Below are 57,671 nucleotides of genomic sequence, written 5' to 3'. Positions count from 1 at the left end.
TTTGTAATGGTTGCCTCTGCAACACTTTCTCCCATTTTAGGAAGTTTTAATTCAAATTTTGCCATATTCTTACTGTATCGTTGTGATGTATAATTTGGATTGCAAAATTAATAAAAGTTTTGAGCTTTCACTATCAATTGCATAATTTTATTTATTATTTCAAATTCTCAATTAAAATCACTTTACCTCTATCATTACTACTATTACTTCCTATCATGAAATCACTCGAAAATACATGATTTTTAAATGTAATATTACTTGATTTATTCAATTCCATAAAATGAATAATTTCCTTAAATGTAAATGAATTTACATTAAAAATTACTTCAATATTGAGCGTTTTGTCGTTTTTAAAAAGACCTAATTCATTTAAATAAGTTGTTTTTTTATTCAAATTTAATTCAAATTCATCTTTACTAAAGACCACACATTCGTCAATTATATCTTGTACCTCTTTTTGCTGATTTTTTTTAATCAAACTAAAAACAAAAGCACCCATTTTCATCATTACATCAAAAAAAACTGATTTTTTAAAATGTTTTTTATAAAAAAACTGCATGGCTTCGCGAAAGCGTTTCATGTATAAACCGTCGCGAATTGTACTTTCTCCTTTATAATGAATAACCGTTGTGTCTGCAAAATAATAATTTTGTTTGCCTAATTTCTTAATCATGAAACTCAAATCAATATCATCTGAATACATAAAGCAATTTTCATCAAATCCGCCAACTTCAAGATACAAATTGCGCTTCATTACCATAAAAGCACCAACTAAAATATCTACTTCACCTGATTGATTTTCAGATAAGTGTTGTGCATAATATTGATTAAACCAACTGGAATTTCGAAATAATTTATACAATCCGAAAATCTTTGTAAAAGCCACCCAAGGAGTTGGTACACCACGCTTGCTTTCTGGTAGGAAATTTCCTGTTCCGTCGATAAGTTTACAGCCTACAATACCCGTGTTCAGTTGCCAGTTTTTAGTACTCAGTATTTTAATAAAAGTATCTTCTGCGACAACAGTATCTGGATTTAAGATGCAAATATATTCTCCTTTTGCTTCTGCAACGCCAATATTATTGCCTTTTGGAAATCCTAAATTTTCTTTATTCTCGATGAGTTTTATATTAGAAAATTTCTCTTTCATCATCGCACAACTATCATCAGAAGAATTATTGTCGACTACAATGATTTCGCCTTCAATATTTTCTAATGCTTTTTGAACACTAAAAACACATTGCTCTAAAAAAAAGCGCACATTATAGTTGAGAATTATTACAGATAGTTGCATTTGACAAATATAATATGAAATTGTGGTAATTTGAAAATTTGAAAATGTTACTTTTGCAAAAAATAAATCGCAGTGAATTACTTATCAGTCGAAAATATATCAAAAGCTTATGGCGAACGTGTTTTGTTTGAAAACATTTCGTTTGGAATTAACAAAGACCAAAAAATAGCTTTTATTGCCAAAAATGGCTCTGGAAAAACAACTATAATGAATATGTTGAATGGTTTTGACGAGCCCGATACTGGCCAGGTTATTGTTCGCAAGGAAATCAAAATGGCTTTTCTATCACAGGATAATAATTTACAAGATGAATTAACAATTGAAGAAAGTATTTTTGCTTCAGACAATGAAATTCTAAAAGTAATTGAATGCTACGAAAAAGCTTTAGAAAACCCAGAAGATGAAGAAGTGTATCAACGAGCTTTTGATGATATGGATCGACACAATGCTTGGGATTTTGAAACACAATACAAACAAATCCTTTCTAAACTTAAATTAGAAGATTTAAAAGTAAAAGTAAAAGGTCTTTCTGGTGGACAAAAAAAACGTTTAGCTTTAGCTATCATCTTAATTAGTCGTCCTGATTTACTGATTTTAGATGAACCAACCAATCACTTAGACTTAGAAATGATTGAATGGTTGGAAAGTTATTTTGCTAAAGAGAACATTACTCTTTTCATGGTTACACACGACCGTTTCTTCTTAGAACGCGTTTGTAACGAAATCATCGAATTAGACAACGGAAAATTATACCAATATAAAGGAAATTATTCTTATTATTTAGAGAAAAAAGAAGAACGAATTGCTTCTGAAAACGCAAGTATAGATAAAGCACAAAACTTATTCGTAAAAGAATTAGCTTGGATGCGAAGACAACCTAAGGCTAGAACTACCAAATCAAAATCGCGTCAAGATGATTTTTACAAAATAAAAGAAAAAGCCGAAAGTCGTAGAAAAGAAAATGTAGTTGAATTGGAAATCAACATGGAACGAATGGGAAGCAAAATTATCGAATTGGTGAAGCTGAACAAAAGTTTCAAAGATAGAGTAATTTTAGATGATTTCTCTTATGCTTTTCAACGTGGAGAACGTATTGGAATTATTGGTAAAAACGGAACAGGAAAATCAACTTTCTTAAACATAATGACGCAAACAATACCGCCAGATTCTGGAAAGGTAATTGTGGGTGATACGATAAAAATTGGCTATTATACGCAAAGTGGAATCAATCCAAAACCAGGTCAAAAAGTAATTGACATTATTAAAGAATATGGAGAATATATTCCACTTACCAAAGGGAAAATTATTTCGGCTTCGCAATTATTAGAACGCTTTTTATTTGACGCCAAAAAACAATATGATTTTGTAGATAAATTAAGTGGTGGAGAATTGAAACGTTTATATCTATGTACGGTTTTGATTCAGAATCCTAACTTTTTAATTTTGGATGAGCCTACAAATGACTTAGATATCGTAACGTTAAATGTATTGGAAAGTTTCTTATTAGATTTCCCTGGAAATTTATTAGTTGTTTCTCACGACAGGTATTTCATGGATAAAATTGTAGACCATTTATTTGTTTTCAGAGGTGCGGGAGAAGTAGAAGATTTTCCAGGAAATTATTCCGATTTTAGAGCGTATGAAGATTCGGCAGATGTGCAACAAAAAGAAGACAATAAAGCCGATAAAAAAGATTGGAAACAGCAAAATGTCACGACTGGTTTAACTTTCAACGAACAAAAAGAATATCAAAAAATTGAAAGAGAAATCAAAGATTTAGAATTCGAAAAAGCTAAAATTGAACAATTGTTCTCTGATGGAAAAGTAGCAGACGACGCCATTGAAAAAAAGGCAAACGAATTACAAAATATTATTAAAAAAATAGAAACTAAAGAAGAACGTTGGTTTGAACTTTCGGCTAAAATTGAATAAAAAAACACAAATTTCACGAATTAGCACTAATTAATTCGTGAAATTCGTGAAATTCGTGTTTAATGAAACATCTAATAAAATCCTATATAAAATTTCTTTTTAACTCCAAAAACGAACACGGAGTGCATTCGCCATTTGTATATGATTTGGTTACCAAATGTTTTCACGATACAACTAATTATTCTGAATATGAAGTTTTAAAAAACTATAGAAATTCGCTTTTAGAAAATAAAAACACTATTGAAGTAACCGATTTTGGTGCAGGTTCTAGAATTTTCAAATCCAACACAAGAGAAGTTTCAAAAATTGCAAAAACAGCGGGAATAACATCAAAAAACGCCGAACTTTTATTTAGAATTGTCCGCTATTTTCAACCTGAACAAATTTTAGAGATTGGAACGTCATTAGGTTTAGCTTCTTCTGCTCTATCGCTTGGGAATTCAAAGGCAAATATTACCACATTGGAAGGTTGTCCTTCCACAAGTCAAAAGTCAAAAGAGGAAAGTCAAAAGTTTGGATTTAACAATATTGAATTCATTAAGACTGAATTCTCAAGCTATTTGAATTCTTGTGACTTTCGACTTTCGACTTTCGACTTTATCTATTTCGACGGCAATCATTCTAAAAAAGCTACTTTAGAGTATTTTGAACTTCTATTACCAACAATCACAAATGATTCTGTTTGGATTTTTGACGACATTCATTGGTCAAAAGACATGGAAGATGCATGGGAAATTATAAAAAACCATCCACAAGTTACCGTTACAATTGATACTTTTCAGTGGGGAATAGTTTTCTTTAGAAAAGAACAAAAAAAAGAACACTTCGTCATCAACCCAAATAAAACTTTAAGTTCTTTTATTTTTGAAAAAATAAGGCTATAAAATTGAATTTCAACAGTATACTTATTACATAAAATTATTTACAGAAAAAATGTACTTAAAGTTAAACTTTATTTTTATATAAAATAAATCGTTTTTTTTTTTTATTTGTGATGCAATTGCTATACAAGGAAGTTTAAGCATACCCTTTTTCAATAGAATAATAAGAAAAATATAATAGGCTTAAGAAAATTGTTTAAATCATCAATTCTTAAGCCTATTTAATTTATTTAACAAATGGTAAACAATATAAAAAAAAGCAGTTTATTACTAATTATATTTCTATTTACAATTAGTTGTGATAAAAAAGAAATAACATTCCTAAAAGAAGTTACATTTAAAACTAATTTTGCCTCGCAAATAAAATTTAGAGGCACTTTTAAAGACCCAAATGATCAAAAGGAATATTTTTACATTGCTGACCCTGTAACGCATAAAACAATTAAAATTTTTGATTTAAACGGAGATTTTGAATATGAAATTCCACTACAAAGCTTTAATGAAAATCAAATAAATATTGATAAAATTGTTATTCATAACAAAGATAGTATTTGTGTTTTAGGTTTTAACACCTTGTACCTTACTAATTCAGCAGGTATAATAAACGAAACTATTCCTTTAAAAAGGGAAGTTGGGACAGATGTTTATACTTACCTATTGCTTCAAAATACTAATTTTTCTGACAATTACAAAGAGTTGCTCTTTTTTTGCGATTGGAGAGGTTATACAGACAAAGAATACAAAACGTATTATGAAGACGCCTTTTACAAACCAAAACATCTTAAGATTAAAAACATTTTCGATTCAAAAAAAAGAGAATATCAATATGGAGGTATTTTCTACAAAAACCTATCTTCAAAACCACTGCAATATTTTGAAATGACAAGTTTTTATGCTTACAAAGACAAATTGTATGTTATGTCTGGTTATTCAAATTTTTTGTTTATTTATGATAGAAGTACTCTACAATTAATAGATAAAGTTAAAATCAATTCTTCATATACAAATATAGGCGTAAAGGCCTTTACTCTAGAAAAAAAGGCTTTCTCTAAAGATTATCATGAATTATATTCAAAATATGGATTTATTAACAAGGTTGTTGTACATGATAATTTTATTTATTTGGTCATGAATTTAAATGTAAATGGGGAAGATATTCATATATCAGAGTATCCATTTTCTATTATTAAATACGATTTAAATTTTAATAAAGTAAATGAAATAGCTTTTAAAGACAAAACCTATTGTGGGAGCTCAGTATTAATTACTAACGAAGGAATATTAATGGAGAATTTAAAAAAATCAACAGATGAAAAAACAATCTATACTCTTTTTACTATGTAGTTTCTTATTCATTTCTTGTAAAGAAGAAAAATATGCTAATGAAACCGTTCAACTTTTTCAAAATAAACAAATTACAATTCCAAAAAAGGCAAATAAAATTATAGTAATTAGCGAACAAGGATGTCATAGTTGCAATAAATATTTTTACCACTATTTTCAATCTAATAAAAGTAACAAAAATTGCTATTATGTTATTAATGCTTCTGGTGCAGTATTAGATATATCTGAGTTAAAAAAAGGCATGAATGAAAACTTTACTTTAATAAATTCAAAAGAACCATTTTTTAACGAAACTAAAATTATTGTTGCAAATAACAAACAAATTGATACTATAATAAAAATAAATGCACGCGAAATAACTAATCAAATTTCCTACTTAGATAAAATATAAATTGTGCTTTGTAACAAAACCACCTCTTTTTCTACTTATGTTTAGTTAAGAATTCAAATTTTCAGAATTCTAAATTCTAAATTCTATACAGAAATGGCACAACCAATAATCGAAATTAAAAATATCACTAGAGATTTTCCACTTGGAAATGAAATTGTACATGTTTTAAAAGGAATAGATTTAACTATAAACAAAGGAGAATATGTAGCTTTAATGGGACCTTCAGGTTCTGGAAAATCTACACTTATGAACCTATTAGGTTGTTTAGACACCCCGACTGGTGGAACTTATGTTTTAAATGGAAAGCATGTAAGTGAAATGCAAGATGAAGAATTAGCCGAAATTAGAAATAAAGAAATTGGTTTCGTTTTTCAAACATTTAATTTAATGCCAAGAACTACAGCTTTAGACAATGTAGCTTTACCAATGGTTTATGCAGGTTTTTCTAAAGCCGAAAGAAACGAAAGAGCCACTGAAGTACTAACTCAGGTTGGACTAGCCGATAGAATGGACCATAAACCCAATCAACTTTCAGGTGGACAACGTCAACGTGTAGCTGTTGGTCGTGCTTTGGTAAACAAACCATCAATTATTCTTGCTGATGAACCTACTGGAAACTTAGACAGTAAAACTTCTGTAGAAATTATGGGTCTTTTTAACGACATTCATGCCAATGGAAATACGGTTATTCTAGTAACTCATGAAGAAGATATTGCTGCTCATGCTCATAGAATTATTCGTCTTCGCGATGGTGTTATTGAAAGCGATGTAAAAAATAGATAATTATTAGTTTCTTAATATGTATTTAAAGCGAATAGTTTGTATTGTATTTGATTGCTTTATTCCTGCTGTTCATTATATCTTTTTTTTATAAAAAAAGGATGCCATTCCCATCAGGGCTATCAAATAAATCATTTTTTCTTTTATAAGCTTTAGGCTATCTTTGATAAAATTTAAAATGAATATGTTTTACTTAGTCGGAATATTAGTCTTTTTATATATTCTTTTGCGTTTAGTATACAAAAAAGGTTCTACTAACTTAAATCACAGAAAGACTTTCAACATTAAGGGAACTAAGAAAAAATAAAAAGCTACTCAAAAAATATGAAAGTATATACAAAAACAGGCGATAAAGGAACAACTGCTCTTTTTGGAGGCACACGTGTACCAAAACACCATATTCGCATAGAAAGTTATGGAACTGTAGACGAGTTAAATTCTCACATAGGTTTAATTCGCGACCAAGACATAAACACTCTCTATAAAAACGTTTTAATTGAAGTTCAAGATCGTCTTTTTACAGTTGGTGCAATTTTGGCAACACCACCAGAAAAAGAAACATTGAAAAACGGACAACAAAGATTACAAAACTTAGGAATTCAAGAAAAAGACATAGAATATCTAGAAAACGAAATTGACATTATGGAAGAAAGCCTTCCGCCAATGACACATTTTGTTTTACCAGGAGGACACACAATTGTGTCATATTGTCATATTGCAAGGTGTGTTTGTCGTAGAGCAGAGCGTTTAGCAACCCATTTAAATGACATAGAGCCTACAGATGAGTTTGTAATTAAATACCTAAACCGACTTTCTGACTATCTTTTTGTGTTGGCACGAAAGTTGTCTTTAGATTTAAACGCAGATGAAGTACAATGGATTCCTAGAAAATAAGAATCTTTTTTACTGCACAAGTATTCAAAAAAAAAATCAAATATTTCAACCTAAATCCGTTAGAATAAAGGTAAAATATTGAATCTTAAAATAAAACGTTCTTAAATTTAAAGAAAAACACTAAAAAAAATTGCTTTTTTAAGTATTAAAATTACTTTTGCAAAAACTAAAATCGATATAAGATGTATTGGACATTAGAATTAGCGTCATATTTAAGTGATGCACCTTGGCCAGCTACCAAAGATGAACTTATCGACTATGCCATTAGAACTGGTGCACCTCTTGAGGTGGTAGAAAACTTACAGTCTATTGAAGACGAAGGTGAAATCTATGAGTCTATCGAAGAAATTTGGCCCGATTATCCAACTGACGAAGATTACCTTTGGAATGAGGACGAGTATTAAAAGATAAAGAATACAACATAAAAAAGTCTCCTATTGAGGCTTTTTTTTGTGTACATTTGTTAACCATTATAGAAAAAAATAAAAATGAGTTTAGTAAATTCTGTATTAAAAATGTTTGTGGGCGATAAGTCCCAAAAAGATATAAAGGCTATTCAGCCACTAGTAAATAAAGTAAAGACTTTTGAGTCTAAACTTGCCGCTTTATCAAATGATGAATTAAGAGCAAAAACTCATGAATTCAAAGCATTAATAAAAGAAGCTAGACTAGAAAAAGATAATAAAATTGCTGCTTTAAAAGCTGAAGCTGAAACTACGCAAGACATAGATGCTCGTGAAGATATTTATGTAGAAATTGATGCTGTTGAAAAAGAAGCTTATGAGCTTTCTGAAAAAGTATTAAACGATATTCTTCCTGAAGCGTTCGCCGTTTTAAAAGAAACAGCTCGTAGATTTAAAGAAAATACAACTATTACTGTTACTGCAACGGCAAAAGACAGAGAGTTATCTGCAACAAAACCATACATTACAATTGTTGGAGACGAAACCAATTGGGCTAACTCATGGGATGCTGCAGGAAAACCTATTACTTGGGACATGATTCATTATGATGTTCAGTTAATTGGTGGTGTAGTATTGCATCAAGGTAAAATTGCTGAAATGCAAACAGGAGAAGGGAAAACATTAGTTGCAACTTTACCAATGTATTTGAATGCATTGACCGGTAACGGAGTTCACTTAGTAACTGTAAATGATTACTTAGCACGTCGTGATAGCACTTGGAAAGCACCTCTATTTGAATTTCATGGTTTAACTGTAGATTGTATTGACAATCACAAACCAAACACTGAAGAACGTAGAAAAGCTTATAATGCAGACATTACTTATGGAACAAATAACGAATTCGGTTTCGATTATTTGAGAGATAACATGTCGCACTCACCAGAAGATTTAGTACAACGCAAACACAATTATGCAATTGTCGATGAGGTCGATTCGGTATTAATTGATGATGCTCGTACGCCATTAATTATTTCTGGACCGGTTCCTCAAGGAGATCGTCATGAATTCTTAGAATTAAAACCAAAAGTAGAAAACTTAGTTGGTTTACAACGTAAATTAGCTAACGAGTGTTTAATCGAAGCAAAAAGGTTAATTAAAGAAGGTAATACAAAAGACGGAGGTTTTTATTTATTAAGAACTTACAGAGCATTACCTAAAAATAAAGCATTAATTAAGTTTTTATCGGAAGAAGGAATTAAACAATTACTTCAAAAGACAGAAAACCAATACATGCAAGACAATAACAGAGAAATGCCAAAAATTGATGAGGCTTTATACTTTGTTATTGAAGAAAAAAACAATCAAGTTGAATTAACAGATAACGGAATTCAGTTTTTATCTCAAGATACAGAAAACAACTTTTTCGTTTTACCAGATATTGGAACTGAAATTGCAAAAATTGAAAAATTAGGTCTTTCAACGGAAGAGGAGGCAGAAAAAAGAGAAGATTTATACAAAGATTTCTCAATTAAATCTGAGCGTATTCATACACTTACTCAATTGTTAAAAGCATATACGGTATTTGAAAAAGATACCGAATATGTAATTATGGACAATAAAGTAATGATTGTTGACGAACAAACAGGTCGTATCATGGACGGTCGTCGTTATTCTGATGGTTTACACCAAGCAATCGAAGCTAAAGAAAATGTAAAAATTGAAGCTGCTACACAAACTTTTGCAACGGTAACACTTCAAAATTACTTTAGAATGTACAACAAACTTGCTGGTATGACAGGAACAGCTGTTACAGAAGCAGGTGAGTTTTGGGAAATTTACAAATTAGATGTTGTAGAAATTCCAACAAATAAACCTATTGCAAGAAAAGATAAAGAAGATTTAATTTATAGATCAGTTCGTGAAAAATTCAACGCAGTTATTGAAGATGTTGTAAAACTATCACAATCAGGTCGTCCGGTATTAATTGGAACAACTTCAGTAGAAATTTCTGAATTATTGAGCAGAATGCTTAAAATGCGTGGAATTAACCATAACGTATTGAATGCAAAAATGCACAAAAGCGAAGCAGAAATTGTTGCCGAAGCTGGTAACCCTGGAGTAGTAACAATTGCAACAAACATGGCCGGTCGTGGTACCGACATTAAACTATCTGCCGAAGTAAAAGCTGCTGGTGGTTTAGCAATTGTAGGAACAGAACGTCATGATTCTCGTCGTGTTGACCGTCAGTTAAGAGGTCGTGCAGGTCGTCAAGGAGATGTGGGTAGTTCACAATTCTACGTTTCTTTGGAAGATAACTTAATGCGTTTATTTGGTTCTGAACGTGTTGCGAAAGTTATGGATAGAATGGGTCTTGAAGAAGGTGAAGTAATTCAACATTCAATGATGACTAAGTCTATTGAAAGAGCTCAGAAAAAAGTAGAAGAAAACAACTTTGGTATTCGTAAACGTTTATTAGAATATGATGACGTAATGAATGCTCAACGTGAAGTTGTTTACAAAAGAAGAAGACATGCTTTACATGGTGAGCGTTTAAATGTTGACATAGCTAACATGATGTTCGACACAAGTGAAATCATTGTTCAAGAAAATAAAACAGTAAATGATTATAAAAATTATGAATTTGAATTAATTCGTAATTTCTCAATCAGTGCGCCAGTTTCACAAAGTGAATTTGCAAAACTTTCAGAAACTGAAATTACAGCAAAAACATATAAAGCGGTTTTAGCTCATTACACTGATAAAATTGCGCGAAATGCAAAAGAAGCTTTCCCTGTTGTTAAAAATGTATACGAGAACAACAACGGTAAATATGAACGAATTGTAGTTCCATTTACTGACGGAATTAAATCGTTAAACATTGTTACTAACTTAGAGAAGGCTTACCAAACAGAAGCAAAATCATTAATTACTGATTTTGAGAAAAATGTTTCACTTGCTATTATTGATGAAGCTTGGAAAAAGCACCTTCGCAAAATGGACGAGTTGAAACAATCTGTTCAGTTGGCAGTTCACGAACAAAAAGATCCTTTATTAATTTATAAGTTTGAAGCTTTCAACTTATTCAAAAAAATGATGGATAATGTAAATAGAGAAGTAATTTCGTTCTTATTTAAAGCAGATTTACCATCTCAAAATCCTAATGAAATTAGTGAAGCAAAACAAGTTTCTCAAAAAGGAAATTATACTGAATCTAAAGAAGAAGTTTTAAATAGTGATGAATTAGCCGCTCGTAATAGAGAAGCTGGTCAGCAAGCTCAAAACAAACCTCAAGTAACGGAAACTATTACTAGAGAAATGCCAAAAATTAATCGTAATGATACGGTTACTATTAAGCATGTAATGAGTGGAAAAAGCGAAACTATGAAATTCAAAAAAGCGGAATCTATGTTGGCTTCTGGAGAATGGGTTTTAGTAAACGAATAAATCAACTCAAATAATATTTAATAAAAAAAATCCTCAACATCATAAAAAGAGTTGAGGATTTTTTATATTTGAAAAAACATAAATAATGAAAAAATCAATTTTACTTGTTGCTTTCTTAATAAGCACAACATTTTCTGCAATAGCGCAAGACATGACTACTTTAAAGGTAGATGCAAAAAAAGCATATATATCATCTGCAAACATGAATTATGATGCCATTTTTGAAACTACATATCCAAAAGTTTTTGACATTATTCCAAAAGAGCAAATGAAAGAAATGTTTGAACAAATGATGTCTAATGAGCAGTTTACTATCAAATTAGTTCAAGTTGAACCAAATTTTGAATTTGGGGAAATTAAAAAAATAGGAAAACAAACTTTTTGCTTAGTTGACCATGACAATGTAATGGAAATGACTTTTAATGAGCCTATGGAAGATGGAGAAATGATGACTGATATTTTTAAATCATCAATGGAAGCGGAAGAAGTTACTTATGATAAAGAAAAAAATGCTTTTAGAATAAAATTGCGTTCTACTTTAATCGCAGTTGCAGATGAGTTAACAAACAACAAATGGAAATTTTTAAACAAAGACAAAGAGAACAAATTGTTTTCTATGCTTTTTGATGAAAAAGTAAAAGCTGAATTAGGTTTATAAATGGAAAACAACATCACATATACTGCATTTTTCAAAGCAGTTCATGAAAGTATTTCTAAAGGTACATTTGCAAAATTGACTTTGGCAAAAACGATTGGAAAACCTGAACTACAAAACATTTACATAAAATTAATAGTAGAAAATAATGTATTAAAATGCACTCATACTAAAAAAATATATGATGGTGAAAAGCATGAAATAACATCTGTTCATGAAATTGAAAATTTAGAATCTGAATTAAAGCCTTATTTCACAAATCCATTTTTCACAGGTTTGTTGTTTACTACTGAAGCAGATATTACGCTGAAAATTAATAAGAAAAAAGCGGTCAGTATAATTGAACAAGCGCCAACGTTTAAAAATGCAGATCCAATATTATTGGAGTATTTAGGAAAATAAAAAAAGACCTCAAATTGAGGTCTTTTTTTTATACATCATCTGGAAAAATCTTTCCAGGATTTAAAATATTATTTGGATCAAATACTTTTTTAATTCCTTTCATTAATTGCAATTCCATATTACTAAAGGCAATTGGCATGTAATCCTTTTGAACATAACCAATTCCGTGTTCACCTGAAAGAGTTCCTTTTAAAGCTACTGTTAATTCGAAAATTTCAGTAATTCCTTTTGGCACATCAGTTTTCCAATTCTCGTCTGTCATTTCTCCTTTTACAATATTAATATGTAAATTTCCATCACCAGCATGACCATAACAAACCGACTGAAATCCGTATTTATTTCCAATTTCTTTCACTCCTTTTAGTAAAGTAGGTAATTCATATCTTGGCACAACCGTATCTTCTTCTTTATAAACAGAATTCGATTTCACGGCTTCTCCAACTGCCCTACGCATTTTCCAAAGCGCGTTTTTTTGTTCTTCTGTATCGGCAAATAAAACCTCATCAATTTCAAAAGCTTCCACTACATTCATTATTTTTTCGGCTTCTTGAAATAAAACATCCGGATAATTTCCATCTACCTCAATCAATAAATTCGCTTGTATATTCTCTTTAATTGGGACACTTACACCATCAATAAATTTCATGGTCCAATCTAAAGCATCACGTTCCATAAACTCTAAAGCACTTGGAACAATTCCGGCTCTAAAAATAGCAGAAACAGCTTCACAAGCTTGCTCTGATTTATAAAAAGGAACCAACATTAATACATTATGGTTGTTTTTTGGCCAAAGTTTTAAAACAATTTTGGTAACAATTCCTAGTGTTCCTTCGCTACCCACCATCAATTGCGTTAAATTATAACCTGTTGAGTTTTTTAATGTATTAGCTCCAGTCCAAATAATTTCACCATTAGGCAAAACCACTTCTAAATTCAATACATAATCTTTGGTAACACCATATTTCACAGCTCTTGCACCACCCGAATTTTCAGCAATATTTCCACCAATAAAACAGCTTCCCATACTGCTTGGATCCACCGGATAAAACAAACCTTTTTCTAAAACCGCTTCTTTTAAAACTTGAGTAATTACAGCGGGTTCCGTTATCACTTGAAGGTTTTGCTCATCAATAGACAAAATTTTATTCAATCGCTCCATAGAAAGACCAATTCCTCCAAGAATAGATAATGCACCACCACTTAAACCTGTTCTTCCTCCTATAGGAACAACCGGAATTGCATTGGCATTAGCCAACTTCATTATTTCAGAAATTTCTAATGTGTTTGCAGGTTTTACCACAACATGTGGCGGAAAATTATAATCTTCCGTTTCATCATGTCCGTAGTCTTTTCGTGTTTCTTCATCTGTAAAAACAAATGAAGCACCCACAATATTCTGTAAAGAAGAAATAATATTTTGATCTAAATTTACCATAATTTAAAAAGTAATTAATACCCAATACCAAAAAGCTAAAGTTACAAAAGATAACGGAATTCCCACACCTACCATCATACTACTTAATTTAGGTTTCAATCCGTAATTTGATGCTAAAATGGTTCCTGTAATCATAGGCGCCATTCCAGCTTCTAAAATAGAAACATCGATCATTAATCCGGTTCCGCCTAAAACTTTTTTATAGAAAATATAAAAGAATGCCGGAGTAATGATTAATTTGAAAAATAAGCCTAATCCTAAAAAGCCAAAATGTTTGCTCTTTCGTTCAATTTTAAGTTGTAAACCAACGGCAATTAAAGCAATTGGTGTAACGGTATCGCCTATTCTATGAAAAACGGTTTGTAATTCTTCTGGAAAGTCAACTTTTAAAATATTGATAATAATGGCAATTCCAAAAGCGATAAAAGGCGGAAACAGTAAAATCTTAGTTAGAATCGATTGTGGATTTGAAGCGTCTCTTGAAAACATTGTTGCTACTAAAATCCCTAATGTTGCCATAACCACAAACGAACCGGGTTGATCTATAATAATCGCCGTTTCCAATCCTTTAGAGCCATATAGAGCCTCAATAACTGGAAAACCAACAAAAGATGTGTTTCCTAATCCTGCAGTCAATACAAGGCAGCCAATAAGTTTTTTAGACCAACCGTAATATTTACCAATACTATAAAAAAACAAAAAAGACAATCCAAAACCTAACCAAGCAATTCCAAGCGGGTATAAAAGCGCTGTAGAAATTTCAATTTTAGGAATATAATACAATGCCAAAGCAGGCAAAGAAACGTAAATTACAAATTGGTTTAACGAAACATGCATGTTGGTAGGAAATGCTTTTATGTATTGAAAAACAATTCCTGTAAACAAACAAAGAAAAATTAATATAATATTGTCCATACTTTTTACTGAAATACAAAGTTAAAAGCATTATTTGATTATTAGAATGAAAGTTTAATTTTTTCAAAAATTTCGTACTTTTACACAAAGACTCAAAAACTTTGGAAGAACCAAAAAACAAATCGGCTTTATCAGAAGTAAACGGCATTAACCAACCCGAAGCGGTGAGTAATGCTGTTGCAAAACAAATTCAGCAATTTAGAAGAAAACAACCTTCCGCAACTGAATTAATTGATGCTATTTTAAAAGGTGACAAAACCGCTTTGAGTCGCGCTATAACTTTAGTAGAAAGCACTAATATTTCACATTTAGAAAAAGCAACCGAAGTTATACAAGGATGTTTACCACATGCTAATAAATCAGTCCGAATAGGAATTACTGGCGTTCCTGGTGTTGGAAAAAGTACGTTTATTGAAGCTTTTGGAAAACATTTAACGTCTTTAGGAAAAAAAGTGGCTGTTTTAGCGGTTGACCCAAGTAGTTCTATTAGTCATGGTAGTATTTTGGGAGATAAAACCCGAATGGAAGAATTGGTAAAAGATGAAAATGCGTTTATTCGTCCAAGTGCTTCTGGAGATAGTTTAGGCGGCGTGGCTCGTAAAACACGTGAAGCCATTATTTTATGTGAAGCTTGTGGTTTTGATACGATTATTATTGAAACCGTTGGCGTCGGCCAAAGTGAAACTGCTGTTCACAGTATGGTGGATTTCTTTTTATTATTGAAAATTGCTGGTGCAGGCGATGAATTACAAGGTATTAAACGTGGTATTATGGAAATGGCAGACGCTATTGTAATTAATAAAGCCGACGGGGATAATATGGCAAAAGCGAAATTAGCTAAAACTGAATTTAATAGAGCTTTACACATGTTTCCTGCTAAAAAAAGCGGTTGGATGCCAAAAGTAACCACTTGTAGCGCTATTGAAAAAAACGGAATTGACAACGTTTGGCAATTGATAACCGACTATTTTGAATTAGCAAAAGGAAACCATCATTTTCAAAACAAACGCCAAGAGCAAAACCAATTTTGGATGATGGAAACCATTAACGAGCAATTAAAAACACATTTTTATAACCATCCTGAAATTATAACGCTTCTTGAAGAAAACAAAAAAGCGGTGCAAAATAATGAAGTTTCACCTTTTGCAGCCGCTCAAATTTTATTGGAAAAGTATTTTGGGAAAGAGTAAACAGGGAAAAGTGATTAGTAATTAGTCGCTATTGAATTATATTTTGAAATTAAAAACTTTTTCCAAAATCTACTAATTTTATAAAATTCAATCAATTTTTCTTCTGTTAAACCATTTGACAAATATTGAGTTTCGACAACTCCAATGAAATCTTTTTTGATAATCAAATCACTAATTAAAAAAACATCTAAACAACTTTCTCTATAATTCAACCAATCATTTTCAATTAGATAGAGATAGAATTTTTTATATTTTAATAAACCTTTTATTCTTTTATGTTTGTATACTTTTAAAGTTCTAACTTCAAGTTTTGAATTAAAATCAACTAATTCACTACAATAAAACTTTATTTGATTAATCAAACATTTCTCTTGGTAAGTCTTCATAAAGTAACTACTCGTAACTAAAAACTAACTAAGCCTTCTCGTAACGTTCCATTTCTCTATCGTAGAATTCTTCTGCAAGCGTAATTAAATGTTCCATTTCTGTTTCTAATTCCCTTTCGTCTTCTGCAGAAATATCTTCTAAAAACTCAACCTCATCATCTTTTAAGTTAATGATAAATTGGGGAAAATCTAAGTGGATTACAAATATATCTTCTGGAAAGTCAGTATTATCGCCTATTACAAATTTTGGTAAGTTCATATTCTATATTTATTTGATTATTTGTGTATTCGTTTATTTCTTTAACTTGATCTTTATTTTTACTATTGAGCTTGATCTTGAGTTTTAATCATTTTTTTGGTAAGATAATTAAATCGGATAAATAATAAAACAGATGCAGTAGTTAATCCGGCTAAAAGCCCAATCCATATTCCTGATGCTCCTAATGAAGTATAGAGCCCTAAGTAAATAGAAATAGGAAATCCTACAATCCAATAGGCTACAAATGTCATGTACATAGGAATTTTTACATCTTGTAATCCACGTAAAGCTCCTAGTGCAACAACTTGTAAACTATCGGATATTTGAAAAACGGCAGCAACTAATAATAATTGTGCCGCAATAGTCACTACTTCTGTATTTTCTGCCAACGTTGAAGCATCTTTCATGTCAACAAAAAGTTTTGGTAACTCTACATGAAACAACATAAATACTAAAGCAAACCCAACGGCCATAATTCCGCCTAATAAGAAAATGGAAACCGCAACTAAACGCAATTGTTTATAATCTTCTAATCCTTTTTGGTTGGCTACTCTAATCATTGCCGCAACACTTAATCCCATGGCAAACATAAACGTAAAGGAAGCTAAACTCAATGCAACTTGATTGGCAGCTTGACTCGTGGTTCCTAATCGTCCTGAAAGCCAAATGGCACCAGTAAACAAGGCAACTTCAAAAAACATTTGCATTGCCGATGGTGTTCCTAATTTTATGATTTGAATATTGACTGATTTTTTGATTTCTTTTAAGCTGAATCCTTTAAAGTACGGATGAAAACGTTCTCTTAAATTCATCATATAATGCATGTAACCTAACATTACAAATCGCGAAACGATAGTTCCAATGGCAGCACCTACGATTCCTAATTCTGGGAAAAACCAAATTCCGTAAATCAATAAATAATTCAAGACTACATTTACAATATTTGCAATTATAGTTGCCCACATAGATAGTTTCGTTTCGCTCATTCCATCGGCAAATTGCTTATACGCTTGAAACATAATTAATGGAATTAACGAAAAAGCAACTATATCTAAATAAGGTTTTGCCAATTCCACCACATTTTCGGGCTGACCCATGAAAGAAATAAGTGGCTTTGAACAAAATATAATCACAAATAAAGCAGCTCCTAAAATCGTACATAAATACAATCCGTGATGAAATACACTTCTTCCACCTTCAACATCTTTTCTTCCATCTGCTTCAGCAACAAGTGGCGTAATAGCAGTAGAAAAACCAATTCCTAACGACATAGCAATGAACACAAAACTATTTCCTAGAGAAACAGCAGCTAATTCAGTTGGTCCCAATTTACCAACCATGATATTATCTACAATTCCTACAACCGTATGACCTAACATTCCTAAAATAATAGGATAGGCCAGTCTTAAATTATAAGAAAACTCTTTTGTGTAAGTAGATAAAGTCATTTTTTTTGCAATTTGGTTGCAAAGGTAGACATTTTTTTAAACGTAATAGGTCTTAGTTAATGAGTAATCCATAACCTAATATTTCAATTTAAATTACCTAAATTTTTACGAATTTTTCTCTTGTGAACACTTCTTTTTAAATTTGAATTCTCACCAGAGATAAAACTAATATTACCATCAATTTCAAAAATAGCCAATTTAACATCTTTATAAAACTGAATTCCGTGTTCTCGCATCGATTCTTGTAGTTCCTCAGAAGTGATACCTAATCTTGCTAAAGTCTTAAACTCAATTACACCATTATGAATTAAAATTTCTGGTTTGTCACTAATCAACTGCTTGAAAAATGCTGATTTTACTACTATTTTCTTAAAAATAAAGTTAATTAAAAATAAAGAAGTTGCTGCAAGTAAACCGCCTAACAAGGAAGAATTATTACCAACCATAGCATTTTGAACAGAGTTACTCAATAAAAGGACAAGTATAACATCTGAAGTGTTTAATTGAGAAAGTTCTTTTTTACCAAAAAAACGTAATACAATTACCAAAAACAAATAAACCGAAATACTTCTAAAAATAATGTCTAAATAATTTTCCATCTTAATTGAATTCTACTTTTCACTTGCTAACTTGTCGTGATACATTTTTATATTATCCTGAATTTCCTGATCTAACTCTGGATAATGAAATTCATATTTCTCTAATTCTTCTAAAATAGATTTAGCAACTAAATAACGTGCGGTTTCTTTATTATCGGCAGGAATAATTAACCAAGGCGCATGAGGTTTTGAAGTTTTATTAATCGCTTCTTCATAACAATTTTGATAATCTTCCCAAAGTAGTCTTTCTTTTAAATCGGCTGGAGAAAATTTCCAATTGTGCTTTTCTTTTTCTAAACGACGTAATAATCGTTGACGTTGTTCTTCTTTACTTAAATGCAAAAAGAATTTCAAAATAATAACCCCATTTGAAGCAACATGCTTTTCAAATGCATTAATGCTTTCAAATCTGTTTTCCCAAAATTCTGGAGTAATATCATCAACTTTATCAATACCAGGAATATTTTCATTTACAATATATTCAGGATGAACTCTTGTAATCAATACATTTTCATAGTGTGTTCTATTAAAAACGGAAAATTTTCCTTTTTCGGGCAAAGCCAAATAATGACGCCATAAAAAATCGTGCTCTAGTTCATTAGTATTTGGCGTTTTAAAACTATGTACCACAACTCCACGGGCATTAAATTCTTTAAAAACTTCTCTTATTAAACTGTCTTTTCCTGCAGTATCCATTCCTTGTAGACAAATAAGCACACTATATTTATTATGTGCATACATCATATCTTGAATTTTACTTAGCTTTTCTCTAATTTTTTGTAACTCCTTTTCTTTCTTCTTTTCAGAAGTAGCTACATCAATTAAAGTCGGAAAATCAGCAAGCTTTATTGTACTTGAAACTTTTAGAGAATCTATAGAAATATTTTTCATTTGGCATTGCGTTTGAGTAAATATACTTAATTTTAAAAAAATATTTTAAGGTCGTCCCAACCTTTTTCCAATTTTTAATCTCTATATAAGAAAGCAAAGCATACAATGGATGTAAAAATTATACAAGCTTGTAGAAAACAACAAAGAGAAGGCCAGCGCTTATTATATGAGCAAATGGGTTCTAAGTTGTATTATACCTGCAAGAGATACCTTAAAAAGGAAGAAGATATAGAAGAAGTAATGGCAGATGCTTTTTATACCATCTTTACCAAAATAGAGCAATTAAAAGAAGATTATGCTTTTGAAGCTTGGGCGCGAAAAATAACAGTAAACTTATGTTTATTACAACTGAAGAAAAACATCAACTTCAATTTGTATATTGATGAAGTAAGTTACAGCAACCAACCTTTAGCTGATGAAGTTACCGAACTAGAAGAAGCTGATTTACTAAATTTCTTAAATTATATTCCAGAAGGTTGCCGAACTATTTTCAGTTTATTTGTCATTGAAGGATTCAGCCACAAAGAAATTGCCGAACAACTCGGAATTTCAGAAGGCACTTCAAAATCGCAATTAAATGCTTCAAAAAGCAAATTAAAAGAATTGGTAAACACTTTTTACTATCAAAAAGCAAAATAAGTCATGGGAACAGAAGATACATTATATAACAAAATAAAACACGCAGCTGAAAACGCTGAGCAAAAAGACTTTCCAGGAATGGATAAAATTTGGGCACGTGTAGAAGAAAAATTAGACACTAATGTGGCTAAAAAAGAAACTTCAAACTGGAAAAAAATAGCAGTTGCTGCTTCAATAGTATTGGTTGGAACAATTGGGTATCAATTTTACACAACTACTGAAACAGTAAACAAGACTACAATTGTAAACGAAACTAAAATAGAACCTTTAGAAAGCAATGAAGTTTTAGTAGAAACTCGAGAAAATCAAATTATTAGTTCAGAAGAAGCTGATGTAATTTTGGACAACCAAATCAATAAACCAAGTAGTGAAACTGTAGTAACTACTAATCCTATTAAAAAGAAAACCACAATTTACCCAGAAGAAATCAACATTTTAAATGACGATGAAATTGTGACATATGTAAGAGCTGACAAAAAAGACAAAGTTGCAGTTAAAGAACAAATTGAACTAATTCCGTTTGGAAAAAATCACGAAGAAGAACTAACATCTAGAGGTTATTTTAATGCCGCATCAACCAATAGCCCAAAATATGCAACTGCAAAAGGAATAAAACGTGAGCAATTTGATATTGAAGCTTCAAATGAAACTCCACAAACTAAAAAATCGGCTCCTCTAATAGTTATAGATGGCGAAGCAAGTAACGAAAAAGAACTTCGAAATATTAGCAGTTCGCAATTGGATTCTATCATAGTATTAAAAGAACCATTATATATTATTAACGGCGTTCAATATTCTGAACAAGAACTTTTTGGGCCAAACCCAACAAGTCCTTATGCGCCTCTAACCAAACAAAACATCATTAAAACCGTAATCTTACAAGAAGCAGATGCTGAAAAAGAATATGGTGATAAAGGCAAAAAAGGTGTGGTAATTATAACTACTAAAGACGGTAAACCAAAGAAATAAAACACAATGAAAAAAGTAACACCAATACTATTTATATTTTTTTCAATAACCACTTTGTTTTCTCAAGACAAAAACTCAGGTTGGAAAATTAATGAAAAACAAAAAACATTATTTGTTTTAAACGATGTATTAGTTAATGAAGAAGCGCTAAAAATGGACCCAAAAAACATTGAAAGTGTTACTGTTTTAAAAGGAGATAAAGGAATTCTAAAATATGGAGATAAAGGTCAAAATGGTGTAATTGAAGTCACAACCAAAAACATTTCTAAGAAAGAACTCTCAAAGCTATATCTGCTTTATGCTGAAACCTATTTACCAAATACAAAAGGAAAAATAAATACAATTACAGGAAAAATAGTCGATTGTGAAGAAGTACCAATTAAAGACGCTATAATAATGAACCTAAATGCTAAAACTGTCGCAACTTCTGATAGTTTAGGAAATTATAGCATAGAAGCAAGAAAAAACGATGTTTTACAAATATCAAAAATGGGTTATGAAATTAAAAAAGTTTTAATTACTAATGAAAAAAAACTAGATTTCTCTTTAAAAGCTGTTCCTGTACCTGAAGGTAACATTTATAGAAAACCTGTAATTTATTTATATCCAATTCAAAAAACAGAAATTACTCTAACATTAAATGTTAACGGAAAATTACTTACTACTTTTCCAAAATATGATAAAAACTGGAAAGTAATCGCAGAACCTAGCGGACAACTATTTGATATCAAAACGAAACGTAATTACTCTTCTTTATTTTGGGATGCTGATGTTCAATTACCAGAAGAACATTATCAATACAAAGACGGATTTGTAATTTCTAAAGAAAATTTAACTGCTTTTTTTATTGAAAAACTGGAACATATTGGTTTAAACAACCAAGAAACAAATGAATTTATTCAATTCTGGCTACCCATTTTAGAACAGAATGAATACAACTTTATTCATTTTAGGATAAATGATGCATGTAATGAAATTGCAAAACTAAATGTAAATCCTAAACCTGAAACTTCTATTAGAGTTTACATGGAATATTATGGTTTAGAAGAATTCACCACAATTAATGAACAAATTTTAACAAAAACAGAACGAAAAGGTTTTACACTTGTTGAATGGGGTGGCGCAAAAGTAAAATAGATTTGAGTTTGTAGAAATAAAACAAATCACTACTTTTATTACAAATTCTACTGTCATGAAAAAAATACTTATTGGTCTATTAGTCGTTCTTGTTGCAATTCAATTTTTTCAAATTGATAAAACGAATCCGGTTGCGGATGAAAAACTAGATTTTCTTGTAATGAACAACACATCTCCAGAAATTGCTACGCAAATAAAAGCTTCGTGTTATGATTGTCATTCAAACCAAAGTGTTTATCCTGCATATACTTATGTGCAACCTGTTGGGTGGTTTGTAAAGAATCATATTGAAGAAGGAAAAGAACATTTAAATTTTTCTGAATTTGGAAATTATTCAGCAAAAAAACAAGCGCATAAATTAGAAGAAAGTTATGAAATGATTGAAAAGGGTGAAATGCCGCTATCGAGCTACACTATACTTCATAAAGAAGCCGTTTTAGATGAAGCGCAACAAACTGCTTTAATCAGTTACTTTAAAGAAATTGAAAAAGGAATAAAGAAATAATCTTACAATAAAAAAGCTCCAATTTGGAGCTTTTTTATACTTAAATATCAATTACTTCTTCTCTAATTCTCGCATGCTTTCCATTTTCTTATTGGCTAAGAAACCATTCAAGTCTTCAAAATGTTCTACAACTCTTTTGTCTTTAAATTCGAAAACTTTTGTAGCCAATCCGTCTAAGAAATCTCTATCGTGAGATACTAATATTAATGTTCCGTCAAAATCACGTAACGCATCTTTAATGATGTCTTTCGTTTTCATGTCTAGGTGATTAGAAGGTTCATCCAAAATCAATAAGTTAACGGGTTCTAGCAATAATTTTATCATTGCCAAACGCGTTTTTTCTCCACCAGAAAGTACTTTTACTTTTTTCTGAATATCATCACCTTGGAACATGAACGCTCCTAAAATGTTTTTAATTTGGGTACGAATATCACCAACCGCAATTCTGTCTATGGTTTCAAAAATAGTTCCGTTTTCATCTAATAATGAAGCTTGATTTTGAGCAAAATAACCAATTTGTGCGTTGTGACCAATTTCTACACTACCGCTATTGATTTCAATTTCTTTCATAATCGCCTTAATCATAGTCGATTTTCCTTCTCCATTTTTTCCTACAAAAGCAACTTTTTCTCCTCTTTCAATTACAATGTTAGCGTCTTTAAAAATAACTTTATCACCATAGCTTTTATGCAAATCTTTCACTACAACTGGATATTGACCAGAACGCACTGAAGGTGGAAATTTCAACTTTAAAGCCGAGTTATCTACTTCATCCACTTCAATTGGAACAATTTTTTCCAACATTTTTACTCTAGATTGCACCGATTCTGTTTTTGAGAAAGTACCTCTAAAACGATCAATAAAAGCTTGATTTTCTGCAATAAACTTTTGTTGTTCATCGTATGCTTTTTGCTGGTGCACACGTCTGTCTTTTCTTAATTCTAAATAATGAGAATATTTGGCTTTGTAATCATAAATTCTTCCCATTGTAACTTCAATAGTACGATTGGTAATATTATCTACAAATGCTCTATCGTGCGAAATTACCATAACCGCTTTGGCTTGATTAACTAAGAAATCTTCTAACCATTGAATACTGTCCATATCCAAGTGATTGGTTGGCTCATCCAATAGAATCAAATCGGGTTTCTTTAATAAGATTTTTGCCAATTCAATTCGCATTCTCCAACCTCCAGAAAACTCACTTGTAGAACGACTCAAATCTTTACGTTCAAAACCTAAGCCTTTTAATACTTTTTCAACTTCTGCTTCATAGTTAACTTCTTCAATAGCATAGTATTTTTCAGAAAGTTCAGAAACGCGCTCAATCAATTTCATGTATGCATCACTTTCATAATCGGTACGAATCGTTAATTGTTCGTTAATTTCATCAATTTCCTTTTTCATGTCTAAAACCTCAGCAAACGCTTTTGAAGTTTCTTCCATAACCGTACAATCATCATTTGCCAACAAATGCTGAGGCAAATAAGCAATTACAGCTTCTTTTGGTGCCGAAATATTTCCACGAGTGGGTTTATTTTGACCTGCAACAATTTTAAGCAGCGTAGATTTACCTGCTCCATTTTTACCCATTAAGGCAATTTTATCATTTTCATTAATGGCAAAAGTTACTTCACTAAAAAGTGTAGTTCCACCAAATTCTACTGCAATATCGTTTACTGTAATCATTATAAAAAGGTTAAAAGTCTAAAGTTAAAAGTCAAAAGACAATTAACTATTAATTTTGAAGCTGCAAAGATAGTTTAATTTCGAAATGAAGCAATTGCAAAATAAACTACTTTATAATGATTTAACTTATGTTAATTGCTTGCATTCAAATATCTTCTTATCTTTGATTAAATTTAAAAATGAAAAACAAAATGAAAAAAATAGCAGTATTTGCATTTGCAGTAGTACTTTTTACTACTAGCTGTAAAAAAGAAGAACAAACAGAAACAGTTGTTGAACCAACTCCAGAAGTTTCAGGTTTAACAATTATTACAGATTCTACTAAAGTAAGCTGGACTGGTTTTAAAACAACAGAAAAAGTTGCTGTTGCTGGAAGTTTTAAATCAATAGAATTAAAAGATATTAAAACAGGTGAAACACCCGAAGAAGTTTTAGAAGGTGCTGCATTTACAATTCCTGTAAGTAGCTTGTTTACAGATAATGAAGATAGAGATTCAAAATTAAAAACTATATTTTTTGGTGCATTAAAAAACACAGAATTATTATCTGGAATACTTAACTTTAGAGAAGGAAAATGTTACATGACTCTTACAATGAATGATGTAACAAAAGAAATTGCAACAGAATATACTTATGAAAATAAATTATTTACTTTAACTTCTACACTTAATTTAGTAGAATTTGGTGGAGAAAAAGCAATTGCTGCAATTAACGAAGCTTGTTTTGATCTACACAAAGGTAAAGATGGCGTAAGTAAAACTTGGGAGCTTGTAGATATTAAAGGTTCTGTTCTTTTTGAATAAAACTAAAAAATACATTTTATAAAAAAAGCCCTGAAATTTCAGGGCTTTTGTTTTATGTTTTAAAGACTCATTTTATAATCTTCAATAACTTGTTCTGCTAAAGGCAACTCACGCTCTTCAATAAACAACTCAACTGCTAAGCCTGTGTTTCCAAAACCTGCTGTTCTAGCAGCTTGCATATTGTTTTTTACAACTGGAAAAATGTCTATTTCCGCTAATTTTTGTTGCAATCCAATTGCTAAAATTTCACTTCCCGAAAAAATCTTTACTACTGCCATATTTCTATTTTTTTTATTAACTAATCTTCAATTTCTTCATCTTTTTCAATTTCTAAAAAAAGAGGCTCAATCATTATTTTTTCTGAAAGGAACTCTACTTTATCAGTAATTTCATTACAAAAGAAAATTCGTTGTGCTTTACCAATACTTTCAGACATTCTAAGAATAACACTATCATATCTGTTTTTTAATAAAATATCCGCATCATCTACAATAACCATTAAAAGTCGGTTTACATTAAAACCAGCCGTAGAAAACAACATATTTAATTTATTTGGAGTACCAATTAACACATCGACACCCATTGAAATTTGATTTTTATCATCGTCTAAATCACTTTTTTCATGAACACCATAAGCGCTTAGGTTGTTGAATTTTCCTAATTGGTCAAACAAACGCACCATTTCTAATACTTGTTCTTTGTCCTGAACATAAATTAGCGCTCTTGGCGATTCTTCGCCTTCGCTTTTTAACTTTTGTAATACATTGATTACAATTGTTGTTGTTTTACCAGATTTTCTTTCAGATTGAATAATACAGTCTACTCCACTTTTTATAGTAGAAAAAGAATCTCTTTGCAGCTCATTTGCTTCTGTTAATCCATGTAAGATTAACCCCTTTTGTAAGTCTTCGTTTATTTTTTTTAATTTCATTTTTAACACTGTATGCTTTAAGCAATAAACTTTAAGCTAATTTATTTACTTGCGAATAATTTTACATCTTGTTCCGAAATTTCGGTTCCACCAAGAATAATTAAACGCTCAATTACATTTCTTAATTCACGGATATTTCCTGTCCAATCGTATTCTTGCAATAATTGAACTGCCTTTTTAGAAAAGACTTTTTCAACCACTCCTTGCTCTTCCGCAATTTTAGTTGTAAAATGTTCAATTAACACTGGAATATCTTCTCTACGATCATTTAAAGCAGGAACTTTTATTAAAATTACTGCTAAACGATGGTACAAATCTTCGCGAAAACGACCTTCTTCTATTTCTTTTTTTAAGTCCTTATTTGTAGCTGCAATAACACGAACATCTACTTTGATATCTTTATCTGCACCAACACGTTGAATTAAATTTTCTTGTAAAGCACGAAGTACTTTTGCTTGCGCTGGCAAACTCATGTCGCCAATTTCATCTAAGAAAATAGTTCCTTTATGTGCTGCTTCAAACTTACCTGCTCTATCTTTTATTGCCGATGTAAAAGCACCTTTAACATGACCAAATAATTCGCTCTCAATTAATTCAGATGGAATTGCGGCACAATTTACTTCGATTAAAGGATTTGCACTACGGTCACTTTTTTCATGTAATTGATGTGCTACTAGCTCTTTACCTGTTCCATTAGGTCCGGTAATTAAAACCCTGGCGTCTGTTGGGGCAACTTTATCAATCATTGTTTTAATATGATTAATAGCTTCACTATCCCCAATCATTCGATAATTTTTACTGACTTTTTTCTTTAGATTTTTATTTTCAATTACTAATTGTTTTTTATCCAAAGCATTTCGAACTGTGTTTAATAACCTGTTCAAATCTGGTGGTTTAGAAATATAATCAAAAGCTCCTAAACGCATGGTATTTACAGCTGTTTCTAAATCGCCATGACCAGAAATCATAACGATTGGAGTTTCTGGTTTTATTTTTCTAGCAGCTTCTAATACTTCTACTCCATCCATTTTTGGCATTTTAATGTCGCAAAGTACTAAATCATAATCTTCATTTTTGATTTTTTCAATTCCTTGCAAACCATCTTCGGCTTCATCAACTTGATAGGTATCATTTTCTTCAGATAGAATTTTTGTTAAAACTCTTCTAATTGCTGCTTCGTCTTCAATTACTAATATTTTTGGCATTCTAAAATTTTTATTTTTTATAAATTACAAAAACTATGCCTTTGTAATAACATGAATATCTCTTTGTGGAAATGGAATAGAAACTCTATTTGCTCTAAATGCTGCATCAATTCTAAACCTTAAATCACTTTGAATTCCTGGACTATTCATTCCATCATGAACATAAAAATACAATGAAAAGTTTAAAGATGAATCTGCAAAATCTTCAAATAAAACTATTGGTTTAGGTTCTTGAAGTACATCTGGAGCTTCTTCTGCACATCTTAACAAAATTTGTTTTACTAATTGAACATCACTTCCGTAAGCTACTCCAACATTTACTTGTTCTCTATTTGTAAAACTATTTTGTGTCCAATTGAATAATGTATCTAACATAAATTTATGGTTTGGGATAACCATAACTCTATTATTGCGAGTAACTACTCTAGTTGTTCTTAGCTTAATTTCTAAAACTTTTCCAACTCTTCCGTCTACTTCTACAATATCACCTACATGCATTGATTGATCAATAATCATTAATATGCCTGAAATAATATCTTGAAATAATTGTTGCAAAGCAAAACCTAAACCCACTAATAATGCAGCAGAAGCGGTAAGCAAGAAACTCATATTTACACCAGTAGAATGTAGAGTAATTACAATTGCAAACGCAAAAACAATATATCGTACAAATTGAAAAAAGCTAATAAACTTATTTTTATCTTCTAAAGGCAATTTTCTCGTAGCAACAACTCTAATAAACCGTAGCAATGCTGCTGTAATAATTAAAACCAAAAAGAGTATAACAAAAGTACTCACTCTAATATCAACATTATCTGTATCAATTAGTTTGTAATTTAATAACTCTTTTATTGTCTCAATCATATTTTAATACTTTAACCATTTATACAATTCTTTCCATGTAGGTTTTTTTCCATACATTAAAATACCAACACGGTAAATTTTTGCAGCAAACCATACTACAAAGATAAACGTTCCAAACAATAAAACGATAGAAAGTATTAATTGCCACAAAGGCACTCCAAAAGGAATACGCATTAACATTACAATTGGTGATGTTAATGGAATTATAGAAAACACTGTTGCTACTGTTCCGTGTGGATCATTAATTACTGTAAAGAAACCTACATATACACCAAGCATTAATGGCATAATTACAGGCAACATAAATTGTTGAGAGTCAGTTTCAGAATCAACTGCTGCTCCAATAGCAGCATAAAATGAACTATACAAGAAATAACCTCCAATGAAATAAATTACAAAACAAGCTACTAATGTTCCTAATGGTAAATTCCAAATTTCATTAAAATACAATTGAATTTTAGAAATTGCTTCAGTTGATTGAGCAGCTTCCATCATTTCAGGAGTTACACTACTACTTGCGCCCATTTGTATTCCAAAGAAAGATTGCGCTACAAAAAACAAAACGGTTCCTACAATTGCCCAAATTGCAAATTGCAATATTCCAGCCAATGAAGTTCCAATAATTTTCCCCATCATTAACTGAAAAGGTTTAACCGATGAAATAATAATTTCTATAATACGATTGGTTTTCTCTTCAATTACACTTCGCATAACCATATTACCATAAATGATAATAAACATCATGATTAAGTAACCAAACATTCCACCAATACCAACTTTAATTTCGTTTAATCCTTTTAGACTTTCGCCTCCAGAAAATTTTGATAATTTTAAAGTAGAATCGGCTTTGGCTTTATCAATTTTATCAGCATCAAAACCTAATGTTTTTAGTCGTTCAGAAGTTAAAGTAGAATCGACAACTTTTTCAACTTTAGAAATAAATTCTAAGCTTGGACTATCTTCTGAAATATATTCCACTTTATCTAATAATAATTGTAATGAATCTACTTTTGGAATAAAAAGCAAACCTTCATAATTATTGTTAGCCGTATCTTTTGCAACATTTATTGGCATTACAGATAAATCGATATAATGCGTATGCTTAGTGTTTTTGAAATTATTTTTTAATAATCCGCTTTCATCATGAATAGCAATTTCTGTAATTGAATCTTTATTCATGTTAGATAAATATCCAATTAAAAAGGACATTCCAACAAACAAAAGTGGTCCTAAAAAAGTCATTACAATAAAAGACTTATTACGAACTTTCGCTATGAATTCTCTTTTTATAATTAAACTTAAAACGTTCATATATTTTTTATTTTAATTGCGATTTATTTACTAACTGATTGAATAAAAATGTCATTTACACTTGGAATTTTTTCCACAAAATGAGTTACTTGTCCGAAATTGGTTAAAATAGACAACAATTCATTTGAATTAAGATTACCTAGTTCAACTTCTAATTTAATGTCATCATTCAATGATTTAAAATTAGTAGAACCAACCTTAAATTTTTGAGTCAACTGAACCATTAAACCTTCAATATTTTGGGTAATAATTCCCACTTGAAAAGTATTGCTCCTGTATTGTCTTTTAACTTCAGATAATTTACCTTCAATTAATTTATTTGATTGATGAATTAATGCAATATAATCACACATTTCTTCGACACTTTCCATTCTATGCGTTGAAAATATAACCGAAGTACCATTTTTATTTAGCTCAATTATTTCGTCCTTAATTAAATTTGCATTTACAGGATCAAAACCAGAAAATGGTTCATCAAGAATTAATAATTTAGGTTTATGCAAAACAGTTACTACAAACTGAATTTTTTGAGCCATTCCTTTTGAAAGCTCTTGAATTTTTTTATCCCACCAACCTTCTATTTCTAATTTTTCAAACCAATATTTTAATTGTTTTTTTGCCTCTTGGTACGAAAGTCCTTTTAACTGAGCTAAATATAAACATTGTTCGCCTACTTTCATAGATTTATACAATCCTCTTTCTTCTGGCAAATATCCAATATATTGAACATCTTCTGGCATTAATTTCTTACCATCTAAAAATACCTCTCCAGAATCGGGCATTGTAATTTGATTGATGATACGAATTAAAGTCGTTTTTCCAGCTCCATTTGGACCTAATAATCCATAAATACTTCCTTTAGGCACTTCTAAAGAAACATTACTTAATGCATTATAATTACCAAATTGCTTAACTACGTTTTGAACTTTTAAAATAGGATCCATTCTAAAATTTTATATGTGATATAAATTAGTGTGTAAAATAAGTATTCCGTTACAAAAAAACCCACCCTATTTTGCAATAGGATGGGAAAATTGCTATGAAAAAGAAAATTCACTTTTAATATAAAAAAGTGAATTCCAAATGTATATAATTTTATTGAATTATGAAAACATATCTTTTACTTTCTCAAAAAATGATTTATCAGATTTTTCAGGACTTGGAGTAAAGTTTTCATCAGTTATCATTTTTTCAAAAAACTGTTTTTGTTCTTTGTTTAATGTTTTTGGAGTCCAAACATTAACATGAACTAACAAATCACCAGTTCCATAACTGTTAATACTTGGTACACCTTTACCCTTTAATCTTAAAATTTTCCCAGATTGAATTCCTTCATCAAGTTTAATTCTTACTTTTCCAGAAACAGTTTCAATTTCTTTAGAAACTCCTAAAGCAGCTTCAGGGAAACTTACATATAGATCGTAATGTAAATTTTCTCCTTCACGTTTTAAAAATTCGTGTTCTAACTCTTCAATTGCAACAATTAAATCTCCAGAAACACTATTTGAACCTGGTGCTTCATTTCCTTTTCCAGAAACTTTTAACTGCATTCCATCTACAACTCCTGCAGGAATTTTAATTGAAACAGTATCTTCTTGTAAGATCATTCCTTGAGCATCTGCACCTTGAGGTTTGTGGTCCATCATTTGGCCTGCTCCACCACAAGAATGACAAGTAGTTGCAGTTTGCATTCTACCTAAAATGGTATTTGTAACTTTCATTACTTGACCGCTTCCATTACAAGTTGAACAAGTTTTATAAGTTACTCCTTGCGCTTGAACCTTGCGCTTAACTTTAACTTTTTTCTCAACTCCATTAACGATTTCTTCTAAAGTTAACTTTACTTTAATGCGTAAATTACTTCCTTTAACTCGTCTTTGACCGCCGCCAAAACCGCCACCAAAACCGCCACCGCCTCCAAAAGCACTTCCGAAGATATCACCAAATTGACTGAAGATGTCGTCCATATTCATATGTCCGCCACCGCCATAACCACCACCAGCACCTTCAAATGCAGAATGTCCATATTGGTCGTATTTTGCTTTTTTATTAGGGTCGCTTAATATTTCATAAGCTTCGGCTGCTAGTTTAAAGTTTTCTTCTGCAGTTGCATCTCCCGGGTTTTTGTCAGGATGAAACTCAATTGCTTTTTTTCGATATGCTTTCTTAATTTCTGCTGCAGTAGCACTTTTACTAATGCCTAATATTTCGTAAAAATCTTTTTTCATCTTTTAAATTAAATTCATTAAAAAAGGTAAGTACAATTATTGTCCAATAACTACTTTAGGGAAACGAATAATTTTATCTCCTAATTTGTATCCTTTTTCAAGCACATCTACAATTTTACCTTTTAAATCATCTGAAGGGGCAGGAATTTGAGTAATTGCTTCGGCAAAATCTGCATTAAAAACATCACCAACTCTTACCTCAACTTCTTCTAATCCTTTTGAAACTAAAGTGTTTTTAAGTTTTTCATGAATAAGTTCAACTCCTTTCACAATAGCTTCATCTTCAGATTTTGCAATTTGTGTCATAGCTCTGTCAAAATCGTCCATTACGGGCAACATTGCTTGTAAAACTTCTTGATTTGCTGTTTTAAACAAATCCATACGTTCTTTTGCTGTTCTTTTTTTGTAATTTTCAAATTCAGCAAAAAGCCTTAAGTGCTTGTCTTTTTCTTTTGCTAAATCTTCTGCAAGTTGTTCCTCAACAGTTAACTCTGGCTGTTGTGCTTCTTGATTTTCTGAAACATTCTCGTCTTGTACAATTTCTTTTTCCATGTTTTCAGTACTATCTTGACTCATATATTTGCGTATTTTTTTAAACATTTTATTATTTTAAAAGTAATTGCAAATGTATTGCCAAATGTTTAAAAATGTCAAATTGTCAGCACAATTGATTTGAAAAAAAATTCTTTTTTAGAAAAATTAGGAAGTTTTTAAGATATTTTGAAATGTTGATTTTTTAAATTTGTAATTAACATAAAAAAACAACAACTATGAAAAAAAGTATTTTAAGCTTATTTGTATTAGCTACTATTTCTTTAAATGTATCTTGTAAAGGAGAAAAAAACGATAGTGAGGAAGCAGGAGAAGTTGCAACTGCATCTATAGAAAGTACAAACTATACTGTAGATACTCAAAATTCTGTAATTGAATGGACAGGCTCTAAACCATCTGGAAAGCACAATGGAACAATCAATTTAAAGTCGGGAGAATTGGCAGTTAAAAATGACACCATTGAAAGCGGGATGTTTGTTATTGATATGAATTCTATAGTAGTATCTGACTTAGCTGCTGGAGATGGAAAAGAAGATTTAGAAGCTCATTTAAAAGGTACTGGAGACAAAGCAGGAGAAGATCATTTCTTTAATGTAACTAAGTTTCCTGAAGGAACATTTGAAATTGTTAGTATAACAGCAGAAAATGGTAAAGCTAAAATAAATGGAAATTTAACTTTAAAAGGAGTTACAAAACCAGTTGAATTTACTGCAACAACTACTAATAATGGTGATGAAATGACATTAACTTCTGATGCTTTTCTTATAAACAGAACACATTGGAATGTAAATTATGCTTCAAAATCAATTTTTGACGATTTAAAAGATAAGTTTGTAAATGATGATATTGAACTTGTTGTAAAATTGAAAGCAACGAAAAAATAAGAATTAAAATAAAAAACCGCCAATTGGCGGTTTTTTTATTTTAATAAATCATGTAATGCTTTATCTAAAGAAGCATATTTAAATTGGAAATTTTCGTCTAATAGTTTCCTAGAACTTACATGTTGACTAGAGAATAATAATTGATGCATATCACCAAGTATTAATTTCATTACAAACTTTGGAATATTTGGTAAAAATAAAGGCTTACCTAATGTTTTTGCAATTGCTTTAGTTAATTGACTATTTGTTACTGGATAAGGAGAAACTCCATTATAAATCCCTTCTCTTTTATATTGAATGATGTGATAAAAAACAGCTGCTAAATCTTGAATGTGAATCCATGACTGATAATGTTCTCCCGAACCAAAAGCAGCTCCGGTTCCTATTTTAATTGGTTTAACCATTTCTTGTAAAGCTCCACCATTTTTAGAAAGAACTAACCCAATTCTTATTTTAGCAACTAAAATATCTAAGTTTTTAAATTGATTTACTTCTTCCTCCCATTGTTTTACAACATTTCCTAAAAAAGAATTATCAACTTCTAGATCAGTTTCATGATATACTTTAGTAAGACTATCTGGATAAATACCTATGGCTGAAGCAGAAACTATTTGACTTACTTGATGATTTATTCTTTCAAGCGTTTTATAAAGCAATTTAGTAGAATCTATTCTACTATTCATAATTTCTTGTTTATAACTATTGGTCCATCTTTTAGCAACAGTTGCTCCCGCTAAATGAACAATAACATCAACATTAGTAAAAGCTTCTTCGTTAATTTCTCCTACTGAAGGGTTCCAAAAAAAACCTTTATAGTTATTTTCATTTGCAATTTTTCCTCGAGAAGTTGTTAGATAATTAACCGAAATACCATTTTGCAATAGTATTTTTATTAATTCATTACCTACTAAACCTGTTGCACCTGTAATTAAGACTTTCATTAGAAATTTGATTTATATCAAAGTTACGAATGAAAATAGTTTAATGAAAGGTAATTAACGTATCTTAACACTTGTTTGAAAATGAGTTATTTTCGAACTTTAATTGTCCACTCAAATTGCATTTCTGAAACCTGAATTCCTTCTTCATTTAAACCTGTAGAAGTTAACCAAACCGTTTGCCCTTCCATTGTATCAATTGCTTTTTGGATCGTTTCCTTAATTAAATGTCCTTGATTACAAGTAAAAGTAATTCTGCCAGTTGCTTTTTTTGTAAAAGTAGATTTATTATTAGCGACTAACATTGAAATACTTTTTCCGCTTTTTTTAATTTGCATCATCATTAATGCTCCTGTTGTAAACTCAGCAGCCATAGCTTGTACAGCAAAATACATTGAATTAAATGGGTTTTGATTAAACCACCTGTGCTTAACTGTTGCTTCACATTTTTCTTCCGTAATTGATTTTACTCTAACTCCGCTCCAAAAAGCAGATGGAAGTTTAAAAAATACAAAAGCGTTTAATTTTGAAGGAGTGAATTTCATAATTATGATTTTTTTGTAAATATATTAAAAAATAGTATGCATGCCTACTATTTTTATTTATGTTAATTTTTTGTTAAATTTAAGTACTATGCGTTACATAATACCTTTTTTTAGACATATATTTGTATAAGAAATTAATAGTTATAGTATAATTATGGAAACATCAAACGAAAAAAGCACCGCAACATTGATACATTTATCATCATTATGTCAATACATTATACCTTTTAGTGGTATTATTTTACCATTACTAATTTGGTCATCTAAAAAAAATGATTCCACTTTTATTGATCATAACGGAAAACAAGCCATAAATTTTCAATTAAGTGTATTTTTATATTCAATTGTATTTTTAATTATTGCTGTACCTACATTTATATTATGGTTAATCCATACAATAGATTTATCAAGAATTAATGAGCAAGAAGTTTATTTAAATGACATTCTAACTCATCATAATATAACTGGTTATGTCATTTTAGGCTTTACAGCAATTTTATTATTATTCTTTGTTAAGATTGGTGAATTTTTCTTAATCATTTATGCTTCAGCAAAATCATCAAACGGAGAATACTATAAATATCCATTAACAATACCATTTATCAAGTAAATTAAAATATCATCAAATCAATCAACAATCAAAAAATGAACAGTTTAATTAAAAAAATCAAAAAGCATTATGAACATTGAAAACACAAAAGCTCAAATGAGAAAAGGTGTTTTAGAGTTTTGCATTTTATCGGTCTTAAAAGAAAAAGATGCTTACACTTCTGAAATACTAGAAACTCTAAAAGAAGCGAAACTACTCGTTGTAGAAGGAACAGTTTATCCTTTATTAACACGATTAAAAAACGACGGATTATTAAGCTATCGCTGGGAAGAATCTACATCTGGGCCACCTCGTAAATACTACGGGTTAACAGATGAAGGAAAAGAATTTTTATTAGAATTAAATACAACGTGGACAGAATTATCTGATGCGGTTAACATTATAACAAGTCAAAACTAAAAGTCATGAACAAAACAATAAGTATAAATTTAGGAGGTTATTTCTTTCATATAGATGAAGATGCCTATCAAAAGTTATCAAGATACTTTGATGCTGTAAAACGTTCACTTTCACCAGACGGAAGAGATGAAATTGTTAAAGACATTGAAAGTAGAATCGCAGAACTTTTTCAAGAGCGTTTACAAAACGAAAAACAAGTAGTTGGAATTAAAGAAATCGATGAAGTTATTTCTATAATGGGACAACCAGAAGATTATAAAATTGATGAAGACTCAACTTCAAGTTTTAATTCAGATTATTCAAACAACAGAACCTATACTAATACAAAAAAATTATATAGAGATAGAGATAATTCAATGTTAGGTGGAGTTTTAGCTGGTCTTGGTCATTATTTTGGAATTGATCCATTATGGTTGAGAATAATTATGGTAATTTTATTCTTTGGTTTTGGTACAGGTTTATTAATCTATATTATCTTATGGATTTTAGTTCCTGAAGCTATTACTAATAATCAAAAACTAGAAATGAAAGGTGAACCCATAAACATTTCTAATATTGAAAAAAAAGTAAAAGAAGGTTTTGATGATATTACTGGAAAAATAAACAATATAGATCATCAAAAAATTGCAAACACAGCAAAATCGGGCGCAAACCAAGTTGCTTCAACAATTGGCGATTTATTTTTATCCATTTTTAAAGTATTTGCTAAAATTATAGGTGCATTTATGATTTTTATTGCTTCAACATCATTGTTAGCAATTGTAATTGGTTCATTAATAATGATTTTCTCGTTTTCATTGTCAGAAAAAATAACATTTAACAACTTAAGTTCACCATTTTATAGCGATGTACCATTTTGGTTACAAGGAATTTTATTATTGCTTACCGTAGGAATTCCATTTTTATTCTTAATTGTTTTAGGATTAAAATTATTAGTAAACAACATGAAGCCAATGGCTAATTATGTAAAATATGGTTTAATTGCTATTTGGATTATTGCAGTAGGTTTTACAATATATTTAGGAGTACAACAAGCAAACCAAGTTGGATTTGAAGGGAAAGTGGTTCAAAAAGAATTTTTAAATATTCAGCCTACTGATACACTTTTTATAAAAATGGAAGTAAATGATTTCTATTCTAAAAGCGTAAGCAGAAAAACTTCAAGTAAGTTTACACACGACGAAAATAACAATGAAGTTATTTACTCTACAAATGTGAGATTGCATTTAATGAATACAGATAAAGATGTTCCTTATTTTCAAGTTGAAAAAACTGCCGATGGAAAATCAATTACTGAAGCTAAGAATAGAGCAGAAAAAATAAACTATCATTTTGATATTCAAGGAAATAAAATTAAATTAGACAATTATTTTGTTACCGATTTTAAAAACAAATACAGAGATCAAGAGGTTCATATTTATCTTTATTTACCAAATGGATTTGTAATTTTTCCTGAAGAATCAATAACCGATTATTTAACTTCTAATAATTCAGACATTAGTAAATATTACGGTCCTGAAGGATTCTATTATAAAGTAAACGGAACTGAGATGGATTGTTTAAATTGTTTAAATAATGACAATATTGACATAGAAATTAATGAAGACTCAAACCCTGGTATTTCTACCACTTTATATTATGATAAAAATGGAGTTTTAGTAAAGAAAGTAAGTAATTCTAAAGAAGATATTGATCAAATAAAAAATGAAATCAAAGACGAAATCAAGTCTGAAATTAAAAAAATAAAAGTAGAAATCAACTAAACTAGTTAAACATGAAAACAACAATTAAATTATTCGCTCTATTTATATTAGTAGGTTTTACTTCATGTAAACATAATATAAACTTTGGAAACGGTATTGACGGAAGCGGAAATATAATTTCTGAAAAAAGAAATATCGATCAAAAATTTACTAAAATTTCTGCTAGTTCAGGTGTTGATGTTATAATAGAACAAGGAAGTCCTACTGAAATTGAAGTAGAAACTGATGATAATTTAATTGAATATGTTATTACTAAAGTTGAAAACGGAACTCTAATTGTAAAAATCGATGGAAATATAAATAATATGTCTGCAATTAAAGTTAGAGTTAAGATGCAAACAATTTCAAGTTTAGAATCTTCAAGTGGCTCATCTATAACATCAAAAAATAAATTAAACGGCTCATCTATTGCTTTAAAATCAAGTAGCGGAAGTGAAATTGATGTAGAATTAGAATACGAAAGTGTAAGTTGCGAATCTACAAGCGGAAGTGAAATAAAAGCATCTGGAAAAGCTTTGCGTCTAGAAACACAATCGTCTAGCGGAAGCGAAATAGACGCCAGTAACCTTGCTGTAAATGAAGTTTTCGCACAATCTACAAGTGGAAGTTCAACTACTGTAAATCCAATTGTAAAATTAGATGCAAAAGCATCAAGCGGAAGTTCTATTGACTACATTCAAGAACCTACAAAAATCACAAAAGAAGAAACATCTGGCGGAAGTGTTGATAAAGAATAAATATTAAAATAAGTCTTTTAACAAAGAATTAATAAAAAATTAACAGCAAGAAAAACACTTTTATTTAAATTTACTAATCCAAAAAAAAATCAATCATGATAAAGCTAGTTGTCCAAATAATAGAATTTGTGTTTACTTTTATCATTAACATTATAGAATCTATATTTTAAGTAATACAAAAATCAAACATCAGTAATAACACTGATGTTTTTTTTTATATTTGTCATATAAGTATTTCTCTATTTATTATTCCTAATTAGTTATAAAGTGGAATGATTCTTGAGCTACTATTTAAAAAAACAAATAAAATTTATAATGAAAAAAATTACACTTTTATTTTTAATTGTCTTTACCTGTTCATTAACATTCGGACAAAAGAAAGAAAGAATTAAAGGTTCTAAAATTGTTACTCTTAGTATTAAAAAATTAGAAAACTTTGAAAACATTGATGTTGAAGACAATCTAGAAATATATTTAGTAAAAGCAGATTCTGCATCTTTAGAAATAGAAGCAGATGACAATTTACATGATATTATCAATTACACAATTCTAGGCAACACATTAAGAATAAATTCCTTAAAAGACGTTTACGGAGAAAAGAAATTTTCTGTTAGAATAAACTACACTGATAATTTAAAGCTTATTACTGCAAAACATGATACTAAAATTCATGCTTTAGCAGATATAGAATTAGAAAATATTACGGTTAAAAATTACGACAATTCGCGTTCATTTCTAAATGTAAGATCTAAGTTTTTTGCAATTATGTTAAACGATAAGTCAGAAGCAGAATTAAATATAAAAGCAGATAATACAACTGTAGAAGTTAGCAAGGATGCCGAATTAAAAGCCTTAATTGCTTCGCCAGAAGTGAAGATAGATTTATACCAAAAAGGGAAGGCACAAATAGAAGGTGATGCTTCAATGGCTAAAGTAAGACTTGATAACAGTTCAGATTTAATTGCTAAAAAATTCACTATTTCAAATTTAGATATTACTGTAGAAAGTTATGCTAAAGCAAGTGTAAATGTGGCAAAAAACATTAAAATTTCGGCTGCAGGAAAATCAGAAATTGAGTTATTAGGTGAACCAAAAATTGAAATTGTAAAATTTACCAACAATACGACTTTGTATAAAAAAGAGAAATAAGAATTACTCAGAAATAAACATAAAAAAATCCCGAATTAAATTCGGGATTTTTTTATATAATAATTTAAATTAATCTTTTGAAGCTAAATAGCGTTCTGCATCTAATGCAGCCATACAACCAGTACCAGCAGCAGTAATTGCTTGTCTGTACACATGATCAGCTGCATCACCAGCTACAAAAACACCAGCTACGTTAGTTTTAGAAGTTCCAGGAATATTTTTAATATAACCTGTTGCATCTAAATCAATATAATCTTTAAAAATATCTGTATTTGGTTTATGTCCAATAGCAACAAAAAATCCAGTTGCAGGAATTTCTGTTAATTCGCCAGTAACATTATTTTTTAATCTTACACCAGTAACCACTTGTCCGTCTCCTAAAACCTCATCAGTTTCAGTATTGAACATAATAGTAATGTTTTTTGTTTTTTGAACACGTTCAGCCATAATTTTAGACGCTCTAAATTCGTCTTTTCTTACAACCATAGTAACTTTGGTACATAATTTAGATAAATAGTGTGCTTCTTCACAAGCACTATCTCCTGCTCCAACGATTACAACTTCTTGATTTCTATAAAAGAATCCGTCACAAACTGCACATGCAGAAACTCCACCACCTAATTGTAGGTATTTTTGTTCAGAAGGCAATCCTAAATATTTAGCAGAAGCTCCTGTAGAAATAATTACCGTTTCACAGTGTATTTCTTTAGTGTCGTTAATCCAAACTTTGTGAATATCGCCGCTAAAGTCAACTTTTGTTGCCCAACCATCGCGAACATCTGTTCCAAATCTTTGTGCTTGACTTTGTAATTGAATCATCATTTCTGGTCCTGTAACTCCATCTACATAACCTGGGAAATTTTCTACTTCATTTGTAGTAGTTAATTGACCTCCAGGCTGGGTTCCTTGATATAAAACAGGGTTCATGTTTGCTCTAGCTGCATAAATTGCTGCAGTATAACCTGCAGGACCTGAACCTATAATTAAGCATTTTACTTTCTCTATTGTATCTGACATAATTGTATTGTATTATTTATAAAGTTCAAAAGTAATAAATTTGAAAGTATTGAAGTGTTATATAAATTACAAAAAAATCAATTTAACTATAATTTAATCTTATTACAATTTTTCTTTATAAATATAAAAAAATATACGTTTTTAAAATATTATTTAAAAGTCTGAATTATTTGTATTCATACCCATTAAATTTTAGGCTCTTTTTTTTAGTTTTATTTTTTTCAATATAATTACATTCACCATTTTCATTAATATAATTAGTTGTTTCAGAAATTTTATTTTTTACTAAAATATCAAAAAGTCCATTTGTTTTATTATTAGAAATAATAAGCACTTTTCTTTCATCAACAAATTTACCTTCACAATTTGTATCCCATTCTCCTCCATTATAAGAAATTTCATAATTATTTAAAATCTTTTTTAATTTGTTCTTTGACTGTACAAATAATGAAATTATTTCGTTCTCATAAGGATTTGGCCGAGAACTACCTATAAAATGCAATCTAATTCCAAATGCACGTTCATTTTTTGAAACTTTATAAGGAGCTGTGTCAATTGTAATTTCAGTTAATTGTATTGCATCTGAAATCCAATTATTAGTCTTTGAGCTTTCAAAAAAGTAGCTTTTTATATTTCCACTTTTACTATCAATTATAAGGATATGACTATTCAACTCGAAATACATTTCACCTTCATCAACTATTTCCGGGATCACAATTATTGTTTCGTTTAAATTATTAGGAAAACTTTTAAAAACAACTAATTCAGTTTTAATTTTTGATTTTTTTAAATTTAATTGACCTAAAACAGAATCTAAAAGAGAAGTCTCTTGCGAATAAACACCTATAGTAATAAAGAAAAAAAGTTGTGTGATAATAATTTTCATTTGATACTTTCTTGAATATTTTAAAATTTAATTTTTTCTGCATTAATAGCTCTTTCTTTGAAGTCTAATGTTTCTCCATCACCAGCGACGAAAATACTGTCCATTTTCCATGTGACTTTTATATAATCATCATGCTTGAAGTTTAGTTTTTTATTCGTTTCCCATTCCCAATTATAAACTAAAGATACTGATTTCCCTTTCTTTTTTCCCAGCAACAATTTATAATCATAATCATCATTGTAAGATGAAAATTGAATTGTATCGACATAAACTTTGTTTAATAAAATGTCTTTTTTTGGCCTTATAACACTTGTGAATTCAGTTTTAATTGGATTAAGTTCACCATTTTTGTTAATATGAAATTTTGAAACTTCAATTTTAGTTTCTTCCAAATAAAATTCGTCACTAATTGTAATGCTCTCCTTTTCTATTTTAGACTTTTTTTTGGAAATACTTTCTGCAATTTCATCATAAGCAATAATTTTAAAATCAATCAAATTTTCATTTGAACTATCGTAATTGATTAAAACTGTTTCCAATTCATGTTCTCCTTTAAAAACATTTATTACAATGGTATAAAATTCTTTAGATAAATTTATTTTATAAGATGGACTTACTTTGAAATGAGTATTTTCTTCAAAAAAATTTGGATAAATTGCTTCAATTTGTAACGATTTTAATTGTTCCGCATTAAAAACCTTATTATCATTTATATTATCAAAAGAAGTTGTATCTATAATTGGCAATTGTTTTAACGGAAGACTTTGCCATATTTCACTTAATTTATTTGGTGAGATAATTTTTTCTGTCAAATTTTCAGTCAGCTTTTCAATATCTACTTTTTGAGAATTGATGTTTTTATTTTTCACATTAGAATTACAAGCAACAAAAACAAGGCTTGAAATTAAAAATACTATAAGGAGTTTGCTTTTCATTTATTTACATAAATTAATTAATGTATCTGTTTTAATAATTTTCCAACCATTATAATAATCTATTGTTCCAAAATAATTAATTGTATCATCCTTACAAAATTTTAAATTAAATGATGCGATGTGATAATTTGTGTACATGTCTAAAACTTCAACACTAAATCCTCCAGGATCTTCTTCATGTTCTATAAAATAATAAGTTCCTGCATCACCAAAAGGAATAAACATTGAACCTTTGGAATATTCATAAAAATCAATAGTGTATTTCAATTCTACAATTGAATCATTTGGGTTTATTTTTTTATACTTTTCAATTTGGTTAAGAACTTCATTATTCACTTTTTTTAGAACAACTTTTTTCAATTCATTGTGCAATGAATCTTTATGTTCTACTGGATTTTTAACAATGTATAAATTAGATATTGCTTTAGATTGAATAAACTCCATTTTTGTAAAAAACACTTTATTTATAAGTATTAACAAAACCGATACAGCGGCTAAAGTAGCAGTCCCTTTAATTCTTGTTTTGTCTTTCAAAATCCATTTTATTATCTTAAAAATGAAATACAAAAAAAGGAATACAATTAATAAAAGAAAAAGTATTAGTATTACTTCCATATTTTTTTGTGTTTAATCAATAAGGGATACGAAATTCTTCAAAATCTTTAATTTCTGATAGAAGTATTAGTTCATTTATTGCAATTTTACTCCAAGTTTCTTTAAAAACCTCATCTCCGCCAACTGCATTTTCATTAGTATTTTCTCTAATTAATTTCTTTTTGGTTAGAAAGTTAATACTTAGTTCTTTACTTATAACTATTCCTCCACTACTCTCATCATACCCAATTAATTTAAAGTTTGCATCTTGATACCTAAAAGTATAACGCCAAAATCCATATCGTCCATGCGCATAATGAATAATTAAATTTCCTCTTTCTACTTTTACCAAAAGCTCTGGAGGAAAGTAAACACCACCATCTTCATTCTCAGAAAAAAAACAATTATAATTCATTGTTACCAATTGATAACTTTCTTGAGTTTTAAATAAAATGATAATTCCCCTTCGGTTACGGTCAACTTTTTCGTCGAATCTATTTATTACAATATTGTCTTTATTTGTTCCTTTTATAATAAGAATACAATCTTCTTGTCCGTCTTTATTTAAATCCCCAAAAGATTTATCAAAAATAACATAACCTTTAGGAACAAAATCAGTACTATTTTTATGTTGAGCTGTACTACTGAAGTATCCAAAAATTATAAAGGCAGCTATCCAAAAATTATATTTCATATAAATTGTATTAGGTATTTTGTATTGGATTCATATTTATTCATATTTACAGCCAACGTCATCTAAATTAATTATCATTTCTTCATTTAAATTTTCAATAAAAACAACATTTTTAAAGAAATCATTTTTCCCTGAAAATTTTTGTGTATTTATCTTTTTACTTCCTTCATAATAGGTTCTTTTAACAATATAATCTCCTGTAATTAAATTATACGATTTATTAATATATTCTGTAGGCGAAGATTTGTATTCTACATCGTATCCTATAACTTGAATTTGCTCTTTTTTTGAATTGTATCTTAACTTTATAAATCGGCCGAAAGCAGCAGTACCATCTTCAAAATAACCAAATTCAATAACATTTTTTCTTGCTTTTATTTGTAGAGGATAAATACTAAAATCATTCAAACTGATTAAATTTATTTCGTAGGTTTTATTTTTGTTAGATAAAAATATTAGTAATTTATAACTTGAAAATTCTGATTTATCTTGAGCCAAAATTGCTGTATCATTGATAGAATCATTATCAAAAAGCATAAAAATTTTTTCCATTTTTTTTCCATTCGATGGGCTTTTTGTAACTTCTGAAAATCCATTGGGAATTGTAATTTGCGAAAAAGAAAACAATGAAGTAAGCAGCAATAGGAGAGTTAAAGTTGATTTCATTTTAATTGTTTTTTTTAAATAACATCAATAACTTTTTCTAATAAATAATGAATGAATGCAACAATAACAGTTATAAAAATAAGAATAAAGAAACGTATAAATAAAGATTTCATACCAAATTTTAGTTTTCCCTTTAAGTAAAGAACATCAATTAGTATAAATAATAATGTAATTATACTTCCAATTATTAATCCAATATGGAGAAAAGCATAATCGTAAAACAGACTAAACATTGTCATTAAAACAGATGTTGATTCTGGCTTAGGACCTAAAATAATTCGCATATATATAAAAGCAGCTAAAAATGCTACTAATGCCCAAGTAAAGTAAAATAAAAATCTTTTTAAAATACTCATAACTACATTTTTAGAATTCTTAACTGCCTTATATTAGTTTTATTTATCAGCAGACTGCGCTTTTTTAGTAAGAAAAGGTTTTATTGAAAAAATAATTCCTAAAAATATTAATATATACATACCGTAACTAGAAAGAAACTTACCAAAAACAGTTTCTAAAAGAACAGGATTCTTTTTGTTATAATTAACAGCAACTGTATCCCCAACAGATTTCATACTTCCTATAAACGGAATTCTAAAAAGCTCCACATTGCCTAATTGTTCTGTTCCATCTTCTAAATTAAACTTTACAACAGCTGTTTCTCTAGTTTTCCTACCGCTATGAATTGTAATTTCAGTAATTGTTCCTTCTGTTTTCACCCAATCTTCTTGTGAAAAACTACTAATAGAAGTTAAAAACAATACAAAAAATAATAAATACTTCATTAAGCGGTAATTTTATTAAACACTTGTTCCATTTCTTGAAAAGCTTTTTTTTGAGCGGGCGCAAGTACTGTTTCTTTTATTTTTCCTGTAACTATTTCAAGTATATTTTGATGACTTTTTTGACTTTTTCCAAAATAAGCATTCATCAATTTATTAGGAATAATGTAATCTAACTTCAAAGTATTGTCTTTTTGAAAATAAACTTTCATTCCATGCATTGCACTTTTTTTAATGATAAGGCATTGTTCCATTTGTCCATTTGCATCTGTTCTTACATCCCAACTATCATATTCTTTAGAAGACTCAAATGTGTTTTCTTTTTTTAAAAAATCGTTAAGTAAGTCTAATGAATTGAACTCGCTTTTAATTGTAATTAATTTTTCCATTGGTTTAAAGTTTAATGTTTATTTTGGCTGTTATTTTTATAAAAATAACAAATTTGATCGGTTAAACTATTTTTTCGTGAATGAATTAAAAATCTGACCAAGCTCTTACAGCTCTAACTGGATGAAGATTAGATTTATAATCAGTAGGAAACCAATCATTTGTAAAATTATATACTCTAGCTTCAGCAGCTGTAGACTCGGTAGAAGTCCAATAATTTGCATTAGCGACTGAGAAAGCAGCTCCTCCGTTATTTGTTAGAGTTGTATTAATTATAATCATATTATTCATAATTTCTCTCATTTCATCTTGACTTGGCAAAAACCAATCATCATACCCATTAGTATTCAAATTATCTACCAAATCTGCAGCTGTCCCAGATGTTGTACAAATAGATAGAATAGCATTAGTATTAGCTTGACCAGTTCCAATAGCTGTAGCTGTAGCACCTGTAGCTGTATGCAAACATCCATAAGGAGCAGCAGCACTTTGGTTATCCATAGCCACAGAATATCCTTCATTACCCAAAAGATTTACCCAAAAAATCACTCCTCCAAATTTATATTCACCCACTTCATTTAAGTCATTAAGATTAATCGTTACCGTTCCTGAATTTGTTGCCTCTAAAACAGAAATAGTTGCAGTTATTGTAGGATTTACTTCGTAGTCAAAAAAGGAAGCATCTGCTACTAATAATTCTCCTGTAGCAGCATTAATACTCAAGGCTCCTGCTGGTGTTTGCGTTGTAATATTATAGGTTAACGCATCATTACTATTACTTTGAACTGTACCAATAATTTGACCATTTGTTGGGTTTTCATCGATTGTTACTTCTAAATTTTCTATATTAATTGGAGTTGCTGATGTATCATCATCGCTATTGCAGCTTACTATTGTTGCTAATAAAACTGCAGCTACTAAATAGCTTTTTTTAATTACTTTTTTCATGATATTTTTTTAATTTCTTTTACTCATAAACCGAATATTCTACCACAACTTTTGGATGCAAACTAGCATTTGTATTATCACTTGACCCAAAGATTAATTTATTATTACTTACAGTTTCATCAACAAGTCTAAGAACATAACCGTGGTTTGTAGCAGGATCATTTATCATTCCTGCAGCAGTTGCCGTAATATCAAGATCTAAATAATCTTGAACAGCGCTTGCAGCATTTGCTAGATACACTTGGTTATCTATTGAACTTGTTGGCTGATTGTTCCAAGTTACTGTAGTTTCATCCCAAGCAGCATCAACTTTTTGTAAATAACTTTCTCCTTTTCCTATAAAGTTACTACCATTACTTGGAGAAGCATAGGAATAAAAAGAGGCATGCACACTATTTACAATAGCATCAGTTGGTATGCTGGAAAAATCAAAACGAATTAGACTTCTTACTGCTCCTGAACTAAATTTATTTGACATAAAATCTGTATGATTACCATAATTTGTATCTGGTGCAGCAGAACCAAGAAATGCATCTTTTCCAGTAGTAGCGTCTGATTGTATAGTTACCGTATAGTTTACTAAAGTTTTAGGAGTTCCTTCATCATCACTACTACAACTTAATGATAGTAAGGAAATTAATAAAATTGACAGTGTTAAATTTTTAATTTTCATAATGTTTTTTTTAACGATTAATAGTTAAAGGTAATTTTTGAAAATACACTATGAAACACCTAACCAATATTCGATTACTACCAATCGATATTCGTTAAAGCTTACTGAAAATTTGATTTAAAAAAATGAAGGTTATTTTTTATTCCAATTGAATAATGAAGACAGGAAGCTTTCTTTTTTTCGAGAAGACACAGGTATTTTAGTTCCGTTTTTCAAATAAATGGTACCTGATTTATCATATTTATCGACAAACTTCATATTAATCATAAACGATTGATGTGGTCGTTGAAAATTTGCTTCTAATAAGCGTTCTTCAAAATCTTTTAGTGTTTTGGAAACTAAATATTTGTTACCATCGCTACAATAAAAAGTGGTATATCCTTTATCGGATTCACAGTAAATTAATTCGTCTAAATTGATTACTTGGTAACTGTCTTGAAAAGACAAAATCAAATGATTGCCTTCATTATTAAATACTTGTTTTGCCTTTACTATTTGATTTTTTTGATCGGCAGCAGTTAATTTAGCTACTTTTTCTAAAGCCATTTTAAGTTCTTCTACATCGACTGGTTTTAGTAAATAATCAACTGCCCCAATTTTTAAGGCTTTTAAAGCATATTCTTCATAAGCCGTTATGAAAATAATTTTAAAATCGATAACATCTATTTTTTCTAAAAAGTCAAAAGCGGTTCCATCAGATAAATTAATATCTAAAAAAACCAATTCAGGTTTACACGTTTTCGCAACTATTAAAGCTTCTTGAACCGATTCGCATTCGCCTATTATTTCAATATCAGCATCAATACTAGAAATAAGACTAATTAATCCTTTTCTAATGTATTCTTTATCTTCAACTATAATTGATTTCATTATGCTTCTTGTTTTAAAAAAGGTATTTGAATGGTTACTTTTGTGCCTTTTTCGTTATATTTACTTCTATCTTCAATAGTAATAGAACCTTTCATATTAAAATCTTTTGACAAATATTGTAAACGTTCTGAAGTAATTTTTGTTGCCAATGATTTTTTATTTTGATTTTGATTTCGCTCACTCAAATCAATACCTATTCCGTTGTCTAAAATAGTACACGTCAATTTTGAATTAACTAGAGTAAGATTAATTTCAATTTCACAAGCTTCTTTCTGATTTTTAAAAGCATGTTCAATTGCATTTTCAACAAACGGTTGAATAAGCATTGGGGGAACTTTTATTTTATTGGATTGAATAGATTGATCCACTACAAGTTTAAAATTAATTTTCTCATTTTCAATATTTTGAAGTGATAAATAATTATCAACCGCTTCTAACTCTTGACTTAATAAAACCGTTTTATCTCTTGAATTTTCTAGTGTAATACGAAGTAATTTTGAAAATTTTGACAAATAACTCACCGACTTAGATTCTTCTTTGTTTAGAATCATGCCTTGTAACACAGACAAGGAATTAAATATAAAATGGGGTGTCATTTGTGTTCGCAAAAGTTTTTGTTCTGTAATTATGTTTTGCGTTTTTGCTTTAGAATTTCTTAGTTTTAAAAAGAAAATAATACTTCCTAATACCATTGCAACTGCTAAAAATGTAATAATACCCAATAATAAATTGCGCTGTGATTTTTCTAAATCTTGTGCCGTTGTTTTTACTGTCTTGGTTAGTTTTGTTTCCCTTTTTGCAGCATTTTCTAGTTTGTTCTTGTATTTATATTCGTATTCTATTTCTGCAATTTTTTTAATATTATCTTCATTTAAAAGACTATCACTTATAATTTTATATTGTTCATGGCTTTCAAATGCATTTTTATAATCGCCTTTAGTTTTATAGATTCTATAGAGTATATTATATGCGTTTTTTTTATGAGAAAGTATATTATTTTCTTTTGCCAGTTTAACTAATTTATTGGCGTTAGTTAAAGCTAAATCATATTTTTTTATATCAAAATAGGTTTCAGCCAAACCTTGATAAGAATCTAATAAATCATAAGAAGTATAATCAAGCGCATTTTCCAATCGAGCTTCTTCAAAATATTTCAATGCTTTATCGTGTTTTTTAGCACCTAAGTATACAAAACCAAGCCCATTTAAAGCAGTAGTTAAATTCACTTTATCATCAATTTCCTTGCTTAGAACTATAGACTCTAAATAATATTTTTCTGCACTTTTAAAATCGTTCTTATCGTAAAAAATTCCTGCAATATTGTTTTTTAAAGCCGTTATATTTTTAACATTAAAACTTGCAGCTCTAATTGCTAATGCTTTGTTGTAGTATAGTAGCGCTTTATCTTTTAAGCCTTGCAATCTATATACATTTCCTATATTATTGTATGATCTAAATATACCTATTGAATCTTTAATTTTTTGAGCAACATACAAAGATTGATTAAAGTAATTTAATGACAATGGATAATTTCCTTGCTCATAATAAACACTTGCAATAGAATTTAGATTACTAAACATCCCTAGAGAATCATTTTCTTTTTTATTTATTTTTAAAGATTCATTAAAATTCTCTTTTGCTTTTTGATAATCCCCAGTATTCAAATAAACATTTCCAATATTATACAAATATTTATTAATTCCCTTCTTATCTCCTAATTTTACGGCAATTGCTTTTCCTTCTTCATAACTTTTTAAAGAAAGATTATAGTCTCCTTTATAAGAATACAAAACACCTAATGCATTTTTACATTTTTCTAAACCTTTTAAATCATTCAGTAAAGTGTAAAGCTGTAATGCTTGTTGGTAATTTTTAATTGCTTCTAAAAAATTAGCTTGTTCGGTATAAATAATTGCATTTATGTAAAAACAATGCGCAATACTTTTATCAGATTTAATTTCTTGAGCTAAAGCAAATGATTCTTTAATATATTTAAAAGCTTGTGGCGGATTATTTCTGTAATTATGAAACGCTAAATGGTTTAACAGTTTAACACGAATTGTATCTTTCGCTTTATGATTTTTTAATTCTATTTTTAAACTATCTATAACTCTATTTTGAGCATATGTAACATATGAAAAAGAAAAAAGAAAGAAAAAAAGAAGAAAAAACTTATTGATTGTATTCATGTAATTACTATTTACTATTTATTTAAAATCACAATACATTAAATAAATATTTTTTAGAAAACTGAAATGTATCATTTTATTTTTACTAATTAAAAAGAATTAATATAAAAAGAGAAAATGATATAAAAAAGAAAAAGTCTTACAAATTAATGCAAGACTTTTGTCGGGGTGGCAGGATTCGAACCTGCGACCTCCTGCTCCCAAAGCAGGCGCGATAACCGGGCTACGCTACACCCCGTATTAGCGAGTGCAAATATACTGCTATAAATTACATCTACAAATTATTAAGTTGTTTTTTTTAGAAAAAAATATCATCCATAATTAAATACAAAATGATTAAATTTGTCAAAAATAATACAACTATGTTAATCATTGGAATTGCCGGAGGTACTGGAAGTGGAAAAACAACAGTAGTTCACCAAATTATGAACGAATTACCCGCAACGGAAGTAGGAATTATATCTCAAGACTCTTACTATAAAGAAACACATCATTTAAGTTACGAAGAACGTACAAAAATAAATTTTGACCATCCTAGAGCTATTGATTTTGATTTATTAGTAGCGCATTTAAAAGATTTAAAAGCAGGTAAAACTATTGAACAGCCCGTTTACTCTTTTGTAACTCATGATAGAACTGATGATTGCATCATTACTCATCCTAGAAAGGTAATGATTGTTGAAGGAATTTTAATCCTTACCAATCCTGAATTAAGAGATATGTTCGACATTAAAGTGTTTGTTCATGCAGATTCTGACGAACGTTTAATAAGAAGATTAAAAAGAGATATAGCAGAAAGAGGTAGAGATATGGAAGAGGTTTTAGGTCGTTATCAAAACACTTTAAAGCCTATGCATCAGCAATTTATTGAACCTACAAAAGCATATGCCGATATCATAATTCCAAATGATAAATACAATACTGTTGCTATTGATGTAGTTAGAGCAGTAATTAACCAAAGATTAGTGTAATTGAAAAAACGATTTCAAAATATTTTAACTAAATTCCCTTTTCTAAAATTTCTAGGCAATAGATACATTTTAGTCTTGGTATTATTTTCTGTTTGGATGATTTTTCTTGATAACTACTCATATTTAGAACATAGAATTTTAGATAAAGAAATCGATGAATTAGAAACCAATAAGCAATATTATATTAATGAAATTAAAAAAGACAGTTTAAAGATTAAACATCTTAAAAACAGTGATCAAATTGAAAAATATGCTCGTGAAAAATATTTTATGAAACGCGAAAATGAAGATATTTATCTTATTGAATTTGAAGAAGACCAAGAAACGAAAAGCAACTAATTTTAATACTAAAATTGTAAACCCGTGCTAGATAATAAAAACCAATTATTTAATGAATTTGAAGCTGTTTCTTCGAAAGAATGGAAACAAAAAATTCAATTTGAATTAAAAGGAGCCGACTATAATGATACGTTAGTTTGGGAAAGTCTTGAAGGAATAAAAGTTAAGCCTTTTTACCATCAAGATGAATTGGAAAACACAATCAATATAAAAACTAACGTATCAAACTTTAAAATTTTACAGGACATTTTTGTTTTTGATGTTGAAAAATCAAATAAAAAAGCAAAAAATGCTATTGAAAGAGGTGCAGAATCTATTCGTTTTACAATAGAAAATGAGAACATTAGTATAGAAGACTTAATGAATAATTTACCAAATAAAAACACTTCTTACTTTTTCGATTTAAAGTTTCTTTCATTAGGTTTTATTCAAAAAATAGCTAACTTTTCAAAAGAGAAAAACGCAACAGTATTTCTTCAAACAGATCCAATTGGCCAATTAGCAAAAGATGGAAATTGGTTTAAAAATTTAGATCAAGACTTTGAAATCTTAAATAAAATTAACGATTTAAATGTAGCTTCAAGTATTTCTATTCATTCGAATATCTACCAAAACGCTGGTGCAAATATGACGCAACAATTAGCATATACACTAGCACACGTTAACGAATATTTCAACCGAATAAAAGAAATAAAAAAACCTATCACTATAGAAGTAGCTGTAGGAACTAATTATTTCTTCGAAATTGCCAAACTAAGAGCTTTACGTATATTATTCAACACTTTAGCTACCGAATATAATCATAATTTCGATTGCCATATTGTAGCAACTCCAACGAAAAGAAATAAAACACTTTACGATTATAACGTAAACATGTTGCGAACTACAACTGAATGCATGAGTGCCATTTTAGGAGGAGCAAATACTATTTCTAACTTGCCTTATGATGTTTTGTATCATAAAACAAATGAATTTGGTGACAGAATTTCTCGCAACCAATTGTTAGTATTAAAAAACGAAAGTTATTTCGATAAAGTAGATAATCCGGCAGATGGAGCTTATTATATTGAAATACTTACCAATCAATTAGCTGAAAAAGCATTAGACTTATTTAAGAAGATTGAATCAAAAGGGGGTTTAATCACTTTATTAATTGAAGGAACAATACAACGAAAAATTAACGAAAGTGCTCAAAAAGAGCAAGAATTGTTTGATTCTGGAAAAGAAGTTTTACTAGGAACCAATAAATATCCTAACAAAAACGACAAAATGAAACACGATTTAGAATTGTTCCCTTTTGTAAAAACCAATCCTCGAAAAACGTTAATTACGCCTATTATCGAAAAACGTTTAGCCGAAAAGATAGAACAAGAACGTTTATCTCAAGAAGAATAAGCCATGAGAAAAGACATACAACATTTAAAGTTAGAAGTTAGAAGTCAGAAGTCAGAAGTTGTCACATCGAGCGGAGACGAGATGCAACAAAACTTTCTAACTGCTGAAGGAATTGAAGTAAAATCAAACTACTCTAAAGAAGATATAGAAAACTTAGAGCATATTGGTTTTGCTGCAGGTTTTGCACCTAATTTACGTGGACCCTACTCTACAATGTACGTTCGTCGTCCATGGACAGTTCGTCAATATGCAGGATTTTCAACCGCAGAAGAAAGTAATGCTTTTTACAGAAGAAATTTAGCCGCTGGGCAAAAAGGACTTTCTGTTGCATTTGACTTAGCAACTCACAGAGGCTACGATTCAGATCATGAACGCGTTGTAGGTGATGTTGGAAAAGCAGGTGTTGCCATTGATTCTGTAGAAGATATGAAAATTCTTTTCGATCAAATTCCATTAGGAGAAATGTCGGTTTCAATGACCATGAACGGTGCCGTTTTACCTATTATGGCTTTTTATATAGTCGCAGCAGAAGAACAAGGTGTCGATCCAAAATTACTTTCTGGAACCATACAAAATGATATTTTAAAGGAGTTTATGGTTAGAAACACGTACATCTATCCTCCTACTCCTTCTATGAAAATTATTGCCGATATTTTCGAATATACGAGTAAAAACATGCCAAAATTCAACTCTATTTCAATTTCGGGTTACCACATGCAAGAAGCTGGTGCAACTGCCGATATTGAATTGGCCTATACTTTAGCAGACGGTTTAGAGTACATTCGTACCGGTTTAGCTGCCGGAATGGATATTGATACATTTGCTCCTCGTCTTTCGTTTTTCTGGGCAATTGGAATGAATCATTTTATGGAAATCGCTAAAATGCGTGCTGGTAGAATGATTTGGGCAAAATTAGTGAGTCAATTTAATCCAAAAGACGATAAATCCTTAGCCTTAAGAACACATTGTCAAACTTCAGGTTGGAGTTTAACCGAACAAGATCCTTTCAATAATGTAGCGAGAACAACAATTGAAGCGGCGGCGGCGGCTTTTGGTGGAACACAATCGTTACACACAAATGCATTGGATGAAGCGATTGCTTTACCAACCGATTTTTCGGCGCGTATTGCTCGTAACACACAAATTTTCTTGCAAGAAGAAACTAAGATTACAAAAACGGTTGATCCTTGGGCAGGAAGTTATTATGTAGAAAGTTTAACTGCCGAAATTGCAGAGAAAGCTTGGGCTTTAATTGAAGAAGTAGAAGCACTTGGCGGAATGACCAAAGCAATTGATGCTGGTATTCCCAAATTACGTATTGAAGAAGCTGCTGCGCGTAAACAAGCGCGTATTGACAGTACACAAGATATTATTGTGGGTGTAAACAAATACCGTTTAGAAAAAGAAGATCCATTGCATATTTTGGATGTAGACAATCAAATGGTGCGCAAGCAACAATTAGAGTTATTGGCAAAAATTAAAAGTGAAAGAAATACCGAAAAAGTAAAAGCTTCGTTAGCTAAATTAACAGAAGCTGCAAAAACAGGTAAGGATAATTTACTATCTTTAGCAGTAGAAGCAGCTCGAAACAGAGCAACTTTAGGTGAAATTAGCGATGCTTTAGAAGAAGTATTCGGAAGATATAAAGCACAAATTAGAAGTTTTAGCGGCGTGTACAGTAAAGAAATTAAAAACGATGAAAGTTTTGAAAAAGCAAAACAATTAGCCGACGCTTTCGCGAAGAAAGATGGTCGTCGTCCTCGTATTATGATTGCTAAAATGGGGCAAGACGGACATGATCGTGGAGCCAAAGTAGTAGCAACAGGTTATGCCGATGTTGGATTTGACGTAGATATTGGTCCGTTATTTCAAACGCCTGCTGAAGCAGCAAAACAAGCTGTGGAAAACGACGTGCACATTTTAGGCGTTTCTTCATTAGCAGCCGGACACAAAACATTGGTTCCTCAAGTAATTGAAGAATTAAAAAAATACGGAAGAGAAGATATTATGGTTATTGTTGGTGGTGTTATTCCATCGCAAGATTACCAATTCCTTTTCGATGCTGGCGCAGTTGCCGTTTTTGGTCCAGGAACCAAAATTAGTGAAGCTGCCATTACTATTTTAGAGGTTTTATTAGAAGATTAACCACAAAAATACACCTGACAGGTTTTCAAAAACCTGTCAGGTGTATGAAAAAATTTTATATATTTGGCTTTATATTTATAAGCCAATAAAAATGATACAAGCCTTAGAGCATGGTAGTTACTATCATATTTACAACCGTGGAATTAATAGTGATATTCTTTTTAAAGAAAATAAAAACTATGAATATTTCCTTCAACTTTACGAAAGACACATTAATCCTATAGCTGAAACCTATGCTTGGTGCTTAATGAAAAATCATTTCCACTTTCTTGTCAGAATAAAAAGTATTGATGAAATAAGAAACGATAAGAAAATTTCACCATCACAATCCTTTTCAAACTTATTTAATGCATATACTAAAGCATTTAACAAAAGCTATAATCGTCATGGAGCATTATTTGAAAGACCTTTTAGAAGGAAACAAATAAATTTTGACAACTATTTTCAAAATGTAGTGGCTTACATACATAACAATCCGGTTCACCACAATATTTGCGATCATCCGTTAGAATATCCATGGAGTTCTTATTTAAGCTGTCTGTCTAGTAAACCAACTAAAATCAAAAGAAATGAAATTTTAGAACTTTTTGGAGGTGCTGAAAATTTTAAATATGCACATCAAGTAAAAAATGGTTGCCTCGCTATAGATACCATACTTGGAGCATAACAAATAAACACCTGACAGGTTTTTGAAACCTGTCAGGTGTTTACTTTTGTTCACAATTAAATCCCAACCTCAAAAAGACCAAGCAAATTATATTTTATCTTTGCAGTATGTTTGCATTAGTCGATTGTAATAACTTTTACGTGTCTTGTGAGCGTGTTTTTCAACCTCAATTACAAAACAAACCAGTAGTTGTCCTTTCTAATAACGACGGTTGTGTTATTTCGAGAAGCGAGGAAGCAAAAGCGCTTGGCATTCCTATGGGAGCACCTGAATTCCAATACAAAGACCTCATCAAACAACATAATATAAAAGTTTTTTCTTCCAATTATGCGTTGTATGGCGACTTGAGTAATCGCGTTATGAAAACGCTTCAAGATTTTACACCAGATATTGAAAATTACAGCATTGATGAAGCTTTTCTAAACTTTAAAAAGGTAAAAATAGACGATTATAATGATTATGGTATTCAAATAAAAAAACGCATTCAAAAATGGATAGGAATTCCCGTTTGTGTTGGTTTTGGCGAAACAAAAGCATTGTCTAAAATTGCCAATAGAATTGCTAAAAAATTCAAAGAACGCACTGCCGGAGTTTATGTAATTGACACCGATGAAAAAAGAACTAAAGCCTTAAAATGGACCAAAATTGAAGATGTTTGGGGAATTGGTTTTCGTTTGTCAAAAAAAATGAAAGCAAAAAACATTCACACGGCTTATGATTTTACATTAGCGCACAACACCGCTTTTATAAAAAATTGCATGGGTGTTTTAGGTTTGCGCTTACAAATGGAACTGCAAGGAAAATCGGTTTTGCAATTAGACGAACAACCTTCTGCCAAAAAAAGTATTGCGGTTACACGAACCTTTGAAAAATCGGTAAGTACGTTTGAAGAAATGAAAGAACGCGTTTCTACTTTTGCTACAGTGGCTTCTGAAAAATTACGAAAGCAAAATTCGTGTTGTTACGGAATTGTTTTATATATTCGAAAAAATCAATACCAAACCAGTAGTAATCGTTATAATTATACAACATTTACACATTTACCTTTTGCAAGCCAATCGGCATTAACATTGAGTCAAACGGCTATTAAGATGTTGAAAAATGTGTTTGAAGAAGGTGAAATTTACAATAAAGCCGGAATAATTTTAACCGAAATTATTCCGCAAGAAGAAAAACAGTTTCACTTGTTTGAAGAAGAAAATCCAAAACACGAGAAGTTGATGAAAGTGATGGATACCATTCGTAAAAAAACAGGCGAACGCAAAATTAGATTAGGTAACCAAGACCTAAATAAAACTTGGAAAATGAAACAAAATCATTTATCGAAAAGATACACTACTAATAGTAAAGAATTACTTGAAATAAAATGTCACTAAAACCCGAACTTACTTTTTTTATTCCTGATACGGAAAACGCAAAAGAAATTCCTTTTATCGCTGATGGAATAAAAGCAGGTTTTCCATCGCCCGCTGCTGATTTTGACGAAACAAAAATAAGCATTGACCAACTCGTTGTAAAAAATGAAACCGCCACATTTTATGCCAAAGCAAATGGAAATTCAATGATTGGTGCTGGAATAGATGATGGCGATATTTTAGTAATTGATCGAAGTATTGAACCAACAGATAATAAAATTGCGGTTTGTTTTATTGATGGCGATTTCACCATTAAACGTATTAAAATAGAAGAAGATTGTATTTATTTACAACCAGAAAACCCAAAATTTAAATCCATAAAAGTAACCGAAGACAATGACCTAATCATTTGGGGAATTGTAACTTATGTAGTTAAAAAAGTATAAAAATGTCAAAATTACCCAAAGTAACAACCAGCATATTCTCTGTAATGTCGCAATTAGCAAACGAACACGGAGCTATTAATTTATCGCAAGGATTTCCAAATTTTCCAGTGGATGAACGATTATTACAAATATCTGAACGATTAATAAGAGAAAACATTCATCAATATACGCCAATGGCAGGTTTACCTTCGTTGATGGAGAAAATTGCATTACTTACAGAGAAAAATTATCAGCGAAAAGTGAATATTGGTACCGAAATGCTTATCACTGCTGGCGCTACGCAAGGTGTTTTTACTACAATTAACACATTTGT

General features: G+C 30.0%; 63 protein-coding genes and 1 tRNA gene (2 of these 64 only partly in view). 30 read left to right on the top strand and 34 right to left on the bottom strand.

Translation table 11 applies throughout. From position 1 onward, the window contains the following. Both OLM55_RS06660 and OLM55_RS06655 read right to left on the bottom strand, forming a co-directional pair. Positions 1–65, bottom strand: the 5' portion of a protein-coding gene (locus OLM55_RS06660; protein ID WP_264558135.1) for a dihydrolipoamide acetyltransferase family protein. Its footprint begins 1,228 nt before the window's first position; the window shows 65 of its 1,293 coding nt (coding positions 1–65); the start codon lies at positions 63–65; its stop codon lies beyond the left edge, outside the window. Between the two features lie 89 nt (positions 66–154). Beyond that, positions 155–1,294: a glycosyltransferase family 2 protein gene (locus OLM55_RS06655; RefSeq protein ID WP_264558134.1), complete on the bottom strand. Its 1,140-nt coding sequence runs from the start codon at positions 1,292–1,294 to the stop codon at positions 155–157. 72 nt (positions 1,295–1,366) lie between these two features. Here OLM55_RS06655 and OLM55_RS06650 point away from each other — a divergent pair, with 72 nt between their 5' ends. The 10 genes from OLM55_RS06650 to OLM55_RS06605 all read left to right on the top strand — a co-directional run bounded on the left by OLM55_RS06650 (position 1,367) and on the right by OLM55_RS06605 (position 12,421). Beyond that, positions 1,367–3,226 carry an ABC-F family ATP-binding cassette domain-containing protein gene (locus OLM55_RS06650; protein WP_264558133.1) on the top strand — a complete coding sequence of 620 codons (1,860 nt, stop codon included), beginning with the start codon at positions 1,367–1,369 and terminating at the stop codon, positions 3,224–3,226. 62 nt (positions 3,227–3,288) lie between these two features. Continuing rightward, positions 3,289–4,110: an O-methyltransferase gene (locus OLM55_RS06645; RefSeq protein WP_264558132.1), complete on the top strand. Its 822-nt coding sequence runs from the start codon at positions 3,289–3,291 to the stop codon at positions 4,108–4,110. A 234-nt stretch (positions 4,111–4,344) separates the two neighbouring features. Continuing rightward, positions 4,345–5,451, top strand: coding sequence for a hypothetical protein (locus OLM55_RS06640; RefSeq protein WP_264558131.1), 1,107 nt, complete (start codon positions 4,345–4,347; stop codon positions 5,449–5,451). Continuing rightward, positions 5,417–5,842, top strand: a complete 426-nt coding sequence (locus OLM55_RS06635; protein WP_264558130.1) for a hypothetical protein — start codon at positions 5,417–5,419, stop codon at positions 5,840–5,842. Before OLM55_RS06640 ends, OLM55_RS06635 begins: the two co-directional genes overlap by 35 nt. 93 nt (positions 5,843–5,935) lie before the next feature. Then, complete coding sequence (locus OLM55_RS06630; protein ID WP_319800089.1) at positions 5,936–6,625, top strand: ABC transporter ATP-binding protein; 690 nt, start codon at positions 5,936–5,938, stop codon at positions 6,623–6,625. 321 nt (positions 6,626–6,946) lie between these two features. Further along, complete coding sequence (locus OLM55_RS06625; RefSeq protein WP_264558129.1) at positions 6,947–7,516, top strand: cob(I)yrinic acid a,c-diamide adenosyltransferase; 570 nt, start codon at positions 6,947–6,949, stop codon at positions 7,514–7,516. A 182-nt stretch (positions 7,517–7,698) separates the two neighbouring features. After that, on the top strand, positions 7,699–7,920 hold the full coding sequence (locus OLM55_RS06620) for a DUF2795 domain-containing protein (protein ID WP_264558128.1): 222 nt from the start codon (positions 7,699–7,701) through the stop codon (positions 7,918–7,920). Positions 7,921–8,004: 84 nt separating this feature from the next. Then, positions 8,005–11,364 (top strand): preprotein translocase subunit SecA, encoded by a 3,360-nt coding sequence (gene secA, locus OLM55_RS06615; protein WP_264558127.1) that lies wholly within the window; start codon positions 8,005–8,007, stop codon positions 11,362–11,364. 85 nt (positions 11,365–11,449) lie between these two features. Beyond that, positions 11,450–12,022: a hypothetical protein gene (locus OLM55_RS06610; RefSeq protein WP_264558126.1), complete on the top strand. Its 573-nt coding sequence runs from the start codon at positions 11,450–11,452 to the stop codon at positions 12,020–12,022. Continuing rightward, positions 12,023–12,421, top strand: coding sequence for a hypothetical protein (locus OLM55_RS06605; RefSeq protein ID WP_264558125.1), 399 nt, complete (start codon positions 12,023–12,025; stop codon positions 12,419–12,421). Positions 12,422–12,449: 28 nt separating this feature from the next. On the opposite strand, the gene OLM55_RS06600 is transcribed toward OLM55_RS06605, so the two are convergent. Both OLM55_RS06600 and OLM55_RS06595 read right to left on the bottom strand, forming a co-directional pair. Beyond that, entirely contained in the window at positions 12,450–13,856 is a 1,407-nt protein-coding gene (locus tag OLM55_RS06600) for an FAD-binding oxidoreductase (protein WP_264558124.1), read from the bottom strand. 3 nt (positions 13,857–13,859) lie between these two features. Further along, positions 13,860–14,771: an AEC family transporter gene (locus OLM55_RS06595; protein WP_264558123.1), complete on the bottom strand. Its 912-nt coding sequence runs from the start codon at positions 14,769–14,771 to the stop codon at positions 13,860–13,862. Positions 14,772–14,872: 101 nt separating this feature from the next. Between OLM55_RS06595 and meaB the strand changes: the two genes are divergently transcribed. Beyond that, positions 14,873–15,961: a methylmalonyl Co-A mutase-associated GTPase MeaB gene (gene meaB, locus OLM55_RS06590; protein WP_264558122.1), complete on the top strand. Its 1,089-nt coding sequence runs from the start codon at positions 14,873–14,875 to the stop codon at positions 15,959–15,961. 14 nt (positions 15,962–15,975) lie between these two features. Here meaB and OLM55_RS06585 read toward each other — a convergent pair whose 3' ends face one another. The 5 genes from OLM55_RS06585 to OLM55_RS06565 form a co-directional block, all read right to left on the bottom strand. Then, entirely contained in the window at positions 15,976–16,347 is a 372-nt protein-coding gene (locus OLM55_RS06585; RefSeq protein WP_264558121.1) for a hypothetical protein, read from the bottom strand. 28 nt (positions 16,348–16,375) lie between these two features. Continuing rightward, entirely contained in the window at positions 16,376–16,606 is a 231-nt protein-coding gene (locus tag OLM55_RS06580; protein WP_264558120.1) for a hypothetical protein, read from the bottom strand. A gap of 62 nt (positions 16,607–16,668) precedes the next feature. Further along, on the bottom strand, positions 16,669–18,054 hold the full coding sequence (locus OLM55_RS06575) for an MATE family efflux transporter (RefSeq protein WP_264558119.1): 1,386 nt from the start codon (positions 18,052–18,054) through the stop codon (positions 16,669–16,671). A gap of 83 nt (positions 18,055–18,137) precedes the next feature. Further along, a complete protein-coding gene (locus OLM55_RS06570) occupies positions 18,138–18,653 on the bottom strand; it encodes a DUF421 domain-containing protein (RefSeq protein ID WP_264558118.1) in 516 nt (171 codons plus the stop codon). 12 nt (positions 18,654–18,665) lie between these two features. Continuing rightward, entirely contained in the window at positions 18,666–19,544 is an 879-nt protein-coding gene (locus OLM55_RS06565; protein ID WP_264558117.1) for a PPK2 family polyphosphate kinase, read from the bottom strand. Between the two features lie 105 nt (positions 19,545–19,649). On the opposite strand from OLM55_RS06565, the gene OLM55_RS06560 reads away from it, so the two are divergent. Genes OLM55_RS06560 through OLM55_RS06545 form a run of 4 tightly spaced genes read left to right on the top strand, consistent with a single transcriptional unit; the run spans position 19,650 to position 22,794 of the window. After that, a complete protein-coding gene (locus tag OLM55_RS06560; RefSeq protein WP_264558116.1) occupies positions 19,650–20,183 on the top strand; it encodes an RNA polymerase sigma factor in 534 nt (177 codons plus the stop codon). A 3-nt stretch (positions 20,184–20,186) separates the two neighbouring features. Then, positions 20,187–21,152 carry a hypothetical protein gene (locus OLM55_RS06555; RefSeq protein ID WP_264558115.1) on the top strand — a complete coding sequence of 322 codons (966 nt, stop codon included), beginning with the start codon at positions 20,187–20,189 and terminating at the stop codon, positions 21,150–21,152. A gap of 6 nt (positions 21,153–21,158) precedes the next feature. Then, a complete protein-coding gene (locus tag OLM55_RS06550) occupies positions 21,159–22,289 on the top strand; it encodes a hypothetical protein (RefSeq protein WP_264558114.1) in 1,131 nt (376 codons plus the stop codon). A gap of 55 nt (positions 22,290–22,344) precedes the next feature. After that, a complete protein-coding gene (locus OLM55_RS06545; protein ID WP_264558113.1) occupies positions 22,345–22,794 on the top strand; it encodes a heme-binding domain-containing protein in 450 nt (149 codons plus the stop codon). Between the two features lie 51 nt (positions 22,795–22,845). Here OLM55_RS06545 and abc-f read toward each other — a convergent pair whose 3' ends face one another. Further along, positions 22,846–24,483: a ribosomal protection-like ABC-F family protein gene (gene abc-f / locus OLM55_RS06540; protein WP_264558112.1), complete on the bottom strand. Its 1,638-nt coding sequence runs from the start codon at positions 24,481–24,483 to the stop codon at positions 22,846–22,848. 191 nt (positions 24,484–24,674) lie between these two features. Between abc-f and OLM55_RS06535 the strand changes: the two genes are divergently transcribed. Beyond that, the gene (locus OLM55_RS06535; protein ID WP_264558111.1) at positions 24,675–25,286 is read left to right on the top strand and encodes a YceI family protein; all 612 of its coding nucleotides are present in this window, start codon (positions 24,675–24,677) and stop codon (positions 25,284–25,286) included. A gap of 59 nt (positions 25,287–25,345) precedes the next feature. Here the strand turns inward: OLM55_RS06535 and OLM55_RS06530 are convergent, their stop codons facing one another. From OLM55_RS06530 to OLM55_RS06495, 8 genes are all read right to left on the bottom strand, one after another. Beyond that, a complete protein-coding gene (locus OLM55_RS06530; RefSeq protein ID WP_264558110.1) occupies positions 25,346–25,564 on the bottom strand; it encodes a DUF2007 domain-containing protein in 219 nt (72 codons plus the stop codon). Positions 25,565–25,584: 20 nt separating this feature from the next. Continuing rightward, complete coding sequence (locus OLM55_RS06525; protein ID WP_264558109.1) at positions 25,585–26,217, bottom strand: DEAD/DEAH box helicase; 633 nt, start codon at positions 26,215–26,217, stop codon at positions 25,585–25,587. 41 nt (positions 26,218–26,258) lie between these two features. After that, positions 26,259–27,422, bottom strand: a complete 1,164-nt coding sequence (locus tag OLM55_RS06520; protein ID WP_264558108.1) for a sigma-54-dependent transcriptional regulator — start codon at positions 27,420–27,422, stop codon at positions 26,259–26,261. A 33-nt stretch (positions 27,423–27,455) separates the two neighbouring features. Next, positions 27,456–28,286: a mechanosensitive ion channel family protein gene (locus OLM55_RS06515; RefSeq protein ID WP_264558107.1), complete on the bottom strand. Its 831-nt coding sequence runs from the start codon at positions 28,284–28,286 to the stop codon at positions 27,456–27,458. Between the two features lie 3 nt (positions 28,287–28,289). Beyond that, positions 28,290–29,597: an ABC transporter permease gene (locus OLM55_RS06510; protein ID WP_264558106.1), complete on the bottom strand. Its 1,308-nt coding sequence runs from the start codon at positions 29,595–29,597 to the stop codon at positions 28,290–28,292. 23 nt (positions 29,598–29,620) lie between these two features. Next, positions 29,621–30,541 carry an ABC transporter ATP-binding protein gene (locus tag OLM55_RS06505; RefSeq protein WP_264558105.1) on the bottom strand — a complete coding sequence of 307 codons (921 nt, stop codon included), beginning with the start codon at positions 30,539–30,541 and terminating at the stop codon, positions 29,621–29,623. A 159-nt stretch (positions 30,542–30,700) separates the two neighbouring features. After that, positions 30,701–31,825, bottom strand: a complete 1,125-nt coding sequence (gene dnaJ / locus OLM55_RS06500) for a molecular chaperone DnaJ (RefSeq protein ID WP_264558104.1) — start codon at positions 31,823–31,825, stop codon at positions 30,701–30,703. Between the two features lie 36 nt (positions 31,826–31,861). Then, positions 31,862–32,425 (bottom strand): nucleotide exchange factor GrpE, encoded by a 564-nt coding sequence (locus OLM55_RS06495; protein WP_413614305.1) that lies wholly within the window; start codon positions 32,423–32,425, stop codon positions 31,862–31,864. A 170-nt stretch (positions 32,426–32,595) separates the two neighbouring features. Between OLM55_RS06495 and OLM55_RS06490 the strand changes: the two genes are divergently transcribed. Further along, the gene (locus OLM55_RS06490) at positions 32,596–33,261 is read left to right on the top strand and encodes a YceI family protein (protein WP_264558103.1); all 666 of its coding nucleotides are present in this window, start codon (positions 32,596–32,598) and stop codon (positions 33,259–33,261) included. Positions 33,262–33,296: 35 nt separating this feature from the next. On the opposite strand, the gene OLM55_RS06485 is transcribed toward OLM55_RS06490, so the two are convergent. Continuing rightward, positions 33,297–34,202, bottom strand: coding sequence for a TIGR01777 family oxidoreductase (locus tag OLM55_RS06485; protein ID WP_264558102.1), 906 nt, complete (start codon positions 34,200–34,202; stop codon positions 33,297–33,299). Positions 34,203–34,288: 86 nt separating this feature from the next. After that, positions 34,289–34,744, bottom strand: coding sequence for a DUF4442 domain-containing protein (locus tag OLM55_RS06480; RefSeq protein ID WP_264558101.1), 456 nt, complete (start codon positions 34,742–34,744; stop codon positions 34,289–34,291). A 154-nt stretch (positions 34,745–34,898) separates the two neighbouring features. Between OLM55_RS06480 and OLM55_RS06475 the strand changes: the two genes are divergently transcribed. The 5 genes from OLM55_RS06475 to OLM55_RS06455 all read left to right on the top strand — a co-directional run bounded on the left by OLM55_RS06475 (position 34,899) and on the right by OLM55_RS06455 (position 39,402). Beyond that, the gene (locus tag OLM55_RS06475; protein ID WP_264558100.1) at positions 34,899–35,354 is read left to right on the top strand and encodes a DUF4870 domain-containing protein; all 456 of its coding nucleotides are present in this window, start codon (positions 34,899–34,901) and stop codon (positions 35,352–35,354) included. 69 nt (positions 35,355–35,423) lie between these two features. Continuing rightward, entirely contained in the window at positions 35,424–35,753 is a 330-nt protein-coding gene (locus tag OLM55_RS06470; protein WP_264558099.1) for a PadR family transcriptional regulator, read from the top strand. Positions 35,754–35,758: 5 nt separating this feature from the next. After that, complete coding sequence (locus tag OLM55_RS06465; protein WP_264558098.1) at positions 35,759–37,516, top strand: PspC domain-containing protein; 1,758 nt, start codon at positions 35,759–35,761, stop codon at positions 37,514–37,516. An 11-nt stretch (positions 37,517–37,527) separates the two neighbouring features. Continuing rightward, positions 37,528–38,253 (top strand): head GIN domain-containing protein, encoded by a 726-nt coding sequence (locus OLM55_RS06460; protein WP_264558097.1) that lies wholly within the window; start codon positions 37,528–37,530, stop codon positions 38,251–38,253. Between the two features lie 315 nt (positions 38,254–38,568). Continuing rightward, positions 38,569–39,402, top strand: coding sequence for a DUF2807 domain-containing protein (locus OLM55_RS06455; protein ID WP_264558096.1), 834 nt, complete (start codon positions 38,569–38,571; stop codon positions 39,400–39,402). Positions 39,403–39,471: 69 nt separating this feature from the next. Here OLM55_RS06455 and trxB read toward each other — a convergent pair whose 3' ends face one another. From trxB to OLM55_RS06385, 14 genes are all read right to left on the bottom strand, one after another. Continuing rightward, on the bottom strand, positions 39,472–40,419 hold the full coding sequence (gene trxB, locus OLM55_RS06450) for a thioredoxin-disulfide reductase (protein WP_264558095.1): 948 nt from the start codon (positions 40,417–40,419) through the stop codon (positions 39,472–39,474). Between the two features lie 166 nt (positions 40,420–40,585). Next, positions 40,586–41,305, bottom strand: a complete 720-nt coding sequence (locus tag OLM55_RS06445; protein WP_264558094.1) for a hypothetical protein — start codon at positions 41,303–41,305, stop codon at positions 40,586–40,588. A gap of 20 nt (positions 41,306–41,325) precedes the next feature. Next, positions 41,326–42,240, bottom strand: coding sequence for a hypothetical protein (locus OLM55_RS06440; protein WP_264558093.1), 915 nt, complete (start codon positions 42,238–42,240; stop codon positions 41,326–41,328). Further along, the gene (locus OLM55_RS06435; protein ID WP_264558092.1) at positions 42,241–42,855 is read right to left on the bottom strand and encodes a hypothetical protein; all 615 of its coding nucleotides are present in this window, start codon (positions 42,853–42,855) and stop codon (positions 42,241–42,243) included. A 16-nt stretch (positions 42,856–42,871) separates the two neighbouring features. Next, positions 42,872–43,528 carry a hypothetical protein gene (locus OLM55_RS06430; RefSeq protein WP_264558091.1) on the bottom strand — a complete coding sequence of 219 codons (657 nt, stop codon included), beginning with the start codon at positions 43,526–43,528 and terminating at the stop codon, positions 42,872–42,874. A 36-nt stretch (positions 43,529–43,564) separates the two neighbouring features. Beyond that, entirely contained in the window at positions 43,565–44,194 is a 630-nt protein-coding gene (locus OLM55_RS06425; RefSeq protein WP_264558090.1) for a hypothetical protein, read from the bottom strand. 14 nt (positions 44,195–44,208) lie between these two features. Next, positions 44,209–44,550: a hypothetical protein gene (locus OLM55_RS06420; RefSeq protein ID WP_264558089.1), complete on the bottom strand. Its 342-nt coding sequence runs from the start codon at positions 44,548–44,550 to the stop codon at positions 44,209–44,211. A gap of 39 nt (positions 44,551–44,589) precedes the next feature. Then, entirely contained in the window at positions 44,590–44,976 is a 387-nt protein-coding gene (locus OLM55_RS06415) for a DUF3592 domain-containing protein (RefSeq protein ID WP_264558088.1), read from the bottom strand. After that, entirely contained in the window at positions 44,976–45,362 is a 387-nt protein-coding gene (locus OLM55_RS06410) for a hypothetical protein (RefSeq protein WP_264558087.1), read from the bottom strand. Before OLM55_RS06410 ends, OLM55_RS06415 begins: the two co-directional genes overlap by 1 nt. 85 nt (positions 45,363–45,447) lie before the next feature. Next, a complete protein-coding gene (locus tag OLM55_RS06405) occupies positions 45,448–46,308 on the bottom strand; it encodes a DUF1566 domain-containing protein (RefSeq protein ID WP_264560575.1) in 861 nt (286 codons plus the stop codon). Positions 46,309–46,327: 19 nt separating this feature from the next. Beyond that, a complete protein-coding gene (locus OLM55_RS06400) occupies positions 46,328–46,981 on the bottom strand; it encodes a DNRLRE domain-containing protein (RefSeq protein ID WP_264560574.1) in 654 nt (217 codons plus the stop codon). A gap of 132 nt (positions 46,982–47,113) precedes the next feature. Beyond that, positions 47,114–47,851 carry a LytR/AlgR family response regulator transcription factor gene (locus OLM55_RS06395; protein WP_264560573.1) on the bottom strand — a complete coding sequence of 246 codons (738 nt, stop codon included), beginning with the start codon at positions 47,849–47,851 and terminating at the stop codon, positions 47,114–47,116. Then, the gene (locus OLM55_RS06390; RefSeq protein ID WP_264560572.1) at positions 47,851–50,040 is read right to left on the bottom strand and encodes a tetratricopeptide repeat protein; all 2,190 of its coding nucleotides are present in this window, start codon (positions 50,038–50,040) and stop codon (positions 47,851–47,853) included. The genes OLM55_RS06395 and OLM55_RS06390 overlap by 1 nt, the downstream gene beginning before the upstream one ends. 163 nt (positions 50,041–50,203) lie before the next feature. Next, positions 50,204–50,278, bottom strand: a tRNA-Pro gene (locus tag OLM55_RS06385). Positions 50,279–50,402: 124 nt separating this feature from the next. Between OLM55_RS06385 and udk the strand changes: the two genes are divergently transcribed. From udk to OLM55_RS06345, 8 genes are all read left to right on the top strand, one after another. After that, entirely contained in the window at positions 50,403–51,011 is a 609-nt protein-coding gene (gene udk / locus OLM55_RS06380; RefSeq protein ID WP_264560604.1) for a uridine kinase, read from the top strand. Further along, positions 51,012–51,350, top strand: coding sequence for an FtsB family cell division protein (locus OLM55_RS06375; protein WP_264560571.1), 339 nt, complete (start codon positions 51,012–51,014; stop codon positions 51,348–51,350). It abuts the gene before it with no gap. 24 nt (positions 51,351–51,374) lie between these two features. Continuing rightward, entirely contained in the window at positions 51,375–52,745 is a 1,371-nt protein-coding gene (locus OLM55_RS06370) for a methylmalonyl-CoA mutase subunit beta (RefSeq protein ID WP_264560570.1), read from the top strand. A 3-nt stretch (positions 52,746–52,748) separates the two neighbouring features. Then, positions 52,749–54,890 (top strand): methylmalonyl-CoA mutase, encoded by a 2,142-nt coding sequence (scpA, locus tag OLM55_RS06365; protein ID WP_264560569.1) that lies wholly within the window; start codon positions 52,749–52,751, stop codon positions 54,888–54,890. Between the two features lie 91 nt (positions 54,891–54,981). After that, positions 54,982–55,557, top strand: coding sequence for a transposase (locus OLM55_RS06360; RefSeq protein ID WP_264560568.1), 576 nt, complete (start codon positions 54,982–54,984; stop codon positions 55,555–55,557). A 107-nt stretch (positions 55,558–55,664) separates the two neighbouring features. Next, entirely contained in the window at positions 55,665–56,933 is a 1,269-nt protein-coding gene (locus OLM55_RS06355; RefSeq protein ID WP_264560567.1) for a Y-family DNA polymerase, read from the top strand. Beyond that, positions 56,924–57,358, top strand: coding sequence for a LexA family protein (locus OLM55_RS06350; protein WP_264560566.1), 435 nt, complete (start codon positions 56,924–56,926; stop codon positions 57,356–57,358). Before OLM55_RS06355 ends, OLM55_RS06350 begins: the two co-directional genes overlap by 10 nt. Before the next feature lie 2 nt (positions 57,359–57,360). After that, a protein-coding gene (locus tag OLM55_RS06345; RefSeq protein ID WP_264560565.1) for a methionine aminotransferase crosses the window boundary here: on the top strand, positions 57,361–57,671 show its 5' portion. 817 nt of this gene lie beyond the right edge of the window; only the first 311 of its 1,128 coding nucleotides appear in the window; the start codon lies at positions 57,361–57,363; its stop codon lies off the right edge, out of view.

It is taken from the genome of Flavobacterium sp. N2270 (assembly GCF_025947225.1).
Taxonomy (GTDB): domain Bacteria; phylum Bacteroidota; class Bacteroidia; order Flavobacteriales; family Flavobacteriaceae; genus Flavobacterium.
This window is presented reverse-complemented; position numbering and strand designations above follow the sequence as displayed.

Excerpts from the sequence above, each read along its gene's own strand:
- OLM55_RS06655 (WP_264558134.1), bottom strand. The coding sequence starts at position 1,294 with ATGCAACTATCTGTAATAATTCTCAACTATAATGTGCGCTTTTTTTTA.
- OLM55_RS06645 (WP_264558132.1), top strand. The coding sequence starts at position 3,289 with ATGAAACATCTAATAAAATCCTATATAAAATTTCTTTTTAACTCCAAA.
- OLM55_RS06640 (WP_264558131.1), top strand. The coding sequence starts at position 4,345 with ATGGTAAACAATATAAAAAAAAGCAGTTTATTACTAATTATATTTCTA.
- OLM55_RS06635 (WP_264558130.1), top strand. The coding sequence starts at position 5,417 with ATGAAAAAACAATCTATACTCTTTTTACTATGTAGTTTCTTATTCATT.
- OLM55_RS06630 (WP_319800089.1), top strand. The coding sequence starts at position 5,936 with ATGGCACAACCAATAATCGAAATTAAAAATATCACTAGAGATTTTCCA.
- OLM55_RS06625 (WP_264558129.1), top strand. The coding sequence starts at position 6,947 with ATGAAAGTATATACAAAAACAGGCGATAAAGGAACAACTGCTCTTTTT.
- OLM55_RS06620 (WP_264558128.1), top strand. The coding sequence starts at position 7,699 with ATGTATTGGACATTAGAATTAGCGTCATATTTAAGTGATGCACCTTGG.
- secA (WP_264558127.1), top strand. The coding sequence starts at position 8,005 with ATGAGTTTAGTAAATTCTGTATTAAAAATGTTTGTGGGCGATAAGTCC.
- OLM55_RS06610 (WP_264558126.1), top strand. The coding sequence starts at position 11,450 with ATGAAAAAATCAATTTTACTTGTTGCTTTCTTAATAAGCACAACATTT.
- OLM55_RS06605 (WP_264558125.1), top strand. The coding sequence starts at position 12,023 with ATGGAAAACAACATCACATATACTGCATTTTTCAAAGCAGTTCATGAA.
- OLM55_RS06600 (WP_264558124.1), bottom strand. The coding sequence starts at position 13,856 with ATGGTAAATTTAGATCAAAATATTATTTCTTCTTTACAGAATATTGTG.
- OLM55_RS06595 (WP_264558123.1), bottom strand. The coding sequence starts at position 14,771 with ATGGACAATATTATATTAATTTTTCTTTGTTTGTTTACAGGAATTGTT.
- OLM55_RS06585 (WP_264558121.1), bottom strand. The coding sequence starts at position 16,347 with ATGAAGACTTACCAAGAGAAATGTTTGATTAATCAAATAAAGTTTTAT.
- OLM55_RS06580 (WP_264558120.1), bottom strand. The coding sequence starts at position 16,606 with ATGAACTTACCAAAATTTGTAATAGGCGATAATACTGACTTTCCAGAA.
- OLM55_RS06575 (WP_264558119.1), bottom strand. The coding sequence starts at position 18,054 with ATGACTTTATCTACTTACACAAAAGAGTTTTCTTATAATTTAAGACTG.
- OLM55_RS06570 (WP_264558118.1), bottom strand. The coding sequence starts at position 18,653 with ATGGAAAATTATTTAGACATTATTTTTAGAAGTATTTCGGTTTATTTG.
- OLM55_RS06565 (WP_264558117.1), bottom strand. The coding sequence starts at position 19,544 with ATGAAAAATATTTCTATAGATTCTCTAAAAGTTTCAAGTACAATAAAG.
- OLM55_RS06560 (WP_264558116.1), top strand. The coding sequence starts at position 19,650 with ATGGATGTAAAAATTATACAAGCTTGTAGAAAACAACAAAGAGAAGGC.
- OLM55_RS06555 (WP_264558115.1), top strand. The coding sequence starts at position 20,187 with ATGGGAACAGAAGATACATTATATAACAAAATAAAACACGCAGCTGAA.
- OLM55_RS06550 (WP_264558114.1), top strand. The coding sequence starts at position 21,159 with ATGAAAAAAGTAACACCAATACTATTTATATTTTTTTCAATAACCACT.
- OLM55_RS06545 (WP_264558113.1), top strand. The coding sequence starts at position 22,345 with ATGAAAAAAATACTTATTGGTCTATTAGTCGTTCTTGTTGCAATTCAA.
- abc-f (WP_264558112.1), bottom strand. The coding sequence starts at position 24,483 with ATGATTACAGTAAACGATATTGCAGTAGAATTTGGTGGAACTACACTT.
- OLM55_RS06535 (WP_264558111.1), top strand. The coding sequence starts at position 24,675 with ATGAAAAAAATAGCAGTATTTGCATTTGCAGTAGTACTTTTTACTACT.
- OLM55_RS06530 (WP_264558110.1), bottom strand. The coding sequence starts at position 25,564 with ATGGCAGTAGTAAAGATTTTTTCGGGAAGTGAAATTTTAGCAATTGGA.
- OLM55_RS06525 (WP_264558109.1), bottom strand. The coding sequence starts at position 26,217 with ATGAAATTAAAAAAAATAAACGAAGACTTACAAAAGGGGTTAATCTTA.
- OLM55_RS06520 (WP_264558108.1), bottom strand. The coding sequence starts at position 27,422 with ATGCCAAAAATATTAGTAATTGAAGACGAAGCAGCAATTAGAAGAGTT.
- OLM55_RS06515 (WP_264558107.1), bottom strand. The coding sequence starts at position 28,286 with ATGATTGAGACAATAAAAGAGTTATTAAATTACAAACTAATTGATACA.
- OLM55_RS06510 (WP_264558106.1), bottom strand. The coding sequence starts at position 29,597 with ATGAACGTTTTAAGTTTAATTATAAAAAGAGAATTCATAGCGAAAGTT.
- OLM55_RS06505 (WP_264558105.1), bottom strand. The coding sequence starts at position 30,541 with ATGGATCCTATTTTAAAAGTTCAAAACGTAGTTAAGCAATTTGGTAAT.
- dnaJ (WP_264558104.1), bottom strand. The coding sequence starts at position 31,825 with ATGAAAAAAGATTTTTACGAAATATTAGGCATTAGTAAAAGTGCTACT.
- OLM55_RS06495 (WP_413614305.1), bottom strand. The coding sequence starts at position 32,425 with ATGTTTAAAAAAATACGCAAATATATGAGTCAAGATAGTACTGAAAAC.
- OLM55_RS06490 (WP_264558103.1), top strand. The coding sequence starts at position 32,596 with ATGAAAAAAAGTATTTTAAGCTTATTTGTATTAGCTACTATTTCTTTA.
- OLM55_RS06485 (WP_264558102.1), bottom strand. The coding sequence starts at position 34,202 with ATGAAAGTCTTAATTACAGGTGCAACAGGTTTAGTAGGTAATGAATTA.
- OLM55_RS06480 (WP_264558101.1), bottom strand. The coding sequence starts at position 34,744 with ATGAAATTCACTCCTTCAAAATTAAACGCTTTTGTATTTTTTAAACTT.
- OLM55_RS06475 (WP_264558100.1), top strand. The coding sequence starts at position 34,899 with ATGGAAACATCAAACGAAAAAAGCACCGCAACATTGATACATTTATCA.
- OLM55_RS06470 (WP_264558099.1), top strand. The coding sequence starts at position 35,424 with ATGAACATTGAAAACACAAAAGCTCAAATGAGAAAAGGTGTTTTAGAG.
- OLM55_RS06465 (WP_264558098.1), top strand. The coding sequence starts at position 35,759 with ATGAACAAAACAATAAGTATAAATTTAGGAGGTTATTTCTTTCATATA.
- OLM55_RS06460 (WP_264558097.1), top strand. The coding sequence starts at position 37,528 with ATGAAAACAACAATTAAATTATTCGCTCTATTTATATTAGTAGGTTTT.
- OLM55_RS06455 (WP_264558096.1), top strand. The coding sequence starts at position 38,569 with ATGAAAAAAATTACACTTTTATTTTTAATTGTCTTTACCTGTTCATTA.
- trxB (WP_264558095.1), bottom strand. The coding sequence starts at position 40,419 with ATGTCAGATACAATAGAGAAAGTAAAATGCTTAATTATAGGTTCAGGT.
- OLM55_RS06445 (WP_264558094.1), bottom strand. The coding sequence starts at position 41,305 with ATGAAAATTATTATCACACAACTTTTTTTCTTTATTACTATAGGTGTT.
- OLM55_RS06440 (WP_264558093.1), bottom strand. The coding sequence starts at position 42,240 with ATGAAAAGCAAACTCCTTATAGTATTTTTAATTTCAAGCCTTGTTTTT.
- OLM55_RS06435 (WP_264558092.1), bottom strand. The coding sequence starts at position 42,855 with ATGGAAGTAATACTAATACTTTTTCTTTTATTAATTGTATTCCTTTTT.
- OLM55_RS06430 (WP_264558091.1), bottom strand. The coding sequence starts at position 43,528 with ATGAAATATAATTTTTGGATAGCTGCCTTTATAATTTTTGGATACTTC.
- OLM55_RS06425 (WP_264558090.1), bottom strand. The coding sequence starts at position 44,194 with ATGAAATCAACTTTAACTCTCCTATTGCTGCTTACTTCATTGTTTTCT.
- OLM55_RS06420 (WP_264558089.1), bottom strand. The coding sequence starts at position 44,550 with ATGAGTATTTTAAAAAGATTTTTATTTTACTTTACTTGGGCATTAGTA.
- OLM55_RS06415 (WP_264558088.1), bottom strand. The coding sequence starts at position 44,976 with ATGAAGTATTTATTATTTTTTGTATTGTTTTTAACTTCTATTAGTAGT.
- OLM55_RS06410 (WP_264558087.1), bottom strand. The coding sequence starts at position 45,362 with ATGGAAAAATTAATTACAATTAAAAGCGAGTTCAATTCATTAGACTTA.
- OLM55_RS06405 (WP_264560575.1), bottom strand. The coding sequence starts at position 46,308 with ATGAAAAAAGTAATTAAAAAAAGCTATTTAGTAGCTGCAGTTTTATTA.
- OLM55_RS06400 (WP_264560574.1), bottom strand. The coding sequence starts at position 46,981 with ATGAAAATTAAAAATTTAACACTGTCAATTTTATTAATTTCCTTACTA.
- OLM55_RS06395 (WP_264560573.1), bottom strand. The coding sequence starts at position 47,851 with ATGAAATCAATTATAGTTGAAGATAAAGAATACATTAGAAAAGGATTA.
- OLM55_RS06390 (WP_264560572.1), bottom strand. The coding sequence starts at position 50,040 with ATGAATACAATCAATAAGTTTTTTCTTCTTTTTTTCTTTCTTTTTTCT.
- udk (WP_264560604.1), top strand. The coding sequence starts at position 50,403 with ATGTTAATCATTGGAATTGCCGGAGGTACTGGAAGTGGAAAAACAACA.
- scpA (WP_264560569.1), top strand. The coding sequence starts at position 52,749 with ATGAGAAAAGACATACAACATTTAAAGTTAGAAGTTAGAAGTCAGAAG.
- OLM55_RS06360 (WP_264560568.1), top strand. The coding sequence starts at position 54,982 with ATGATACAAGCCTTAGAGCATGGTAGTTACTATCATATTTACAACCGT.
- OLM55_RS06355 (WP_264560567.1), top strand. The coding sequence starts at position 55,665 with ATGTTTGCATTAGTCGATTGTAATAACTTTTACGTGTCTTGTGAGCGT.
- OLM55_RS06350 (WP_264560566.1), top strand. The coding sequence starts at position 56,924 with ATGTCACTAAAACCCGAACTTACTTTTTTTATTCCTGATACGGAAAAC.